Annotated in this window: 42 protein-coding genes (1 of these 42 running past the window's edge); 23 read left to right on the forward strand and 19 right to left on the reverse strand. The window is 74.4% G+C overall.

Translation table 11 applies throughout. The features are described from left to right. Both ACZ7JZ_RS29080 and ACZ7JZ_RS29085 read left to right on the forward strand, forming a co-directional pair. On the forward strand, positions 1–105 hold the 3' portion of the coding sequence (locus ACZ7JZ_RS29080) for a hypothetical protein (protein WP_470944401.1). The gene continues 378 nt to the left of window position 1, outside the view; 105 of the gene's 483 nt are visible here — the last part of the coding sequence; its start codon lies beyond the left edge, outside the window; it ends in the stop codon at positions 103–105. Positions 106–133: 28 nt separating this feature from the next. Beyond that, positions 134–400 carry a DUF6332 family protein gene (locus ACZ7JZ_RS29085; protein WP_470944403.1) on the forward strand — a complete coding sequence of 89 codons (267 nt, stop codon included), beginning with the start codon at positions 134–136 and terminating at the stop codon, positions 398–400. An 89-nt stretch (positions 401–489) separates the two neighbouring features. On the opposite strand, the gene ACZ7JZ_RS29090 is transcribed toward ACZ7JZ_RS29085, so the two are convergent. After that, positions 490–987 carry a VOC family protein gene (locus ACZ7JZ_RS29090; protein ID WP_470944406.1) on the reverse strand — a complete coding sequence of 166 codons (498 nt, stop codon included), beginning with the start codon at positions 985–987 and terminating at the stop codon, positions 490–492. 102 nt (positions 988–1,089) lie between these two features. Between ACZ7JZ_RS29090 and ACZ7JZ_RS29095 the strand changes: the two genes are divergently transcribed. The 5 genes from ACZ7JZ_RS29095 (at position 1,090) to ACZ7JZ_RS29115 (ending at position 6,936) form a co-directional block, all read left to right on the forward strand. Further along, a complete protein-coding gene (locus ACZ7JZ_RS29095; protein WP_470944408.1) occupies positions 1,090–1,680 on the forward strand; it encodes a TetR/AcrR family transcriptional regulator in 591 nt (196 codons plus the stop codon). Between the two features lie 92 nt (positions 1,681–1,772). Then, entirely contained in the window at positions 1,773–2,339 is a 567-nt protein-coding gene (locus ACZ7JZ_RS29100; RefSeq protein WP_470944409.1) for a DUF4291 domain-containing protein, read from the forward strand. A gap of 177 nt (positions 2,340–2,516) precedes the next feature. After that, entirely contained in the window at positions 2,517–3,983 is a 1,467-nt protein-coding gene (locus ACZ7JZ_RS29105; protein WP_470944411.1) for a hypothetical protein, read from the forward strand. A gap of 152 nt (positions 3,984–4,135) precedes the next feature. Further along, on the forward strand, positions 4,136–5,437 hold the full coding sequence (locus ACZ7JZ_RS29110) for an AAA family ATPase (RefSeq protein WP_470944413.1): 1,302 nt from the start codon (positions 4,136–4,138) through the stop codon (positions 5,435–5,437). A 98-nt stretch (positions 5,438–5,535) separates the two neighbouring features. Beyond that, a complete protein-coding gene (locus tag ACZ7JZ_RS29115) occupies positions 5,536–6,936 on the forward strand; it encodes a vWA domain-containing protein (RefSeq protein WP_470944490.1) in 1,401 nt (466 codons plus the stop codon). A gap of 37 nt (positions 6,937–6,973) precedes the next feature. On the opposite strand, the gene ACZ7JZ_RS29120 is transcribed toward ACZ7JZ_RS29115, so the two are convergent. Together ACZ7JZ_RS29120 and ACZ7JZ_RS29125 are read right to left on the reverse strand one after the other, a co-directional pair. Beyond that, positions 6,974–7,570, reverse strand: coding sequence for a dihydrofolate reductase family protein (locus tag ACZ7JZ_RS29120; RefSeq protein ID WP_470944416.1), 597 nt, complete (start codon positions 7,568–7,570; stop codon positions 6,974–6,976). Positions 7,571–7,648: 78 nt separating this feature from the next. Then, positions 7,649–8,281: a DUF5701 family protein gene (locus tag ACZ7JZ_RS29125; RefSeq protein WP_470944493.1), complete on the reverse strand. Its 633-nt coding sequence runs from the start codon at positions 8,279–8,281 to the stop codon at positions 7,649–7,651. Positions 8,282–8,514: 233 nt separating this feature from the next. Between ACZ7JZ_RS29125 and ACZ7JZ_RS29130 the strand changes: the two genes are divergently transcribed. Next, complete coding sequence (locus ACZ7JZ_RS29130) at positions 8,515–9,153, forward strand: PadR family transcriptional regulator (RefSeq protein ID WP_470944419.1); 639 nt, start codon at positions 8,515–8,517, stop codon at positions 9,151–9,153. 86 nt (positions 9,154–9,239) lie between these two features. Here ACZ7JZ_RS29130 and ACZ7JZ_RS29135 read toward each other — a convergent pair whose 3' ends face one another. Continuing rightward, on the reverse strand, positions 9,240–9,971 hold the full coding sequence (locus tag ACZ7JZ_RS29135; RefSeq protein WP_470944421.1) for an SAVMC3_10250 family protein: 732 nt from the start codon (positions 9,969–9,971) through the stop codon (positions 9,240–9,242). Positions 9,972–10,134: 163 nt separating this feature from the next. Between ACZ7JZ_RS29135 and ACZ7JZ_RS29140 the strand changes: the two genes are divergently transcribed. Continuing rightward, on the forward strand, positions 10,135–11,079 hold the full coding sequence (locus ACZ7JZ_RS29140; RefSeq protein WP_470944423.1) for a hypothetical protein: 945 nt from the start codon (positions 10,135–10,137) through the stop codon (positions 11,077–11,079). Between the two features lie 124 nt (positions 11,080–11,203). Here the strand turns inward: ACZ7JZ_RS29140 and ACZ7JZ_RS29145 are convergent, their stop codons facing one another. After that, positions 11,204–11,623, reverse strand: a complete 420-nt coding sequence (locus ACZ7JZ_RS29145; protein ID WP_470944425.1) for a VOC family protein — start codon at positions 11,621–11,623, stop codon at positions 11,204–11,206. Between the two features lie 250 nt (positions 11,624–11,873). Here ACZ7JZ_RS29145 and ACZ7JZ_RS29150 point away from each other — a divergent pair, with 250 nt between their 5' ends. The 4 genes from ACZ7JZ_RS29150 (at position 11,874) to ACZ7JZ_RS29165 (ending at position 16,253) form a co-directional block, all read left to right on the forward strand. Beyond that, a complete protein-coding gene (locus tag ACZ7JZ_RS29150) occupies positions 11,874–12,479 on the forward strand; it encodes a DUF1203 domain-containing protein (protein ID WP_470944428.1) in 606 nt (201 codons plus the stop codon). A 265-nt stretch (positions 12,480–12,744) separates the two neighbouring features. Beyond that, a complete protein-coding gene (locus tag ACZ7JZ_RS29155; protein WP_470944430.1) occupies positions 12,745–14,451 on the forward strand; it encodes a carbohydrate binding domain-containing protein in 1,707 nt (568 codons plus the stop codon). A gap of 221 nt (positions 14,452–14,672) precedes the next feature. Then, positions 14,673–15,350 (forward strand): hypothetical protein, encoded by a 678-nt coding sequence (locus ACZ7JZ_RS29160; RefSeq protein ID WP_470944432.1) that lies wholly within the window; start codon positions 14,673–14,675, stop codon positions 15,348–15,350. A gap of 114 nt (positions 15,351–15,464) precedes the next feature. Beyond that, positions 15,465–16,253, forward strand: coding sequence for a GNAT family N-acetyltransferase (locus ACZ7JZ_RS29165; protein WP_470944434.1), 789 nt, complete (start codon positions 15,465–15,467; stop codon positions 16,251–16,253). A gap of 17 nt (positions 16,254–16,270) precedes the next feature. Here ACZ7JZ_RS29165 and ACZ7JZ_RS29170 read toward each other — a convergent pair whose 3' ends face one another. The 7 genes from ACZ7JZ_RS29170 to ACZ7JZ_RS29200 form a co-directional block, all read right to left on the reverse strand. After that, positions 16,271–16,852: a snapalysin family zinc-dependent metalloprotease gene (locus tag ACZ7JZ_RS29170; RefSeq protein ID WP_470944436.1), complete on the reverse strand. Its 582-nt coding sequence runs from the start codon at positions 16,850–16,852 to the stop codon at positions 16,271–16,273. A gap of 381 nt (positions 16,853–17,233) precedes the next feature. Beyond that, positions 17,234–19,420, reverse strand: coding sequence for an FUSC family protein (locus ACZ7JZ_RS29175; protein ID WP_470944439.1), 2,187 nt, complete (start codon positions 19,418–19,420; stop codon positions 17,234–17,236). Beyond that, a complete protein-coding gene (locus tag ACZ7JZ_RS29180; protein ID WP_470944441.1) occupies positions 19,417–19,554 on the reverse strand; it encodes a hypothetical protein in 138 nt (45 codons plus the stop codon). Before ACZ7JZ_RS29180 ends, ACZ7JZ_RS29175 begins: the two co-directional genes overlap by 4 nt. A 204-nt stretch (positions 19,555–19,758) precedes the next feature. Then, complete coding sequence (locus ACZ7JZ_RS29185; protein ID WP_470944443.1) at positions 19,759–20,049, reverse strand: hypothetical protein; 291 nt, start codon at positions 20,047–20,049, stop codon at positions 19,759–19,761. 58 nt (positions 20,050–20,107) lie between these two features. Then, a complete protein-coding gene (locus ACZ7JZ_RS29190) occupies positions 20,108–21,382 on the reverse strand; it encodes a cobalamin-independent methionine synthase II family protein (RefSeq protein ID WP_470944445.1) in 1,275 nt (424 codons plus the stop codon). A gap of 171 nt (positions 21,383–21,553) precedes the next feature. Further along, positions 21,554–21,778 (reverse strand): hypothetical protein, encoded by a 225-nt coding sequence (locus ACZ7JZ_RS29195; protein WP_470944448.1) that lies wholly within the window; start codon positions 21,776–21,778, stop codon positions 21,554–21,556. A 226-nt stretch (positions 21,779–22,004) separates the two neighbouring features. Then, positions 22,005–24,062, reverse strand: coding sequence for an alpha/beta fold hydrolase (locus tag ACZ7JZ_RS29200; RefSeq protein WP_470944451.1), 2,058 nt, complete (start codon positions 24,060–24,062; stop codon positions 22,005–22,007). 346 nt (positions 24,063–24,408) lie between these two features. Here ACZ7JZ_RS29200 and ACZ7JZ_RS29205 point away from each other — a divergent pair, with 346 nt between their 5' ends. Beyond that, positions 24,409–24,831, forward strand: a complete 423-nt coding sequence (locus tag ACZ7JZ_RS29205) for a DUF350 domain-containing protein (RefSeq protein WP_470944454.1) — start codon at positions 24,409–24,411, stop codon at positions 24,829–24,831. 178 nt (positions 24,832–25,009) lie between these two features. After that, the gene (locus ACZ7JZ_RS29210; RefSeq protein WP_470944456.1) at positions 25,010–25,666 is read left to right on the forward strand and encodes a dihydrofolate reductase family protein; all 657 of its coding nucleotides are present in this window, start codon (positions 25,010–25,012) and stop codon (positions 25,664–25,666) included. Positions 25,667–25,723: 57 nt separating this feature from the next. On the opposite strand, the gene ACZ7JZ_RS29215 is transcribed toward ACZ7JZ_RS29210, so the two are convergent. Next, positions 25,724–26,977, reverse strand: coding sequence for a phospholipase D-like domain-containing protein (locus tag ACZ7JZ_RS29215; RefSeq protein ID WP_470944457.1), 1,254 nt, complete (start codon positions 26,975–26,977; stop codon positions 25,724–25,726). A gap of 71 nt (positions 26,978–27,048) precedes the next feature. Then, positions 27,049–28,248 (reverse strand): PP2C family protein-serine/threonine phosphatase, encoded by a 1,200-nt coding sequence (locus ACZ7JZ_RS29220; protein WP_470944458.1) that lies wholly within the window; start codon positions 28,246–28,248, stop codon positions 27,049–27,051. Positions 28,249–28,347: 99 nt separating this feature from the next. Here ACZ7JZ_RS29220 and ACZ7JZ_RS29225 point away from each other — a divergent pair, with 99 nt between their 5' ends. Beyond that, positions 28,348–28,851 (forward strand): MarR family winged helix-turn-helix transcriptional regulator, encoded by a 504-nt coding sequence (locus ACZ7JZ_RS29225; protein WP_470944460.1) that lies wholly within the window; start codon positions 28,348–28,350, stop codon positions 28,849–28,851. Between the two features lie 36 nt (positions 28,852–28,887). On the opposite strand, the gene ACZ7JZ_RS29230 is transcribed toward ACZ7JZ_RS29225, so the two are convergent. Continuing rightward, complete coding sequence (locus tag ACZ7JZ_RS29230; RefSeq protein WP_470944462.1) at positions 28,888–29,325, reverse strand: ATP-binding protein; 438 nt, start codon at positions 29,323–29,325, stop codon at positions 28,888–28,890. A 75-nt stretch (positions 29,326–29,400) separates the two neighbouring features. Continuing rightward, positions 29,401–29,748 carry an STAS domain-containing protein gene (locus ACZ7JZ_RS29235; protein ID WP_470944464.1) on the reverse strand — a complete coding sequence of 116 codons (348 nt, stop codon included), beginning with the start codon at positions 29,746–29,748 and terminating at the stop codon, positions 29,401–29,403. Between the two features lie 314 nt (positions 29,749–30,062). On the opposite strand from ACZ7JZ_RS29235, the gene ACZ7JZ_RS29240 reads away from it, so the two are divergent. From ACZ7JZ_RS29240 to ACZ7JZ_RS29250, 3 genes are all read left to right on the forward strand, one after another. Beyond that, the gene (locus ACZ7JZ_RS29240; RefSeq protein WP_470944465.1) at positions 30,063–31,643 is read left to right on the forward strand and encodes a PP2C family protein-serine/threonine phosphatase; all 1,581 of its coding nucleotides are present in this window, start codon (positions 30,063–30,065) and stop codon (positions 31,641–31,643) included. A gap of 92 nt (positions 31,644–31,735) precedes the next feature. Continuing rightward, positions 31,736–32,752, forward strand: coding sequence for a cobalamin B12-binding domain-containing protein (locus tag ACZ7JZ_RS29245; protein WP_470944495.1), 1,017 nt, complete (start codon positions 31,736–31,738; stop codon positions 32,750–32,752). Next, complete coding sequence (locus ACZ7JZ_RS29250; protein ID WP_470944467.1) at positions 32,749–33,189, forward strand: STAS domain-containing protein; 441 nt, start codon at positions 32,749–32,751, stop codon at positions 33,187–33,189. Before ACZ7JZ_RS29245 ends, ACZ7JZ_RS29250 begins: the two co-directional genes overlap by 4 nt. Positions 33,190–33,442: 253 nt before the next feature. On the opposite strand, the gene ACZ7JZ_RS29255 is transcribed toward ACZ7JZ_RS29250, so the two are convergent. Together ACZ7JZ_RS29255 and ACZ7JZ_RS29260 are read right to left on the reverse strand one after the other, a co-directional pair. After that, positions 33,443–33,706 (reverse strand): hypothetical protein, encoded by a 264-nt coding sequence (locus ACZ7JZ_RS29255; protein ID WP_470944469.1) that lies wholly within the window; start codon positions 33,704–33,706, stop codon positions 33,443–33,445. Between the two features lie 97 nt (positions 33,707–33,803). Next, a complete protein-coding gene (locus tag ACZ7JZ_RS29260) occupies positions 33,804–36,092 on the reverse strand; it encodes an MMPL family transporter (RefSeq protein WP_470944472.1) in 2,289 nt (762 codons plus the stop codon). A 174-nt stretch (positions 36,093–36,266) separates the two neighbouring features. On the opposite strand from ACZ7JZ_RS29260, the gene ACZ7JZ_RS29265 reads away from it, so the two are divergent. The 3 genes from ACZ7JZ_RS29265 to ACZ7JZ_RS29275 all read left to right on the forward strand — a co-directional run bounded on the left by ACZ7JZ_RS29265 (position 36,267) and on the right by ACZ7JZ_RS29275 (position 38,573). Next, complete coding sequence (locus ACZ7JZ_RS29265) at positions 36,267–37,442, forward strand: sensor histidine kinase (RefSeq protein ID WP_470944475.1); 1,176 nt, start codon at positions 36,267–36,269, stop codon at positions 37,440–37,442. Next, positions 37,417–38,079: a response regulator gene (locus tag ACZ7JZ_RS29270; protein ID WP_470944478.1), complete on the forward strand. Its 663-nt coding sequence runs from the start codon at positions 37,417–37,419 to the stop codon at positions 38,077–38,079. The genes ACZ7JZ_RS29265 and ACZ7JZ_RS29270 overlap by 26 nt, the downstream gene beginning before the upstream one ends. 140 nt (positions 38,080–38,219) lie before the next feature. Further along, on the forward strand, positions 38,220–38,573 hold the full coding sequence (locus ACZ7JZ_RS29275; protein WP_470944481.1) for a hypothetical protein: 354 nt from the start codon (positions 38,220–38,222) through the stop codon (positions 38,571–38,573). A 35-nt stretch (positions 38,574–38,608) separates the two neighbouring features. Here ACZ7JZ_RS29275 and ACZ7JZ_RS29280 read toward each other — a convergent pair whose 3' ends face one another. Beyond that, positions 38,609–39,607 (reverse strand): AraC family transcriptional regulator, encoded by a 999-nt coding sequence (locus ACZ7JZ_RS29280; protein WP_470944482.1) that lies wholly within the window; start codon positions 39,605–39,607, stop codon positions 38,609–38,611. A 654-nt stretch (positions 39,608–40,261) separates the two neighbouring features. On the opposite strand from ACZ7JZ_RS29280, the gene ACZ7JZ_RS29285 reads away from it, so the two are divergent. Further along, the gene (locus ACZ7JZ_RS29285; protein WP_470944485.1) at positions 40,262–40,906 is read left to right on the forward strand and encodes a hypothetical protein; all 645 of its coding nucleotides are present in this window, start codon (positions 40,262–40,264) and stop codon (positions 40,904–40,906) included. The last annotated feature ends 521 nt before the right edge of the window (positions 40,907–41,427 follow it).

Raw genomic sequence — 41,427 nt, forward strand, 5'->3', positions numbered from 1 at the left:
TTCTGGTTCTTCTCTGTCTACGGCACGCCTGCGGGAGCGGTGGGGCCGGGCATCTGCGGGCCGGACAACGTCCCCCCCTGGTGGCCGGACTGGCTGCCTGCCTGATCGTCCGCGGCTGTGTGAGACTGCGGGCATGGGTACGGGGGAGGACCTGGGGCGGGAGTCGCGGGCGGAGAAGGACGCCATGACGGTGGAGATCATGTTCGCGCTGTGCAGCGCTGCCCTTCTCGCCGCGGTCGTCTTCGGGGTGTTCCTCGTGCCGACGTTCCTGGGCGGGGTGTCCGGGCCCGTTGCGGGCGGCTTCCGGGTCGCCGGGGCCGTGCTGGCCGTGGCGGCCGGGATGTGGCGGGTGGTGCGGGTGCTGGTGCGCTTCGACGCGCAGCGGAGGCTGGGGCGTTAGGGGAGAGGTGCGCCGCCCGTTGGCGGGTGCCCGTTCGGCCGGGTGGCCTGCCGGGGGTGTTGCGGCCGCCGTCGGTGACGGCGGGCCGTTCAGGCGTCCGTGTACTGGGCGGCGTACTCCCCGGTGGCCGGGATGACGGTGATGACGTCGATCAGGACGCCGTCCGGGGCGGCGACGATGAAGTGCCGCTGGCCGAACTCCTCGCTGCGCAGCGGCAGTACCTCTTCCAGGCCGGCCTCCGCCACGAGCCGCCGGTGCTCGGCGTCGACGTCGTCCACCTCGAAGTTCAGCACGACCCCGGCGGCCGGTGCGCCGCGGTGGGAGGCGGGGATGGTCGGGTGGGCGTGGTCCAGCAGGGCCAGCTCGTACTGCGGCGCGTCCGGGCGGCGCAGGCTGACGTACCAGTCCGCCTCGAAGGTCACGGCGAACCCGAGGTGGCGCGTGTAGAAGTCGCGCGACGCGGCCACGTCGCGGGTGGCGAGGACCGGGTAGAAGCCGTCCAGCCGGGGGCGGCGGCCCGGGGTCGGCTCGGTCGCGGCGACGGCAGCGGGCGCAGGCGTGGGCTCGGTCGTGGATGTGTGCGGCATGGCGGGGCTCCTCGGGTACTGGATCCGTTTCGCATACCCGGGGTATGCGAATCATGCGGCTAGCATACCCCCGGTATGTGAAATCGGAAGAGGGAGCGGGCGATGGCGACGGGCAGCCGGGCGGAGCAGCGGGCGGCCACGCGGCGGGCGCTGCTGGCCGAGGGGCGGCGGCAGTTCGCCGCCGACGGGTACCACCAGGTGGTCCTCGCCGAGGTGGCCCGCGCCGCCGGGGTCACCAAGGGGGCCGCGTACCACCACTTCGACAGCAAGGCGGGCCTCTTCCGTGCCGTCGTCGCCGAGGTCCAGCAGGAGCTGGGGGAGCGGGTCGCGGCCGAGGCCGAGCGGTACGAGGACCTGTGGGAGCAGCTTCGGGCGGGCTGCCGCGCCTTCCTGTCCGCGGGCAGCGATCCGGCGGTACGGCGGATCCTCCTCGTCGACGCGCCCACCGTCCTCGGCTGGGAGGAGTGGCGGGCCCTCGACGAGGAGGCCTCCGCCCGCCACCTCGCCGAGGCCCTCGCCGCCCTCGCCGCGGCCGGCGTCATCGCCGACCGCCCCACCGAGCCCCTGGCCGTCCTGCTGTCCGGCGCGATGAACGAGGCCGCCCTCTGGATCGCCCGCGGCGGCGACCCGCAGCAGGCCGAGCAGTCCCTCGACCTCCTCATGGCCGGTCTGCTCCACCGCCACCCCGCCTGACCTGCGCGTACGAGACCCAGGCCGGTGCTCGCGCCGGTACGGCGCGAGAAAACCGCTCGTGGCCGGGCCGCGCCCGGTGGCAGGGTGCCGCCATGGCAGCCCCGTACGAGATCCGCGCCGACCACGACGCCCGCACGATCGTGGTCTACCAGGCCTACCCGCCCGCCATCGCGGACGCGGCGCTGCGGGCGGGCCGCTTCGTCGCGCCGTTCTCCTTCCACCGGATGACGTGGATCAAGCCCTCGTTCCTGTGGCTGATGCACCGGAGCAACTGGGCGCGCAAACCCGGCCAGGAACGTGTGCTCGCCGTCCGGATCACCCGCGAGGGCTGGGAGGAGGCCCTCTCCCGGGCCGTGCTCACCACCGCCGACCGGGCCGCCGTCGCGCAGGCGCCCGTCCACGTCCAGTGGGACCCGGAGCGCTCGGCGCGCGGGGCGGCGCTGAACCACTACAGCATCCAGGTCGGCATCGGCCGCGGCCTCATCCGCACCTTCGCGGACGACTGGACCGTCAGCCTGACCGACCTCACACCGCAGGTCCGCAAGGCGGCCGCCCTCGTCCAGTCCGGCCGCGCCGAGCAGGCCCGCAGGCTGCTCCCCGCAGAGCGCGCCTATCCCCTGCCGCCCGCCCTGCACGACCGGCTCTGCTCGGGCGGCTGACGGCTGACGGCTGACGCCCGCCCGGGCACCCCGCCCCGCCCGGTCCCGGCCGCCCCGGCCCCGCGCCGGCCGCGGGAAACACGGCTGACAGATCATCCGGGAGCTGCTTATGATGCGGGCGATGAAGACCTATTCCTCTTCCGGATTGGGGGAATCGTCCGCGCAAGGTGAGTGCTGATGGCAGCTCACTTCGCGGAAGCGATTCCCACCCGCCTGCTGATGTGGCAGCGCGTACGGGCGTACGCCGTGCCACCGTCCATGATCGAGACCGCCGCCGCGCGCCGCGCGGCCGGTGACTGGGCGGGGGCCTGCGCGGCCGCCCGCATCGACGTCGACCTCGATCTGCGCGCCGTACGCAACCGCCACGGCACCGAACTCGCCACCCGCCTCCGCATCGACCTGCGCCGACTCGCGCCGGACCTGCTGCGCTGGCACATGCCGCGGACCGCCCCCGACGGGCGGCTGCGCGCCGGCCTCACCCTCGCCCTCGCCCGCTACGGCGGCGGCCCGGCCGACCCGGCGCCCCTGCTGGTGGTGCGGACACCACCCGCCTGGGCGGACGCCGGCCAGCGGATGTCGCTGGCACTCTGGGAGGAGTCCCGGGGCGGCGCCCCCGCGCACCATCCGCACCCCCACCCCGACCGCCGCTTCCGGCTCGACCTGCACCGCCACCTCTGGGACTCCGCCCGCACCGCCGAACTCGCCCTGCGCTGCGGCCCGGTGGTGCCCGACGGGCCAGTGGGGCCCGACGGGACCCCCGGCCCCGGAGCCGAACGCCACCCGCCCGCCCACTGGACCGCCGAGGCGGAACTCCTCCTGAGGGCCGAAGGGCGCCCGTACGGTGCCTTCGCCGTACGCCTCGGGCCCCGCAGCCGCGCCGTACTCGAACTCCACGCGCCCGACGGCAGCCACGCACCGGCCCTGCGGCCGGTGCGGAAGCCGCCGCCACCGCACGAGACCGCGGCGCTGCCCCTGCTCCCGGAGGCCGCGGCACGGCCGCTCCCCGACCTCGAACTGCTGCGGGCCGGCCTCATACGGGCCGACCAGCTGCACCCCCTGGTCGCCCAGGCCCTCACCACCGCCCGCCTGGACGGCATCTTCCCGGACGGCAGTTGCGCGGACCGGCGGGCAGATCCGGCCCCCGCGAGCGCCGCAGACCCGCACCGGGTCGACTGCAACGGAGCGGTCCACCGCATCGCCCTCGTCGGCGGCGCCCTGGCCGCGGTCGACCACGAACCCGCCCAACTCCGCCGCGAAGAGCTCCTCATGGCGCTCGGCGGCCCCGGCCTGCCCTGCCTGCGGGCCATCGACGCGGTGCACCGCAGCCCCGAGGCGCTGCCCGCGGTCCGCGAACGCCTGGGCCACGGCGATGTGGCCGGAGCCCTCGCTGTGGTCGAAGGGCTGCTCGGCCCCGGCGCGCGGCTCCGCGAAGGACCCCTGAGGGACGCCCTCCAAGCGGCCGTCGCGGGCCGTCTCGACCACGGGATCTTCCGCATCTTCCGCGCCGGCCTGGTACGCGAGCATCCCGCCGCCCATGCGGCACCGGGCCCCGGCCGTCGGCCCCGGCCCGGCCGGCGCCAGCCCCCGGACCTCTTCAGCAAGCGCGGCAGCCGCACCCGGCCCCGTACCGGCCTGATCGACTGACCGCGCGCCTTCGCGTTCCGAAACCCGCCCGCGCGTAAGGCACTTACCTCCGACGCGCGCCCTCCCGCCGCGCCGCTGCGTGGCGCACGCGCCGCAAGGCGCCGCCTCCCTCAGGACGGACCCTGCCGTCCCCGAACCCCCAGGTGACTCCCATGACTTCCTGCACCGCCCCGCCCGCCCCGCCCGCCGAGCCCGGCCGCACCGCCCTCCGGTCCCACCCCGCCGAGCCCGCCCAACTGGCCCTCGCGGAGGACCTCCTGGCCCTCCTGCGGACGACCACCACCGAACCCCGCCCCGACGAGCAGCTGGAGGCGCTCACCCTGGCCGTCGCCGCCGACCTGCCCGTACTCCTCTGGGGAGAACCGGGCATCGGCAAGACCGCCGCGCTGACCCAGCTGGCGGCCTCCCTCGACCTGCCCCTGACCACCGTGATCGCCAGCGTCCACGAGCCGACCGACTTCTCCGGGCTGCCCGTGCTGGGGGAGGACCCCGCGGTGAACGGGGTGCCCATGGCCCCGCCGCAGTGGGCCGTGGAACTCGTCCGCGCAGGGCGCGGCCTGCTCTTCCTGGACGAACTGTCCACCGCCACCCCGGCCGTCCAGGCCGCCCTCCTCCGCGTGGTCCTGGAGCGCAGGGTCGGAGCCCTGCAACTCCCGTCCGGCGTGAGGATCGTGGCCGCAGCCAACCCGCGCGCCTCGGCCGCCGACGGCTGGGAGCTGAGCCCGCCGCTGGCCAACCGCTTCGTCCACCTGTACTGGGTGCACGACCGCGACGTCGTGGTCCGCGGCCTCGGCGGGGTCTGGCCCCGCGCCGAACTGCCCCGGCTGGAGCCGGAGGCGCTGCCGGGGGCCGTGGCCTTCGCCCGCCGCGTGGTCTGCGGGTTCCTCGGCGCCCGGCCGACGCTCATCCACCGGCTGCCGACCACCGAGACGCGGCGCGGCGGCGCCTGGCCGTCCCCCCGCAGCTGGGAGGCCGCGATGACCCTGCTGGCCTTCGGCACCGCGGCGGAGGCCTCGCGGGACGTGCTGGCCCTGCTCGTCCGCGGCGCCGTCGGCGACGGCCCCGGCCTCGAACTCCTCGCCCACATCGACCGGATGGAACTGCCCGACCCGGACCTGCTGCTCGCCGACCCGGCCGCCGCCGAACTGCCGGAGCGGGGCGACCTGCGCCAGGCGGCCCTGGAGGCGGTGGTGGCCGCCGTCGGGGCGCGGCCCGAGCGCGACCGCTGGGACGCGGCCTGGGCCGTGCTGGTCAGGGCCCTCGAAACCGGTGCGCCGGACCTGCTCGTCGGCCCCGCGAAGGCCCTGGCGGCCCTGCGGCGCGACGGCTGGGAGGTACCCGGGTCCGTGGAGCGCCTGGCCGAGGTCGTCGGACTCGCGCGCCGCGCGGAGGACTCGGTGGCCCGGACGGTCGCCGCCGCGGCCGAGCTGAACACGGACGGCGGACGCCGATGACGGGTCCGTCGACGCCGGAGCGCCCCGCACCGGTCCGCCCCGCACCGGTCCGCCCCGCACCGGTCCGCCCCGCTCAGGGCCGCCCCCTGCCGCGCCCGATGGCCCCGCCCCCGGCCCCCCGCCCCGTACGTGCTCCGCTGCCCGGCGGCCCCGGGGCCGCACCCCCCGTCCCCCTCGACTGGGAGAAGCTCCTCGCCGCCCGCCTGCACGCGGTCCGGGTCCGCCCGTATCTCGCCGGCGCGCTCTTCGCGCTGCACGTCGTGGAGGACCGGTCGGTGCCCACCATGGCGGTGGACGCCCACTGGCGCTGCTACGTGTCCCCCTCCTTCGTGGCCCGCACCCCGCTGGAGGAGCTGGCCGGGGTCTGGGTGCACGAGGTGTCGCACCTGCTGCGCGACCACCACGGGCGCGGCGCCCGCTACGCACGCGATCACGGGGACCACGGGCCCGGCCTGCGGATGCGCCAGAACATCGCGGCGGACTTCGAGATCAACGACGACATCTACGACGACGTCCCCGGAGAAGTCCCCGGTGCCTTCCACGGCGCCGCAGCCGACCGCACCCGCAACGCCGCGTGCGGAGCCCCGGACGACAACCACGCCGGAGCCGCGGGCGCCCCGGCCGCCGGGCTCCCCAGGCCCGCCGGGGCCGTGCTCCCCGCCGTGCTGGGACTGCCCGACGGGCTGCTGATGGAGGAGTACCTGCGGAGGTTCTCGATGGCCGGCCGCAGCCCCCGGCTGGCCTGGCTGGACTGCGGCAGCGGGGCCGACGGGCACCCCCGGCCCTGGGACCTGGGCCCCGAGGGGGCGCACGGCCTCAGCCGCCAGCAGCGGGACGCCGTGCGCTTCCGGGTGGCGGAGGCGATCACCGGGCGTCCCGGGGACGCCCCGGAGGGGTGGCGGCGCTGGGCGGACGAGGCCTTCCACCCGCCCCAGCCCTGGCGGCAGCTGCTCGGCGCCGCGGTGCGGGCGGCCGCGGGCGGGCCCGGGGCGGGGGAGGACCACAGCTACCGGCGCCCGTCCCGCCGCTCGGCCGGGCTCCCCGGAGTGGTCCTGCCCAGCCTGCGCCGGATGCCGCCCCGGGTGTGCGTCGTGATCGACACCTCCGGGTCGGTGAGCGACGCCGAACTGGGCACCGCGCTGCTCGAAGTGGCCGCGATCTCAAGGGCGGTGGGCGGCCGCCGCGACCTCGTCTCGGTCGTCTCCTGCGACGCGGCCGCCGGGGTCGCCGTACCGCTGTGCCGCGCCGAGAACCTCGAACTCGTCGGCGGCGGGGGGACGGACCTGCGCTCCGGCTTCGCCAGGGCCCTGCGCTCCCGGCCCCGCCCGGACGTGGTCGTCGCTCTGACGGACGGTCAGACCCCGTGGCCGTCCGCGCAGCCGTCCTGCCGCACGGTCGTCGGCCTCTTCCCCCGCCCGCCCCGGCGCGTGAACGAGTCCGATCCGGACTACGCCCCCGAGGCCCCGCCCGCCTGGGCCCGCGTCGTCCGCCTCGGCTGACCGGGGGCGCGCCGCGGGCCCGGGCGGGTGCCCGGCCTCAGCCGGCGGCGCGGGCGTACGTGAGGAAGACGGCACCCGACTCGAGTACGGTCTGCCCCTCCAGGGTCCACGACGCCGGGTCGAACGCGGCGCCGCGGGAGAAGAGCGGGATCCCGCTTCCGACGGTCAGCGGCGCGAGCTTGAGGACGAGCGTGTCGATCTCGGAGTACAGGGCGCCCGCCAGCTCCCCGCCGCCGATCAGCCAGATGCCCTTGCCCTCCTGCTGCTTGAGCTCCCGCACGGTGGCCGCGGGATCGCCGGAGACGAGCTCGACCCCCGGGTCGGGGCACTCGGTCAGGGTCCGGGAGAACACCAGGTGGCGCAGGTGGGGGTAGGCGTTGGCGATCCCGGCGGCCAGGCCGATCTCGTAGGTGCGCCGGCCTTCGAGGACCGTGTCGAAGCGGGTGCCCGGCGCCGTGACGGACAGGGCCTGCCGGGCGTGCACCGGCAGCGTCTCCGGGTACTCGGCCACCAGGTGCTCGACGTAGTCGGCCGTCACGGGCCAGAAGCCGTCCGGCCCGGTGGGGTCGGCGCCGTCGGGGCCGGCGATGAACCCGTCCAGGGTCGCGGCGACGAAGTAGGTGAGCTTGCGCAAGAAAATGGAGCCTTTCGAAAGGGAGGTGATGCAACGTCATGTCACCCTACGGCGTGCCCTGCCGGGCAGGGGGACGGGCTACGCGCTGCGCCCCGTGGCGGAGCCGAAGCCGAGCCAGGTGTGCCGGTTGTTCCACCAGCACCAGCCGACCTTGGGCGCCTCGCGCCGCTCGCGGCCGTCGCGTCCGGTGCCGTTGCTGATCCAGATCGCCGGAGTCCGGGCGTCGTAGGACCCGTTGGGCTTGCGCAGCCGCGAACCGATGGTCATGAAGCAGTGGTTGCGGTCCAGTACGGACGGCTGCTGGAGCAGCCAGTGGATGCCCTCCGTGAGCACCATCGGGGAGCGCCCCTCGCGGGCGAGCGCGGGCAGGGCCTCCTCGGGGCTCCAGTTCGCCATGCGGTCCCCGCGGTCGGGCCCCGCGACGAGGTACAGCGGGGCGTCCGGCAGCTCCACCCCGTACGGGGCGAACTGGTCGACGTCGGTCATGTCGAGTACGACGAACCCGGGCTTGTCCGCGCGGCGCAGCAGCGGCGCGAGGACGGACGCGGGCGCCCGGCCGGGATGGACGGCGAGCAGCACGCCCTCGCCGTCGGGCCCGCCGTGCCGCTCGGCGAAGGCGCGGAACTCCTCGGCGGGGATCCCTGCGACGGCGGGCACGCCGAGCTCGATCAGGCGCTCCGCCTGCGCGGCGAGCGGCGGCGGAGCCGGCAGCTGCGGGGCGCTCGCGGTCCCGCTGCCGCCGGGGGCGGTGTCGGTGTCGGCCGTGGGCTCGGAGGCGGGGATGGGCACGGTACTCCCTCGGATCGTGGACGGTTGCGGGGGCGGTCGGGCCCGGGTGGGGTTGTCCCCCGCCCCCAGAGTAGTCAAACTTGAATAGATGTGTACGGTACTAAGCTCTGCGGAGTCGTCAGAGCTGGCGAAGACGTCCTGAAAGGGGAGCGCCCATGTCGGCGATCCGGCTTCTGGTCCTCGGAGCGGTCCGCCAGCACGGGCGGGCGCACGGGTACCAGGTGCGCAACGACCTCGAGTCCTGGGGCGCCCACGAGTGGTCGCACGCCCAGCCGGGCTCGGTCTACCACGCCCTGAAGCAGATGGCGAAGGAGGGCCTCCTGCTGGCCCACGAGGTCGCCCCGAGCACCGCGGGCGGCCCGCCCCGCGTCGAGTACGAGGTCACCGACCGCGGCACCGCGGAGTACCTCGCCCTCCTGCGCCGCTCCCTGACCTCGTACGACCAGAAGCGGGACGTCCTGTCGGCCGGCATCGGCTTCATCGTCGACCTGCCGCGGGCCGAGGCCGTCGCCCTCCTGGAGGAGCGGATCGAGGGGGTCCGGCAGTGGCGGGCCTCGGTGACCGAGTACTACGTGCCCGAGGACGGGCCCGCCCAGCTCGGGCACATCGGCGAGATCATGAACATGTGGGTGCACTCGGCCGACAGCGAGGCCCGGTGGACCCGGGGCCTGATCGAGCGGATCGAGGGCGGCGCGTACACCTTCGCGGGGGAGGGCGAGCCCTTCGTCGGCATCCTGCCGGACGGCGCCCCGCCGACCTGCTCGGCGGGCCCCCGCACGGAGGACGGCGGCTGAGGCGGTACGGGTCCGGCCCGTCCCCTGCCGGCCAGTCCTTCGCGCCCTTTCCGTCCTTCCCGTCCCCGCGCTCCGTGGCGGCGCGGTCACGGCAGGTCGGCCGCCACCTCCACGGTCAGCGGGCTGGCCACCAGGAGGGGCGGCCCGCCGTGGCGCGGGGCCAGCAGGACCGTCACCCGCGCAAGCCCCCGGCACCACACGGCCGTACCCTCCCAGGCCGGACTGCGGTCGATCGCGCCGAGTACGGAGACGGCCCCCGCCCGCCCGACCCCTCCGCCGTGCTCAGGATCCGGATCCGGCTCCGCTGCGGGCCCGTTCATCGCCTCGAGGGCCGAGACCACCTGACCGGCCCGGGTGAGGAAGACGCCCCCGTAGCTGTCCCCGCCTCCCCGCTCCAGCGGCGGCCCCTCCACGGCCACGGGCGCGTACCCGACCAGATGCCGCACCGACCCGTGCATCAGCACCCGGCAGCCCGCCCGCCCGTCGCCCGCAGGATCCCCGCCCGGGTCGGAATCGGCGAACAGCACGAGGTCCCCGTGGGACCCGGCCAGCGTGACGCAGACCAACGGGGCCTCGAACTCGACCCACTGGCCGGGCCGCAGATCCGCCTCGCCGAACCACCGTGCGGACTCACGCAGATGCCGGTCCACGCGCTCCAACCGCCGCAGCCGGCCGCGCTCTTCGTCCGCAGCCGGCGCGTCCACGTCGATACCCCCGACGGGCGTGGTCAGCCGCAGCGCCCCGGCCCGCGGAGCCCGCCCGCCCACCGCCGCGAACTGGGCCAGCTTGCCCTCCGACAGGTACAGCAGTTCCCGCACGAGACCCCCCGGATCCGCAGCGGGCCCGAGCCCGCCCGCCACCACGCCGACCCCCTGTCGGCCCGCCCACTGCGCCCTGCACCGCCCATCCTGCCACCGCTCCCGACGGCACCGGCGGGAAATCCGGCAGGAAGATCCCCGGGGCCGTGCGAGGATGCGCCGGATGTCGGTCCTCATACTGAAGCTGCTCCTCGCCCCAGCCCTCGTCGTCGCCTCCACCCTGGCCGGACGCCGTTGGGGGCCGACGCTGGCCGGCACCCTGGTCGCCCTGCCCATCGTCGCCGGCCCCATCCTCCTGATCGCCGCCCTGGAGCACGGCCCCGCCTTCGCCGCCCGCGCGGCATCTGCCTCCCTCCTCGGCCTGGTGTCGCTCGCGGTCTTCGCCGTCGCGTTCGCCCTCCTGGCCCGGACCCGCCGCTGCGGCCACTGGACGGCCGTCCTGCTGCTCGCCTGGCTCGTCTGCCTGGCCGCGGACCTCGCCCTCACCCTCCCGCCCGCCCCACCCGCCACCGCCCTCGTCGTGGCGCTCGCCGCCACGGCCGGCGCCGCGAAGGCCCTGTCCCTGCTCCACGCCGCGGCGCCCACCCGAACCGCCGGGCCCACCCCGACGGCCCCGCGCCGCGGAGCGCCGGGCCCCCGGCCCCCCTGGTGGGACCTCCCCGCCCGCGCCGCGGCCACCGCCCTCCTGGTCGCGGCCGTGACCACCGCAGCCGCCCGCCTCGGACCCGACCTCACCGGCCTCCTCGCCCCCTTCCCGATCGCCACCAGCGTCGTGGCCGCCTTCGCCCTGGCCCAGTCCGGCCCGGACGTCGCCACCGCCACCCTGACCGGGGTCCTGCGCGGCATGTGGGGCTTCGCGGCCTTCTGCTACCTGGTGGCCGTCCTGATCGAACCGCTGGGCACCGCCACCGCCTTCGGGACTGCCACGGCCGCCTCGCTGGGCCTCCAGACCGTCCTCACCCGCCTACGGTCCGGCAGGCGGACGCGGCAGCGCGGGACACCGCCCGGTCCGGCGACGGCCGGACGGGACGGCGTACCCGCCCGCAACCGGCCGTCCGTGCAGGATGAGCAGGACGCGGCCGTGGGCGACCTGAGGAGGGCCCGGTGACGGCCGGCAGCGGTACGAGCGCACGACGGGCCGCCCTGTCGGCCGCGGCCGCGGAGGCCTTCCTCCGCGGCTGAACCGCGCCACCGGCCGCGGTCCCCGGCGGCCACCGGACGGAACCAGCGTGTCAGAGCACCAGGTCGTCGTGCTCGTCGAAGATCCAGCCGTCCTCGTACAGCACTTCGAAGAGGTGGCCGTCCGGATCGGTGAAGTACCCGCTGTGCCCCCAGGGGTTGGGGCCCGCGGGCCGCGTGACCTCGGCTCCCAGCTCGGCGGCCCGGGCCATGACCCCGTACACCTCCTCGGCGCTGCGGGCCACGTACGCGAGGGCGAATCCGGCGAAGCCGCCGGGCTCCCGGTCGGGCATCCGGGCGTCGGCCGCGAAGGCCGTACGGGACTGGAACGCGACCGCGATCCCGCCCAGTTCGAAGAGGGCGAACTCCTCCGAACCCGCCGCGGACCTCCGCCACCCCAGCGCCTCGTAGAAGGCGACCGTCTCGGCGACGTCGCGCACGCCGAGCAGGATCATGTTCAGCCGCTGCCGCATGTGTTCCTCCTGGAAACCCCCACCCCGGCCCGCCATTCTGCCACCCGGCGGTCACGCCTCTGCGTCAGGAGGGCGGGGGCCGGGGCGGCCGGACCGCCACAGCCTTCGCACAGGGCCGCACCCTCCACCCCGAGGACCACGCGCCGCCCGCACACGAACCCGCACCCGCCGAGCGCGGTCCCCTCCGCACCCCGGCCTCACCGTCGGATTTCCGCCAGCACGAGCAGCACCGAGCCCGCAGGCTGGGGCCATGACCACGACAGCGACACCCGGCCCGGCGGCAGCAGCGGCGACGGCCGCGGCCGCGCCCACCACCCCGACGCACCGGCCCACCGCCATCCCTCCCGCCGTCCTCCGGGAGCTCCGCGTACGCGACGACGCGGGCGCGGTCCCGCGCCCCGGCGTGCAGGACGCCCAGGGCGCCCCGCTGCGCTGCTGCCTGCGCCGCGGCCGCGCGGGCGAGGAGGCGGACGTCGCCCTGGTGTCGTACGCGCCGCTGCGGCGGTGGGCGGCGCTCACGGGCGCCGCACCGGGCGCGTACGACGAGGTGGGCCCGGTGTTCGTCCACGCCGGACCGTGCGAGGGCCCGGATCCGGCCACCGGCCACCCCTTCGCGGAGACCGGCGCCCAGCGGGTCGTACGCCGCTACGACGCCCGGGGGGCCATCGCGGGCGGCACGCTCGTCCGCCTCCCGCAGGACCCCGCTGGGGCGCAGGCCGCGATGGACCGTGCCCTGGGAGAGGCCTTCGCGCACCCCGGCGTGGTCCTCGCGCACGTCCGCGCGGTCGAGTACGGCTGCTTCCTGTACGAGGTGAGGGGCCTCCCGGCCGGCACTGTGGCGCCCCCGCACGCGTAGCCCCACGGTGGCGGGGCGGGGCGGGGCGGGGCGGGGCGCGGGGGCGGGCCGGGCAGGCGCGGGACCCGCCGCCCGCCCGTGCACCCGCCCCGCCACCGCCCGCACCCGCCGCCCTCCCTTTGGTCCAGACCTATTGACCCGCGCTCCCGCACGCTCCTACGATCCGGACCGGCACAGCCCCACCTGTCCGCATTCATCCAGAGCCGGGCGTCACGCCCCCCACGCCCTGTCATGGCCATGGCGTTCGGCGGGAAGGGAGCACCGCATGTTCCGTCGAAGGCGACGCCCCCCGCTGCCCACGTCCGGCGACACGTCCGCCGCCGCGCCCGGAGTAAACGGACCCGCGGCCGGCCGCACCCCGAACGGATCGCCGCCCCTGCGGCGCGCCCTCGCCGCCCTGAGCGCCGTAGCCGTCATCGCCACCGGGACGGCCGTGGCCGGATCCGTCACGGCCGGCGCCGCCACCACGGCCGAGACGGCCGCCAACCTGGTCGCCAACCCGGGCTTCGAGAGCGGGCTTTCCGGCTGGACCTGCGCGGGCGGCTCCGGTTCGACGGTCAACACCCCTGTCCGGTCCGGCACTTCCGCCCTCAAGGCCGTCCCGTCCGGCCAGGACAACGCCCGCTGCTCCCAGACCGTCAGCGTCCAGCCCAACTCCGCGTACACCCTGACCGCACACGTCCAGGGCAGCTACGTCTACCTCGGGGCCACCGGGACCGGCATCACCGGCACCACGTCCACCTGGACCCCGAACAGCGCCTCGTACGCCCCGCTCACCGTCAGCTTCACCACCGGCCCGGGCACCACCTCCGTCACCGTCTACGTGCACGGCTGGTACGGCCAGCCCGCCTACCACGCGGACGACGTATCGCTGACCGGCCCGGGCGGCGGCACCACCCCGCCCCCGACGAGTCCGCCCCCCACCAGCCAGCCCCCGACCTCCGAGCCGCCGACCAGCCCGCCCCCGACCAGCCAGCCCCCCACCTCGCAGCCGCCCACCAGCCAGCCCCCCGGCGAGACCTGCCCGACGAAGCCCAAGCCCTCGGGCAAGGTCCTCCAGGGCTACTGGGAGAACTGGGACGGCGCGGCCAACGGAGTCCACCCGGGCATGGGGTGGATCCCCATCACGGACAGCCGCATCGCCGCGCACGGCTACAACGTCATCAACGCGGCCTTCCCGGTGATCCTCTCCGACGGCACCGTCCTGTGGCAGGACGGCATGGACTCCACCGTCAAGGTCGCCACCCCCGCCGAGATGTGCCGGGCGAAGGCGGCGGGAGCGACGATCCTCATGTCGATCGGCGGCGCCACCGCGGGCATCGACCTCAGCTCCAGCACGGTCGCCGACCGGTTCGTCGCCACCGTCGTCCCCCTCCTGAAGAAGTACAACTTCGACGGGATCGACATCGACATCGAGACGGGCCTGACCGGCAGCGGCAACATCAACACCCTTTCCCCGTCGCAGTCCAACCTGATCCGCATCATCGACGGCGTCCTGGCCCAGATGCCCGCGGGCTTCGGCCTGACCATGGCCCCCGAGACGGCGTACGTCACGGGCGGCAGCGTCACCTACGGCTCGATCTGGGGCTCGTACCTGCCGATCATCAAGAAGTACGCCGACAACGGCCGGCTGTGGTGGCTGAACATGCAGTACTACAACGGCAGCATGTACGGCTGCTCCGGCGACTCGTACTCCGCCGGAACCGTCCAGGGCTTCACCGCCCAGACCACCTGCCTCAACAACGGCCTGGTCATCCAGGGCACCACCATCAAGGTGCCCTACGACAAGCAGGTCCCCGGCCTCCCGGCCCAACCCGGCGCAGGCGGAGGCCACATGGGCCCGAGCCTCGTCTCCCAGTCCTGGAACGCCTTCGGCGGCTCCCTCAAGGGCCTGATGACCTGGTCCCTCAACTGGGACGGCTCGAAGGGCTGGGGCTTCGGCGACAACGTCAAGTCCCTCCAGGGCCGCTGACGCACCGCACCACCCGCACGCACACATCAGTCACCGAGGCGGCTGCCCCGACCGGGGCAGCCGCCGCCCTCCACCCCTACCGGGCAGGGCGGAGACCACGACCGACAACACGGCCCCCCATAAGGCTGTTCCGCTCGTACCGCACAGGAACCGCAACCAGGGCGCCCGCGTCCGATGCCCACGGCACCCACCCGGGAGCCCGCAGACAGGGGGACCGAGAGATGCGTACGCCCGACAGACCCCGCAGCCTGGCCGCCCGTACGGCCCTGGCCGCCGCCCTGCTCGCGGCCACGGCCGCCTGCGGCGGACCGGTGAGCGCGCAGCCGCCCACCGCCCACCGGCAGAGCGCCGCACCCGCGGCCGACGGCCCGGCCCGTGCGGCCGGGAACCCCTGCCCGCCGCCGCAGGCCTGGCGCGACGCCCCGGCCCCGACGGTGATCGAGGGCACCCCCGCCAACACCCCGGAGGCCACCCGGCTCTCGGAGGCCATCGGCCGCCTCGGGGAAGGCGCGTACGCCGATGTGTACGGGACGCTCATCAACGACCACCCCGCCGGCCGGGTGGCCCTGTGCGTGACGGACCCGGCCCGGGGACGGGCACTGATCGCCGAGGCGGCCCGGCTGGACCCGGAGGCGGACACGACGCGCGCCGACCTCTACACGAGCCGCTACGCCCTGCGCGAGCTGGTCGCGCACACCGACCGCCTCATGGACCTGAGCGAAGGCAACCGCTTCGGCTTCCCCCTGCACTCCGTGGCGCCCTCCGCGGACTCCTCAGGACTGGACGTCGGCACCTCCGCCCGGGGCGCCGCGTCCGCGGAGCTGCGCGCCAGACTGTCCGCCGCCCTCGACGGCATTCCGGTGACGCTCCACGAAGAGGAGCAGCCGGTCCTGGGCTGAGCCCGGGCCGCGGCGGCTAGCGCGCCCGCGGCGGGTGCGCGCCCGCCTACAGGAACCCCGCAGCGGCCCTGGAGCCGCCGCCGGCCGCGGCGGAGGCCGCCGTAGCCTGTGCGGGTGACGCTGCGCAGCCTGCACGACCGATCCGCCCTCGCCGACCGCTTCGGCCGGGACCCCGCGATGCACCTGATGGAACTCGGCGACCTCGACGACCTGTTGTGGCCGTACACCGCCTGGTACACGCTCTCCGACGACGGCCCCGTCGCCCTGCTCTACGCGGTCGGTGAGATCCCGACCCTCCTCGCCTTCTCCCGCCCCGGACAGGCCGCCGAACTGGAGCGGCTGGCCGAGGCGCTGCTGCCCGTCCTGCCCCGGCGCTTCTTCGGCCACCTGACCGGCGCCGCGGGCAAGGTGCTGGAGTCCGCGTACGGGATCCGGCCCCACGGCGCCCTGCTGCGCATGGAGTTGACCGAACCGCAGCGCGCCGCCGGGCACCCGAACGGCCCGTGGCGGCCCGCACCGCTGGGCCGGGAGGACCTGCCGGAGCTCCTGGACCTCTTCGGGCGGGCCTACCCGGGCAACTGGTTCGACCCCCGGATGCTCGACACCGGGCAGTACGTGGGCGCCCGGCACGGGGACCGGCTGGTCGCCGTGGCGGGCGTCCACGTCTACTCGGCGGTGTACCGGGTCGCGGCCCTCGGGAACGTCGCCACGGACCCCGGCCACCGGGGCCGAGGGGCCGGCGCGGCCTGCGTGGCCGAGCTCTGCCGCCGCCTCTCCGCCACCACCGACCACGTCGGCCTGAACGTCCGCTCCGACAACGCCACTGCCCTGGCCCTCTACCGCCGCCTCGGCTTCTCCGGTGTCACGGAGTTCACCGAGGCCACGTACACGGCCCTGCCCTGAGGGCGGGGCCGCCCGCGTCAGGGGGCGTCGACCAGGACCCTGCTGCCGCCGGCCGGCACCGCGGCGACGAGCCCGTTCGCGTAGGCCGACTGCACGCGCGAGCGCTCCGTGGCGTTCGGCACGGCGTTGGTGCAGGCCGTCCCGGCGCTGGAACCGGACATCAGCTGGCTGCACGGCCCCGGCTTGGTGTCCGGCAGGCCCAGGCTGTGGCCCAGCTCGTGCGCCGCGATCCGCGTCTTGTCGTACCCCTGGGCCACGGCCTGGGAGCCGAGTTCGACCCGCACCTGCCGCCCCGGGCGCACCGGCCCGAGGGTGGCCTGCGGCCAGCCGGTGGTGGCCACGATGACGATCTCGGCCCGCACGCCCGGCGCGGCCTCCACCAGCCGTACGTTGCTGACGCTCGCGTTCCACGAGGCCACCCCGGCCGCGATGGCCGCCTCCCAGCCGCCGGCCCGGCTGTCGTCGTAACGAAGCGTCACCACCGCAGCGGCGGCGTCCGGTACCGCCGCGGGCGCGGGCGCAGCGGTCGCCGCGGTCGCCGCGGCCAGGACCAGCGCGGCGGCGGAGGTTCCGGCCTTCAGCCAGGTACGCAGGGGCATGGTCGTGCTCCTTCACAGGTGGGGGGGACCCGGCCCGTGGGGTGGAGCCGGGGCGCAGGAGGGGAGCCGCCACCACCGACCGATGGCCCGGACACCCGTCCGGCCGCCCCTCGAAGCCCTAAGAACGTAGCCCCGCACCCCCCGAAACCGTCATGCACCTGCCAGCCAATTCCCACCCCCAGTCAGGCCGCTGCCCGGTCAGCGGGCACTACCGGGGCACGCCAACCCGCTGAGCAGGCATGGGACTTGGAAGTGGCAGCAGCCCACCCCGGTCCACTTCCCCACCCAGCCGGGGGCATTGAGCGGGTACTGGCCTTCCGGCGGCCGGTGGCCAGGTGGCACGCGGCCGGAATCCGAAGCCGAAGCGAGCGGGTCGGGACCCTATGCCCCCGCAGCCTCCCCGGCCGCGGCCTCCGGCGGCCCCTCCGCCACCCGCTCCAAGTCGAGCAGCAGCGACCGCAGCCAGGCATCGGCCGCGTAGAAGCCGCCGGTGTCCTCCTCCGGTCCGTCGTGGCGGACCGCCGCCCAGACCTCGTGGCGGGCGAGCCCGAGCGGGGGCGGCGGAGCGCCGCCCAGGGGGTCGAGCAGGGCGGACAGCAGCAGCATCCGGCCCGCGACCCGGTCCCCGAGCCGGGTCACGGCCAGGGCCGCGCCCCCTTCCGCGGGGCCGCCGGATCCGGCAGGCGCCGCCGGGGGAGCGAGGGCCCGCTCCAGGCCCCAGAGGACGTGGTGCCCGGTCAGCAGCACCGCCTGCCAGTCGCGCTTCGGCGCCCCTTCGCGCGCAGGCTCGCTCTGCAGCTGGGCGAAGGCCGACTCGGCCAGGACGATCCAGTGGTGCAGCGCCCCGTACCCCGCGCGGTCGTCCTGGGCGGCCGTACGGCCGGCACCGGACGCCAGGGCCACGGTGGTGGCGACCACCGTCTCGGCTCCGGCGCGCAGCATCGCCGCGCACGAGCGCCGCACCTCGTCCTGCGCCCCGCGCGGCCAGGCCAGCAGACCGAAGACCGCGCCGATGACGCTGCCGATCAGCACGTCCACCAGCCGGACTTCGGCCAGCTCCCAGGTCGCGGGCGCCAGCTGCGCGAAGACGAGGGCCACCACGAGGGCGAACATCGCCTGCGCCCAGCCGACGCCCTTGACCGGCCCCACCGTGAAGGTGACCAGCAGCAGGGGCAGCATCACGACCGCGTACACGGCCGTGTCCGTTCCGACGAGCGCCAGCACCCCGGCGGTGACCAGGGCGCCGATCAGCGTCCCGGTCAGGGCCTGGCGGACGCTGGTGCGTGTCGCGGCCACCGTCGTGCGGGTCAGGCTCAGGGTCGCGAGCAGCGCCCAGAAGCCGTGGGGGAGGGTGGCCACGCCCGCCACGGCCCGGGCGGCGGCGAGAGCCAGGCTGATGCGGACGGCGTTCTGGAAGAACACCGAGCGGCTGCCCGCGTGCCCGACCAGGCGCCGCCACCACAGCTCCGGGGCCCGCTGGGAGGCGTACGAGAACCGGTGCGGGGGCACCTCGGCGGCCGCCGCCCGGCCCCGCACCGCCAGCCTCGACGCGTAGGACAGCGCCAGCGCGGCATCGGCCAGCTCGATCAGGGCCGCCCGGCGGCGCAGCGCGCGCGTGGGCACCCCACCGGCGGGAGCGGCGGCCAGCAGCGCGCGGGCCCGTGCCGTATCGGAGTCACCGCCGTCCCCGCCGGCGCCCTCCGCGCCCCGGTGCCCCCCGTCCCGGCCCCCCGCGCCCCGCAGCCTGTCCGCCGTGCCCGCCGCGGACCGCGCTACGGCGTCCAGCAGGCCCGGCCCGTCGGCGGCGGGATCCCCGCCCGGCGGCGCCGCGGGCAGCCGCAGCAGCCGGTTGACCAGCGTGCGCGCGGCCAGCCCGGTGTGCGCCAGCGCCCGCGAACGCACGCCCGGACCCGCGGGCCGCTCCGCCTCCGGGACCAGCGAGGGCCGCAGCGCCTCGCCCGCGGCGGCCGCCGCCTCCCGGACGGCCGCGGACAGCCCGCCCGGGGCCCCGGCCAGGTCCCGCGCGCAGCGCTCGGCGGTGAGCGCCGCGCGGGCGGCGAGCTCCCGGTAGGGGACGGTCGGGGGATCGGGCAGCAGCCAGGCCTCGGCGGCGATCAGCAGGACCAGCCCGGCGGTCGCCCCGGCCAGCCGCTCACCCAGCGTCCCGGGGGCGTAGGGCGGGAAGGACGGCAGGATGTACATCAGCTGCAGGCCGGGCGCGGCGCCCGCCGGCCGCGGCCCGCCCACCGCGACGAAGGCCAGCGCGAAGCCGATGACCAGCATCCCGGCCACCGCGCTCCAGGTCCGCACGGCGAGGAACGTGCCCGCCGCGATGAGCAGCCAGACCGCCGGCACCAGGCGCACCAGCGCCTGCGCCCGCTGCCGGCCCGTACCGGGGATCCGCGAGAGCCCGGCGAGCGCGACGGCCGTGAACAGCGCGTACGTGGCGGAGACGCTCTGCCCGAACCCGTACAGGAAGAGGTAGAACCCCGCCCCGGCCGCCAGAGCGACCCGCAGCGCCCCGCGCGCCGCCCGCACGTACGCGTCGGGCACCGCGGGTCCGGTCACTGCTTCGGGGGGTCGACGACCGGCAGGGCCGGCGGCAGTCCGTCGGTGCGGGACCGCGGCTCGGGCAGCCTGCCCTGGAGGAGGGTGCCGCCGGGGTGGCCGTCGTCGGCGTCCAGCAGGGACGGGCCGTTCATCACTCCACCTCGCCTGGCCAGGTGCGCTGATCCGTCGGCACGCATCGCGGAGGACGGGTCGCCCGGACCGCCGGAGTGCCCACCGGGCCGGTCGGACCCGGGCGCACGCGATCGGGCCCTCCCATCGTGGCACGCCCCCGATACGGGTGCCAGCGGGTGCCGGCGGGGTCGGGCGACCCCGCCGGCACCCCTGGTCCGGTACGCCTACGGGTTGCGGACCGGCTCCGTCAGGAGGGGCAGTACGGCGGGCACGCCGGCCGCGGTCTGCTTGACCGCCGCGCCGAGGGTCTCGCCCTGCGCGTCGACGATGCCGCCGACCAGCCCGCCGCCCAGGGCGGCCGCGCCGGCCGGACCGGTCAGGACGGTGTCGGAGGCGGCGGGGCTCGTCAGGAAGGACTCGGTGCCCGCCGGGGCCGCCGAGGCCGTCGGGGCGAGGGCGAGGGCCAGTCCGGCCACGAGGACGCCGGTGGCGCCGGCCTTGTGGAGCCTGTGCATGGGAAGTGCCTGTTCTCTCAGTGCTACGGGTGGGTGGACGAGGGTTCCTGCGGAACGGCTACGACCCGAGGTACTGCTCCGCAAGCCGGGTCCCCTCGACCCTGGCCCGGATCTTCGCGAACGCGGTGTCCCGGGGCGTCGACTTGTCGTCGGAGAACGGTGCGAACCCGCAGTCGTCGCAGGTGCCGAGCTGCTTCAGCGGGATGAACTCCGCGGCCTCCAGCACCCGGTCGCGCACCTCCTGGGGGGTCTCGACCCGCGGGTTGATCGGATCGGTCACCCCGATGAACACCCGCTGGTTGGGCTTGAGGTGGTCCCGTACGAGGGCCAGCACGCTGCGGCGGTCGGGCTCGCTGGACATCTGGAGGTAGAAGTTGCCCGCGTGCAGGTCGAAGAAGCGCGGCAGGAACTTCTTGTAGTCGACGTCCGCGCTGTGCGTGGAGTCCTGGTCCCCGCCGGGGCAGGTGTGCACGCCGATGCGCTGCCGCTCCTCGGGGGAGAAGCGGTCCAGTACCTCGTTGTTGAGGGCGATGAAGCGGCGCAGCATCCCGCCGTCCGGGTCGAGCTTGAAGGAGACGCGGCCCTCGGTGAAGTCCATCTGGACCTTGTGGGCGCCCCCGTCGAGGCAGCCGCGCAGGTCCGCCTCGGCCTCGTTCACGAGGTCGTCGTGGAACTCCTCCTTCGAGTATCCGCTGATGCCCAGCGGCGGGTAGAACATGCTCAGCATCGACGGCGCGATCACGGCCTGCTTCACGGGCAGGTCGGTCATCGACCGGATCGTCCGCAGCACCTCGCGGGTCTTCTTCAGGTAGTCGCCGGCGTGCGCCTGGTACCGGAAGTCCGGTTGGGTCAGCAGGGGCAGCTGGCGGGTGTGCCCGTCCGCGAACGGCACGACCTGCCCGCCAGGGTTCAGCCTCAGCCCCGCCACGGGGTACGTGGCGAAGCTCGGCTTGCTCTGCTCGCCGTCGGTGATGACCGGCGAGCCGGTCGCGATGAACTTCTCGATCGTGTCGCGTAACGCGCGCTCGCGGTGCTGATCGAGCTCCCGCAGCCCGATCCGCCCCTTGGCGTAGTCCTGGTTCGCCTGGATCAGGTGCGCCGGGCGCGGGATGCTGCCGATCGGCTCGGTCGGCAGGGAGACCCGGCCGCGGCTGCGGCCGGGCACCCCGGGCCGCGCCTGCGCCGCGACCCCGCCCGCCCCGACCCCGCCGACGACCGCCCCGGCCCCGGCCGCCGCTACGGCGGCGTACCCGGCGGACTTCAGGAACCCGCGCCGGCCGCTGCCGCCACCGGCTCGAACCGGCTTCCCCTCGTTGAACGTACCCACAGCCATCTGCTCCTTCGCAGAGATCCGAAAGACCCCCGTGCCGGGGGTCGCAACGGGAACGCGACAGGGCAACTGAAGGAAGTGGCAGCGGAGTTGGCTTTCACCCCCTGGTATGAAGAACTGGCTGGGACCACCAGATTCCTGGCTGATCTTCATACGGCCGGGGCGTGGTTCCTCTCAGCCCCGGTGCGCGGTGCGCTCCGCGAGCCAGCCCGCCATGGCGCGCACACCCACGCCGATCGCCCGGTCGACGGCGGCCTGGCCGGGCAGGGCCCGTCCGGCGCCGCGGCCGGCGCCGGCCGCGTGCGCGCTGCCGGCCGCCCCGAGCGCGGCGGCTGCGCCTGCCGCGGCGGCGCCCAGGACGGTGCGGCGACGCGGCTCTGATACCTGATGGTCGGTCATTTTTACTTGTCCCCGGAGGTATTGACGGCCCGTCGACCGCATGGGCAGCGACGGAGGGCGACAGCATCGGCCACCCAAGATCACCGTGCAACCCGGAAGGGAGAGGTCCGGTCGGGGGCGTGCGAGAGCGCCCGGCGCCCCGCCTATGGGGGGCGGGACGACTCGGGCGCGCTCACTCGGAGAGGCCGCGGGCGGGACTCGTACCGGGGGTCGGGAGGCTGCGGGGTCAGGGCTTGGGCAGGGTGCAGTCCCGGCGCCCGAGGTCCACGGCGTTGCCGGTTCCGATGCATCCGGCGACCGGTGCGGTCTGCGTGGCGTATCCGCGTCCCCGGTGGACCGCGGTGCCCTCCGCGCCGACCTCGCACGGGTTGTTGAGCTCGCACTCCCTGCCGTCGCGGTTGCTGGTGCTGTTCACCGCGACGAGCTCCCGGGTCCGGGCGTCGACGACGGGGGAACCGGAGCTTCCGGGCTGCGTGCTGCACTCCTTGGCGTACCGGATCGCGTCACGCGACGTGTACGGGCCCTCCTTGAGCGTCGGCACCACGGCCTCGGCCCGGCACGACCAGACACCCTCCAGGAAGCTGGACGCCACCTCGATCTCCTGCCCCGGGACGGGACCGGACGGCGCCAGCAGCAGCGCCTCCGCCTTGTACTTCCGCCGGATGTCCGCGTACGTGGAGTCCAGCTGGGCCAGCATGACGTCGGTCCCGGTCATCGTCGCGTAGACGACCCGTCCCGTCACCGGGCCGAGTTCACGGCCCGCCGGGCTCAGCACGGTGCCCTCCACGGGCGCGCTCCCGGCGCCCTTGTCGGTGACCACCTCACCGGGCTTCGGCCGCGCCCCCGGGTAGCAGTGCCCGTTGGTCAGCAGCAGCGCCTTGTCCTCGTCGCGGGCGGTGCGCGGGCGGACCAGGGAAGCAGAGCAGTTGGAGAGCTTCACGGTGCCCGCGAGATTGCCGGCGGGTGCCGGGTTGCTGGGGATGCCGGGGCAGCTGCCGTTCGCGGCCTTGCCGTCCCGGAAGAAGTCGACCACCTTGGATCCGCAGGCGAGTGCCAGGGTCTTCATGGAGGAGTGCGAGGCGTCCATGACGGTCAGCAGGGATCCCCCGATCCGCTGGTGCATCATTTTCGTCCACGCGTAGGGCGTGACGATCTCGAACTTGTGGCCGGACAGCTGGAGCCGGCTCTTTCCGGGCTTCAGGTCCCACGGCGTGCCCGCCGGCCAGCCGGCGCAGTACACGAGGGGCTGGTCGTCGAAGTCCGAGGCGAACGGGTACTTCGCCTGCCGCTCCTTCCGCATCCTGAGGAGATCGGAATACGTCCGCCCGTCGGCACTCGCATTGCACATGAAGGCGTCATGGGTGAAACCGTAGTTCTGCCCCTTGTCCCCGAACCCGAAGGACTTCCCGGCCTTTTCCTTCTGCCCGGCCGCCCCTCCCGCGCCGTCCTTCCGAAGCTCCGCCAGCTTTGCGGCGGACCGCTCCCACTGGCTCAGGATGCCTTCCAGTCCGGTATCGAGGTTGGGTGCGAAGGCCGAACGGCCCATCTTCTCCTGCAGGGCCCTGAGCGCGGATTCGACCTTCTCGGGCGAATTCCCGAATCCGTAGGCTTCATTCTTCGTGGCCAGCCAGGCGATGAACCGCCGGTATTCGGCGTGGGACTGCGCCAGACTTGCGTTCACGGCCGCGTTCTGCCCGACCGGGGACATGACCGAGTCCAGCCACATGCGGTCCACGCGGTGGTCGAACATCGAGCGGTAGACCGCACCCAGCGCGGTGCCGCCGGAGTTCCCGTAGAAGTTCATCTTGCGGTACCCCAGGAGCTGGCGGACGCGGTCCATGTCCCGGGCCGCGTTCTCCATGGTGATGGAGAGCGCCAGCGGCCGGTCCTTCGCTATGCACGCGCGCTTCTCGTCCGCCTGCCGCTCGAACGCCTCCCTTTCGGTCTCCCCCTCCCGCTGGGAATCGGGCGTCGCGCAGTCTATCTGGGCGCTGTATCCCGTCCCGCGGGTGTCTATGCCGATGAAGTCCCACCCGTCGTTCAGGGGCCCCAGCCGGCTGCTCAGCAGTTCGTACGGGGTCTGGGTGCCGGGATATCCGGGCCCTCCGGGGTTGCTGAACAGGGCGCCGGTCCGCTTCCCGGTGGCCTTGATCCTGCTCACCGCAATATTGATCTTCCGGCCCGCGGGCTCGGCGTAGTCCAGCGGAACCGGAACGAGCGCGCATTCACTGCGGCTGTCCTTGGGGTTCCAGTCCGCCGCCTCCCGGCACGGCTGCCACGTCACGCCCGCCGGCGCCGCGGCCGGGGCCGCACCGGCGGGAACGGCCGCCAGGGTGATCAGTGAGGCGACAGCACTGATTCCGACTGCGATCGACGGGACGGTCAAGTACCGCAATATCCACACCTCTTCGATGGCGACAGCATGAGTGCCCGGCTGCGTTCCTGCCGGGCAGGAACAAGACTGGTCGGCGAACGCAGCAGCCATCCGTCGGAATTGTGTCAGTCGGCGCTCGGTCGGCCCGCCGGAGGCCGGGCGAGGCACCCCCCGCCTCCGTCTGGTCCGGTCACCGGCCATGCGATAGATTCGGCCAGCCCCCGCCCCCCTCGGCCCCATGGAGACGCACCTCACAATGAGCGACATCATCAACGGACTTGGCCGGACCAGCGCCTACGGAGCGCTCGGCCTGGTGCTGCTGATCCTCGGCATCGTGCTGGTGGACGTCCTGACCCCCGGGAAGCTGCCCAAGCAGATCTGGCAGGAGCGCAACCGCAACGCCGCCGTCATGCTGAGCTCCGCCCTGCTCGGCATCGGCGGGATCGTCTTCACCTCGATCTGGACCACGTACGACGACTTCGGCAAGGGCCTCGCGTCCACCGCCGCCTTCGGACTGCTCGGCCTGGTCCTCATGGCTGTTGCGTTCCTCGTGCTCGACCTGGTCACCCCCGGCAAGCTCGGCGCCATAGTGGTCGACCCGGAGCCGCACCCCGCCGTATGGGTCACCGCCTCCTGCAACCTGGCCGTCGCCGCCATCGTCTCGGCCTCCATCGCCTGACGCGCGCCCCGCGCCCCACGAAGGCGCCGCCCCCGAGGGGGCGGCGCCTTCGTGCATTTCCGGCTCCGGCCCAGCGGCGGCACCGCCCCATGTCACATCTCCCGCCCCCCGCCCGTCCTTGTGGCGAACGACCACGGCGGCGGGGCAGTACCGCCGCACGGACACGGAAAGCAGAACCATGGAACTCAGCGTTCACACCTTCGTCAGCCTCGACGGCGTCATGCAGGGCCCCGGCGGGCTCGAGGAGGACCCCTCCGGCGGCTTCGACCGCGGCGGCTGGCTCGTACCGCACAGCACCGAGGGCCAGCTCGACGCGGTCGGCGAGTGGTTCGGCCGCGCCGAAGCCCTCCTGCTGGGGCGGTCCACCTTCGCCATGATGCGCTCGTACTGGTCGCAGGTGACCGACCCCGACAACCCCGTGGCCACCACCTTGAACACCGGCCACAAGTACGTCGTCAGCAACACCCTCACCGATGCCGACGCTGCCTGGGGCAAGACCACCGTCCTGCGCGGCGACGACATCGTGGAACAGGTGCGCCGCCTGAAGGAGCAGCCGGGCGGCGAGCTCCAGGTGCACGGGAGCTGGCAGCTCGTCCGCACCCTGCACGACGCCGGACTGGTCGACGTCCACCGCCTGATCCAGTTCCCCGTCGTCGTCGGCTCCGGCAAGCGCCTCTTCGGCCACGGCGCGGTCCCGGCCGCCTACCGCATCACGGAATCCCAGGTGGTACCCGGCGGCTCCGGGGCGGTCGTCCTCACCCTCCGCCGTACGGCCACGGGCACCACCGGCACCGGCGAGTTCACGGTCCTCGACGGCCGCGAAGCCACGGCGTAGCCGCCGCACCGCCCCCCGGCCCCGTACCCGTACGCCGCGGGACCGGGGGAGCGCTGCTCACAGGAAGCGGCGCAGCGGCCGTATCGAGAGCTCCCGGGCCCGCTGGAGGGCGGAGCGGCGGCGCCAGCGCCCCGGGGCGATGCGCGTGCTGTCCCGCAGGTCGCGGTCGAAGTGCCCGTCCAGCGTGCGGGTGACGGCCGGGTCCAGCACCGCCAGCATGACCTCCTCGTCGTGGTCGAGGGACCGGCGGTTGAAGTTGGACGAGCCGACCAGGGACAGCACCCCGTCCATCGTCATGATCTTGGCGTGCATCATCGTGGGCTGGTACTGGTGGATGCGCACCCCGGCGGCGGTGAGCTCCTCGTAGTGGTACTGGCCCGCCAGTTGGCACACGCGCTTGTCGGTGTGCGGGCCGGGCAGCAGGATCTCGACGGTGACGCCCCGGCGGGCGGTGGCGCACAGCAGCCCGACGAAGTAGTCGTCCGGGGCGAAGTACGCGGTCGCCAGGCGCACCCGCTCCTGCGCGGACTCCAGGACCACCCGCATCAGGGTCTGCATGTCCTGCCAGCCGAAGGCGGCCGAGCCGCGGACGACCTGCACGACGGCGGAGCCCGCGGGCTCGTGGTCCACGAAGCGGTCGCGGTCGTCGAAGAGGTGGGGGTGGCACTCCGCCCAGTTCTGGGCGAACGCCGCGGCGATGCCGTCGACGGCGGGCCCGCGCACCTCGACGTGCGTATCGCGCCACTCGTGCGGGTTGCGGGCATCGCCGCACCACTCCTCCGCGATGCCGACACCGCCCGTGAAGGCGGTCCGCTCGTCCACGACGAGGACCTTGCGGTGGCAGCGGTGGTTCTGCTTGAGCGGGGACAGGAAGACGGGCCTGCGGAACCAGGCGACGTCCACCCCGGCCGTGCTCATCCGCTCCAGCAGGTCCCGCTCGATCAGGCGGCTGCCGAAGCCGTCCAGGAGCAGCCGGACGCGCACGCCCCGGCGGGCCCGCTCGGCCAGTGCCTCGGCGAACCGGCGGGCGATGTCGCCCTTCCAGTAGACGAAGGTCATCATGTCGACGGTGTGCCGGGCGGAGGAGATCGCCTCGAGCATCGCGGTGAAGATCTCGTCACCGTTGCGCAGCGGGCGCACGGAGTTGCCCTCGGTCGCGGCGATGCCGATGAGGCGCTCCAGCCGGCGGCGGATCCGCCGGATCCGCTCCTCCGCGGTCGCGTCCGCCCCGGACGGCCGGGCGGTGACGGCGCCGCCTCCACGGGCCTGCGCGCCCTCGGCGGGACCGGTACCCGTGTCGGCGGTGGTCATGGCCCTCCTCCTGGGGTTGTGCCGGCGGCTGCCGGAATCGTCCGAGGCTCGTATGGCCCCGATCGGCCGTCTCAAACACCCGCCGGCGGACGGCCGTGCCAGTCGAGGCAGACGACCATCGCGTCATCGGCCGCGTCCGTCCCGCCCCGGTGCCCCGGCAGCTCCTCCAGCAGGGCTTGCGGCACCAGGGGGGCGGGCAGCAGCCGCGTGTTCACGACGGCCCGGGCCAGGGCGTGCAGACCGTAGGCCTCGCCGGCGGGGGAGAGGACGTCGTAGACACCGTCGCTGAGGAAGAACAGCCGGTCGCCGGGCAGCACCCGAAAGCGCTGACTGGTGTAGACGGTGTCCTCGAACATGCCGAGCGGAAGCTGCGCCTCGAGTACCAGCGGCTCCACCACGCCTCCGCGCAGCCGCCAGATCCGCGGGGACCCCGCGTCGATCACCTCGGCCTCGCCGGTGTCCAGGTCGAAGCGCAGCAGCAGCATCGCGAGGTGCTGCCTCCCCTGGTGCTGCCCGTACAGGGCCTGGTCGGCCAGCGCCGCCTGGTCGGCGAGTCCCAGGCCGGCCCGCCTGGCGTTGCGCAGGGCGCTGACGGCGAGGCCGGTCAGCAGGGCCGCGTCGATGCCCTCGCCCATCCCGTTGTTGACGGTGAGGGTCAGGTCGTCCGCGGAGGCCGACCAGTCGAAGCTGTCGCCGAAGACGGCGTACGCGGGCTCCAGTTGGGCCCCGAGGTCGTACTCCGGCCGGGAGCAGGACCGCCCCGGGAGCAGCTGCCACTGCATCTCGGCGGCCAGGGTGAGCCTCCTGGCCCGGCGGGCCCGGAGGAAGAAGTCGGTGTCGCGGTCGGCCACCAGGATCTCGTGGGCCAGGGCGTCGGCCACGTCCTGCAGTCCGCCGAGGAGCCCGCGGACCAGCACGGCGGACGGGAAGCGGACGCTCAGGACCCCGAGCCGGTCGCCGCGCGCCGTCACGGGCAGGTGCACGGTGGTCCCGGCCGGACCGGGCACCGCGTACGGCTCCTGGGATGCGAAGGCCCGCCCCTCGGCGCTGGTGCGCGCCGATACGGAACCGGCCGTGAACGGCAGGGCCGTGACGGGCTGGAGCAGTGTGCAGGCGTAGTCAGCCATCAGGAGTTCGGCGCCGGCCGCCCCGTGGTCGCGGGTCAGGATGGCCCGCACCACCTCGAACAGCTCGTGCGGAGCGGCGCCGCGCAGCGCGCGGGCCACCTCCCCGCAGCCCGTCTCGCCCCCGCCGTGCAGGATTTCCGTCACCGGCCCCGTACCCGTCCTTCCCACAGCTGCCAAGATGGGGGACGACGAAGCAGCCGGTCCGCCGGAAGGGCTGTGCGTACGTCCGGTAGGGAGTGTCACATGGATCAGCGGCCGCTCGGCTCCCCGAGCCCGCCCGCAGGGTCGGCGGTGGCGGGGATGAGCGGGCTGATCGAGCTGCTGGCGGTGGTCTGGGAGCGGGGCCGGGACACGGCCAGCGTCCCGCCCGTGTCCTCGGCGCAGGCGCGGGTGCTGTTCCTGGTGGAGGCGAACGGCCGGCTGAACCAGAGCGAGCTGGGCCGGCTGCTGGAGGCGGCCCCGCCGTCCGTCACCCGGCTCTGCGACCGCCTCCAGGCCGTGGGCTTCCTCGAACGCCATCCGGGCGCCGACGACCGCAGGGAGGTGCTGCTGCGGCTGACGCCCGAGGGCCGGACGTATCTCGAACGGCTCCGCGCCCGGCGGCAGGAGGTGCTGGCCGAGGCGGTGGCCGCGATGCCGGAGGACTCGAGGGCGGCCCTGGCCACAGGGCTCGCCGACTTCTGCGCGGCGGTCGCGGAGCCGTTGCGGCTGCGGCCCCCGGAGCCGCTCGCCACCCGGACGGCCTGAGCCGTCCGCGGGGGCGCGGCGGGGCGCTGCGCCCGGTCAGCCGAGGAGCAGCGCGGTGGTGATCGTCTTGCCGTCGGCGCGGGTGGTGCAGTCGACGCGCTCGGCCAGCCGCTGGATCAGCGGCCAGCCGTAGCCGCCGGGCCGGCCGACCGTGCCCGTACGGGCCACGGGCAGGCGCGGGTCGGCGTCGGCGACGGACAGGTGCAGCCGGCCGTCGTCCACGCCGGCCCGGAAGGCGACGACTCCACCGCCGTGCCGGATCGCGTTGGTGACGAGCTCCGACGTGACGAGCAGCGCGTCCGCGGCCGTGATGCTGTCGAGGTCGACCCCCGCGAGCAGCAGCAGTTCGCGGACGCGCTCGCGGGCGGCCGCCGCGGAGGCGGGCGGCGGGGCGTCCCGGTCGGCCGCTGCCTGTGCGCGGTGCCGCTGCGGGCCCGGCGGGGGTGAGGAGGGCGGGGGTACGTGCACGCTCACCGCCTGCTCGTGGCCGCACGGCTCGTACCGCCGCGACGCGCTCGGGGATGTGGGGTAAGGGTCGGCATGCGGGGGTCAGTCTGCCATCGCGGCGGCCAGGCTGTCCGCCGTACGGAAGGCCGCCGCGGCGCCGGTGACGTCGAACAGGCGCCGGACCGCGGTGCTCAGGGGTCCCGCGAGGACGAGCTCCACCCCGGCGGCCGCGTGGGCGCGCCGCGCGTCGAGCAGCGCGTGCAGGACGGAGGAGTCCACGAACTGCGCTCCCGACAGGTCCACGACGGTGCGCGGCATGCCGCAGGCCGCGGCCTGCGCGAAGGCGCGGGCCAGGAGCGGCGTGTCGTCCTCGTCCACGTCGCCCCGCAGGGTGATGACGGTCGCCCCGTGCTGCGCGGCCGTGGTGACGGCCGTTTCTTCTCCGGTCACCGGTACATCCTCCCGCATCCCGGGACGCGGCCTGCAGGGGGCCCCGGCGGGCCGGCGGTTCGAGGCCCCGGCCACCCCCCGGGGTGAGGATTCGCAACCGCGTTCACGGGGGGCCCGGTTGCGGGGAGCAGGGCCGATGGAGGATGGTTGCCGTAGGACAACTGTTATTCCGAAGTGTTTCCGACGTGATGAACGCGATGAAGAGGTGAGGGGTCCGCACAGCGGGCCTTCAACGTTTGGTTCCTTCCGCCGAGACAACGCCGCACTCATCCGCCGCGGGCCTGCCGTGGGGTCAGGCCCCCTACCCGGTCCTGGTGGCCGACGCAGCTTCCGTGGTCCTCCGCGCCAACGCGGCGGCAGCGCTGCTGTTCCCCGGTGCCCGCCCCGGCGCGGCCCTGGCGGACGCGGTCCCCGGCTGGCTGGCCTCGGCGCACGCGCGCCACACCGCACCCGTACCCGCGCAGCGCCCGACCGCCGGGTCCGCAGCCGTCCAGGGGCCCGTCGGGGACCGCTCCTACGAGGCCCACGCGACCCCCGGCGACGACGGCACCGTCGTCTGGTGGCTCGTCGACGACACCGACCACCGGCTGGCCCGCCAGGCCCTGCGGACCGAGCGCGAGCGCACCGACTTCCTGGTCCGCTCCTCCAACCTCCTGCTGTCCTCCCTCAACCTGGACCGCTGCACCGACGTCACGGCGCAGATGGCCGCCGACCACCTCGCCGACGCCGCCCTGGTGATCGCCCCCGCGCAGGGCCCCGAACTGCCCGTCGTCTCCTGCGTGCGCGGCGGCACCCCGACCGCGTCCCGCGCCCTCGTCGACCCCGCTGACGTGCCCGGCCTGGCCGAGGCCCTCCAGGGCTTCCCGCCCGTCCCCTCCCGCTGGCTCGACCCCAGCGCCGCACCGGCCTGGCTGCTGCCGGACGGCCTCGCAACCCTCGGCTCGATCGTCATCACGCCGCTGCCCGGACACGGCGTTCCCGCGGGGGCCCTCGTCCTGCTGCGCGCCGACGCGGCCGGCGCCTTCACGGAGGGGGAGGAGGTCTTCGCCCGCCTCTTCGCCGCCCGCGCCGGCGCCGCGATGTCGGCCGCCCGGCTCTACGCCGAACAGGCCTCGATCACCGACACCCTGATGCGCGAACTCCTGCCCCCCGCGCTGCACCAGGTCTCCGGCGTGGAGTACGCGGGCGGCTACCGGCCCTCCAAGGACCACGAGAGGGTCGGCGGCGACTTCTACGACGTCCACCCCGCCGCGGACGAGGGCGCCGCCTCCCTCGTCGTGCTCGGCGACGTGTGCGGCAAGGGGCTGGAGGCCGCGGTGATGACCGGCAAGATCCGCAACACCCTGCACGCCCTCCTGCCGATGGCCGACGACCACCACCGGATGCTCAGCCTGCTCAACACCTCCCTGCTGAACTCGGAGAACGCCCGCTTCGCCACCATGGTGCTCGCCTCGGCCGCCCGCGAGGGCAACGCGGTGCGCCTGCGCCTGACCAGCGCCGGACACCCCGCCCCGCTGATCCTGCGCGCCGACGGCCGGGTCGAGGAGGCCCGTACGAAGGGCACGCTCGTGGGCGCCCTGCCGGAGATCACCACGCAGTCGGCCCGCGTGACGCTCGCGCCCGGGGACACCTGCGTGCTCTACACCGACGGGATCAGCGAGGCCAGGGGAGGACCCATGGGCGGTGCCATGTTCGGGGAGGAGCGCCTGCGCCGCGCCCTGGCGCAGTGCGCGGCGATGCCCGCCGAGGCGGTCGTGGAGCACGTGCAGATGCTCACCTCCCGGTGGGTCGGGGCGGGCAGCCACGACGACATGGCCGTCGTCGCGATCTCGGCACCCCGCACCAACCACCTCAGCGCCGTGGACGGCCACACCCGCGGACGGTTCACCGCGTGAGCCCGGACGCCACCGCGGCCCCCGCCCCGGCGCCGCTCCGGACCCCCCTCCCCACCTCGGCCGAACTGCGCGACAGCGTCTGGGAGTCGGTGATGGCCTTCGACGAGGGCGCCACGGTCGCCACGGTGCTCCGCGCCCTGGACGCGGGCATGGCGCCCGAGGACCTGCTGCTCGACGTCATCGGCTCCGTGCAGGGCCGGGTCGGCCGGGAGTGGGCGGCGAACCGCATCACCGTCGCCCAGGAGCACGCCGCGACCGCCATCAACGACCGCGCCGTCGCCGCCCTGGCCCGGCACTGCGGCACCCGCCCGGGAGCGGCCTCCCGAGGCCGGATCACCGTGGCCTGCGTCGACGGCGAATGGCACGCCCTGCCCGCCCGGCTCCTCGCCGAGGTGCTGCGGCTCAGGGGCTGGCGCGTCGACTACCTCGGGGCGCAGGTGACCGCCCCGCACCTCGTCGCCCACCTGCACCGCACCGGCCCCGACGCCGTGGCTCTCTCCGGCTCGCTCGCGACCCGGCTGCCCGCCGCGCACGCCACCATCACCGCCTGCCAGGCCCTCGGCACACCCGTCATCGTGGGCGGGGCCGCCTTCGGCCCCGGGGGCCGCTACGCCCGCCTGCTGGGCGCGGACGCCTGGGCCCCCGACGCGCGGACCGCCGCCGCCCGGCTGGCCGCCGGCCCGCTGCCGCGGCCCCGCCCCGGCCACCAGGCCATCGACGACCTGCCCCACCTGAAGGACCAGGAGTACACCCTGGTCGCCCGCAACCGGCCCCGGCTGGTCGGGGCGGTGTTCAGGGAACTGGAGAACGCCCATCCGGCGCTGCGCTCCTACACCGAAGCGCAGCGCGAGCGGACGGCCGAAGACCTCTCCCACATCGTCGAGTTCCTGGCGGCAGCCCTCTACACCGACGACGAGGAGCTGCTCACCGGCTTCCTGCAGTGGACCGCGGGCGTCCTGGACGCCCGCGGCGTCCCCGCCGCCGCCTCACTGCCGCCCGCGCTGGGCCTGCTCGAGCGCGAACTGCAGGACTTCCCACGCGCCACAGCCCTCCTGCGGGCCGGAGCCGCCGCCATCCCCCGCACACCTCCTACCGGGACCCCTGAATGACACGCCTGCCCTCCGCCCCGCTCGGCCTGACGTCCTCCGCCTCCCACGGCGCCGCACGCATCGAGCTGAACGGCGATCTCGACCACCGCCACGCCGACCGCCTGGTCGAAGCCGCCGACCGGCTGCTGGCCGCGCACCCCGGGCTGCGCGACCTGCGCCTGGACTGCGCCGGCCTGTCGGCCGTGGACTCCAGCGGCCTGGCCGCCCTCCTGCTGGTCCGGCGGCGCACCGACCGGGCGGGAACGGAACTGCACCTCGAGGGCCGGACCGTGCAGCTCGACCGCCTCCTTGAGATCACCGGCACCCTGGACCACCTCACGCAGCAGACCACCGGCAGCGCACCCCTGCGCCGTACCGGAGGCGACGCCCCGACCGGTCCGCCCCCGGAGGAGAACCAGCCCCCCGCCCCCTCCACCGCCCCGGACCCGGGCGCCTGAACCGCACAGCGGCCCCCTCGGCCAGGCCCTGAAGAGGTTCGAGCAGCGACTCGACCACAGCCGCAGCACCGCCGTACGCGAGGCAGCCGGCGACGACCGCGCGGCGGCCGCCCTCCGCACCGAGGCCCTGCGCGTGTTCGCCGCCTTCGGAGCCCGGGAGCACGAGGAGGCCTCCCACCGCCCGGGAACCCGCCGCGAGACCAGTTCTCCCGGGCCGCCGGCGTGCACGCCACGGCGCCGGGCCGCCGTACGGTCAGGCCCTGGGGGGCGTGGCGAGCAGGCGGACCAGGGCGACGACGCCGCCGGGCAGCAGCGCAAGGCCCGGGATGAGGTACCAGCCGCTGCCGCCGCTCGACAGGAAGCGGGCCCCGAGCCAGCCGAGGGCGGCTACGGAGACCACGACGAGCACCGCGAAGTAGGCGATGCGGATCTCCCTCGCCCGTACGCGGGCACAGGCCGCACCCAGCCACAGCAGCATCCCGAGTCCCATGACGGCGTACATGATCAGCACGAGCATCCCCTCCCGTTCGCCTTCATCCTGGCGAGGGAGTGTGCCACGCGGCCGCCGCGCACCGGAACACGCCCGCCGGTGGAGCGGACCCCGGGTCGCACCCCTACACGGCGCTCGCGGACGGCGCGCCGGTTTCCGTTCCGGCGCCGCCGGTTTCCGCCTTGGTACCGCCGGCGTGGACCGGCCCGCGGGGAAGCACCCGTCCCAGCCACCCCGGCAGCCACCAGTTGGCCCGCCCCAGGAGCGTCATCGTCGCCGGCACCAGCACCATGCGCACCACCGTGGCGTCGATGAAGATCGCGGTGGCGAGGCCGAGCCCGAACATCTTGGTGGACGGGTCGTTGGCGACGGCGAAGGACAGGAAGACCGCCACCATGATGAGGGCGGCCGAGGTGATGATCCGGGCGGTGCCCGAGACCCCCTCGACGATCGCGGTGCGGTTGTCGCCGGTGCGCAGGTACTCCTCGCGTACGCGCGCGAGGAGGAACACCTCGTAGTCCATCGACAGGCCGAACAGGATGGCGAAGAGGAACATCGGGATGAACGACACGATGGGAACCGTCGCTTCCAGCCCGATGAGCGCGCCTCCCCAGCCCCACTGGAAGACGGCGACCATGATGCCGTAGGCCGCGCCGATGCTCAGCAGGTTCAGCAGCACCGCCTTCAGCGGTACGAGGACCGAGCGGAAGACCAGCACGAGCAGCAGGAACGACATCGCCAGCACGGCGGCGACGAGCACCGGCAGCCGCTCGCTGGTCCGTTGGCCCACGTCGGACAGGCTCGCGGTGGCGCCGCCGATGTGGGCGCTGGCCGGGCCGTCCCCGACCGCCGCGGGCAGCACCTCGGTCCGCAGGCGGACGAGGGTGTCGGCGGTGGCCTCGTCCTGGGGGCTGGTGGTCGGGAACACCACGAGGGTCGCGATGCCGCTGGCCCGGTCGGTGCGGGTCGGGGCGACGGACGCGATGCCCGGGTCCGCCGTCACCGCCCCGACGAGCCGGTCCAGCACACCGGGATCCCCGGCGGGGTCCGCGGCGATGACGAGCGGCCCGTTGGTGCCCGGCCCGAACCCCTCGGCGACGAGGTCGTAGGCGCGGCGCTCCGTACGGCTCTGGGGCAGCGAGCCGTCGTCGGGCAGGCCGACGCGCAGGCCGAGTACGGGCAGGGCGGCGGCCAGCAGCAGCCCCGCCGCGCCGACCGCGTACACCGCCGGGTGCCGGCTGACGTGCCCGATCCAGCGCCGCCACCCGCCGGGGACAGCCCCGCCCGCCACGGCGTCCCGCTGCCCTGCACGCCGGCCCGGCCGCCCGTACCGAAGCGCCCGCAGTGCCCGGCCGGCCCGTCCGGTCCGGCCCAGCCGCTGACCGGCGGCGCCGAGGAAGGCCGGCAGGAGCGTCACCGACGCGGCCACCATGATCAGGACGACGAGCGAGACCGCGAACCCGCCCACCGTCATGAACGGCACGTTCGCGACCGCCAGTCCGAGGATCGACACGACGACGACCCCGCCGGCGAAGACCACGGGCCTGCCCGCCGTGGCCACCGCCCGCCCCGCCGCCTCGTGCGGATCCAGCCCGTCCGCCAGGTATTCCCGGTGCCGCGCGAGGACGAACAGCGCGTAGTCGATGCCCACCCCGAGCCCGACCATGCTGCCGAGCACGGGGGCGAAGCCCGGTACGTCCGTCACCCCCGCCAGCACCGTCATCGCGGCGACTCCGACGGTCAGCCCGAACACCGCCATGCCGATCGGCAGCGCGGCGGCGACGAGCGAACCGAAGGCCAGGAACAGGATCGCGGCCGCGGCGAGGATGCCGATCAGCTCGCTGGCGCCGCCGGCGGGCTCGGCGAAGGCGTAGAAGAGGCTGCCGCCCATCTCGATGCGCAGGGGCAGCTCGGCGCGCAGCCGCTCGCCGAGACCGACGAGGGCGTCGAGGTCCCCGGCGGAGAGCCGGCTCTGGTCCGGGTACTGCACCCGTACGACGGCGATCCGCCCGTCGCCCGAGACGAGACCGCCCCGCACGGCGGCGTCCCCGCGGACGCCGAGCGCACCCGCCGGATCGCTGGTGCCCAGCACGTGCGGCAGCCGCTGGACCTCGCTCTGCAACCGCGCGAGAGCAGTGCGCGCACCGCCGTGGCCGAAGAACGTCGTACCGCCGTCGAGCGGGGTGACGACCACCTGGGCGGTCATCCCCTCCTGGCCGGTGCCGGCCCGCCCGATCAGCTCCGCGGCCCGCTGGGAGTCCAGCCCCGGCGCGGTCATCGAGTCCGCGGTCCGCCCGCCGAAGGCGACCGCGGCGAGGACGGCGAGCGCGGCGGCGGCCAGCCAGGTGGCGATCACCCGCCAGGGATGGCGGGCCGCACCTGTCCCCAGGCGCAGCAGGGCTTTCGAGAGCATCGGATCCTCCAACCACCTCGTCGGCCGCGCTGTACGGCCGCCGGTCCCGAGACTCCTCGCCGCGCCGCTGCGCGGCATCGGCCCCCGGGCCGCGGATCCCTCGGCCCCGGGGCGGAGCGGCTCCCCGTACTTTCGGCCGATGCGCACCGCACCGCCGCGCCTAGGCTGAGAAGCGTGCTACGAGACGACCTGCGCACCCTGTGGACCGAACCGAGGCCGCCCGCCCCGCCCGCCCGCGTGGGGCGGGACTGGGCCCTGCTCGCCGCGGGCCTGGCCGGTGTGCTCCTGGAGGCCGTCCTGCGGGAGAACGTCGTGTGGCGGCCGGTGGCGGTGGTGTTCGCCGTAGGGGTGTGCGTGCTGACCCTGTGGCGCCGTACCCACCCCCTGGCCGTGATCGGACTGGCCTTCGGCGCGGTGGTCGTGCTCCAGGCGGCCACCCTCATCGCCGCCCCGCCCGAGCCGGTCGGCCTGGTCACCGGCATCATCGTGCTCGTCCCGGTCTACGCGCTCCTGCGGTGGGGATCGGGACGGGAGGTCGTACTCGGCGGCGCCCTGGTCCTCGCGGCCGCCGTCCTGGCCACCCTCACGGACGACACGCCGGTCGTCGAGAAGGTCGCAGGCCTCGTCTTCCTGATGCTGCCCGGCGTGGCCGGGGCCGCCGTACGGTTCCGGGTGACCGCACGCGAGCGGCTGCTGGAGCAGGTGCGCTCCCGCGAACGGGAACAGCTCGCCCGCGAACTCCACGACACGGTGGCCCACCACGTCTCGGCCATGGTCATCATCGCCCAGGCCGGCCGGGTCCTCGCGGCCACCGACCCGTCCGCCGCCGTCGGCGCACTCGAAGGGGTCGAGGAGGAGGGGGCCCGCACGCTGGAGGAGATGCGCGCCATGGTCGCCGCCCTGCGCGACCGAGGCGTCGGCGCCGACCTGGCGCCGCCCGCCGGAGTGGCGGACCTGGAGCGCCTGGTACGGACCCCCGGCGGCCGCCTCCGGGTCGACCTGGGACTCGACGGCGAGCTCGACGCCCTGCCCCCGGCCGTGGACGCGGCCGTCTACCGTATCGTGCAGGAGTCCGTCACCAACGCGGTGCGCCATGCGGTCGACGCCACCGAGGTCGTCGTCCGCGTCTCCACCGCACCGCACACGGTACGGGTCACCGTCCGCGACGACGGCCAGCGCACCGGCCGCGGCGGCCGCGACGGATACGGACTCACCGGCCTCCGCGAACGCGCCGCCCTGCTCGGCGGCACCCTGCGGGCCGGCCCGGGCGCCGACCGGGGCTGGCAGGTCGAAGCCGAACTGCCCAGAGGAAGGACCGACGGCGGTGCCCATCCGCGTCCTCGTCGCTGACGACCAGGCCATCATCCGCACCGGCCTGCGCATCATGCTCGACGCCCAGCCCGGCATCGACGTGGTCGGCGAGGCGGCCGACGGGCAGGAAGCAGTCCGCCTGGCCCGCGAACTGCGCCCCGACGTCTGCCTGTTCGACATCCGCATGCCCCTGGTCGACGGGCTCGAAGCCACCCGGCTGATCGCCGGCCCGGACGTCACCGACCCGCTGGCCGTGGTCGTCATCACCACCTTCGACCTCGACGAGTACGTCTACGGCGCGCTGCGCGCAGGAGCCCGCGGATTCCTCCTCAAGGACACGGGCCCCGACCTCCTGGCCCAGGCCGTACGGTCGGCAGCCGACGGCGAGGCGCTCATCGCCCCCAGCGTCACCGTCCGCCTGCTCCACGCCTTCGCGGACCTGCCCGCCGGCCGCCCCGCGACCCAGCCCGTCTCCCCGGTCACCGCCCGCGAGGAGCAGGTGCTCCTGGCCGTCGCCCGCGGCCTGACCAACACCGAGATCGCCGACACGCTCCACATCAGCCTCAGCACGGTCAAGACCCACCTGGCCAGCCTCATGGCCAAACTCGGCGCCCGCAACCGCGTGGAGATCGCCATGTGGGCCTACGAAACCCGCCGCATCCTCCCCGGAACCTGAACCGGGCCCGTACGCGCGCAACCGCCCCGGCAGCAGCTGCGTGACGAGAGGGTGTGACCCGTTCAGACGTTCCTCCTCAGCCGCCGCAGAGCCGACCGCCCCGGGTGACCGCCACCCGGGCCGGGAGACACGGCAGAGCCGTGCAACTGTCCCTGGCCGGGCTGCTGGGAGGAGCAGCGGGATGGGCCGCCGTCGCGCTCGCCGCCCGCGCCCGGGCGTACTGCGACGCGGGCTGGGATGCCGGCGGCCGGTTCGAGATGACGTTCCTGCTGCTCCTGATGGTGCCGGGCTGTGCCTTCCTGGCCGTCATGACCGCCCTCCTCAGCCAGGGACTACCCGCCGCACTGCGCCCGCTCCCGGTCGTTCTGACCCTTGCCGCGGTGGTCCTCTGCTTCTTCGCCGTGAAGGGAACGCTCAACGGCTACCCCGGCAACCAGGAGCTCTGCGCCCCGGACAACATCCCGCCGTGGTGGCCGTCCTGGCTCCCGGCCTAGCACGACGACAGAAGCGCGGACGGGCACCGGACCGCTCAGGAGGGGCCTGCCCCGGCCGGGCCCCCGGCCAGGGCCTGCCCGCGGAAGGCTGCTGGCGGCATCCCGTACGCATCGCGGAACGCCCGGCTGAACGCGGACGCGTGCCGGAAGCCCCGCCGGGCGCCGATGAGGTGGACGGGTACGTCCCGCTGCAGCGGGTCCGCCAGGTCCCGGCGCGCCCGCGCGAGCCGCTGGCCCAGCAGGAAGGCCGCGACCGTCACCCCGTCCCCCTCCTGCTGGAACACCCGGTGGAGGTAGCTGACGGAGATGTGGTGGGCGGCGGCGATCGCGGGCACGTCCAGCAGCGGATCGTCGGAGTTGTCCCGGACGAAGGCCATCACGCGCAGCGCCAGGGTCCGCCGGTGCGTCTCGGGGGTCAGCGACCGGTCCGCTTCGAGGACGCCGGCGAAGAGGGAGGCGACGAGATCGGCCAGTACGCCGCTCAGCCGCGGCCCGTCCGTCGGCCGGTACGACCCGCTGTCCCCGGTCACCTGGTCGAGGAAGGCAGCCAGCAGGGCCCCCATCCCCTCCCGGCCCGAGATCCGCCTGCCGATGGCCCGTCCGGCGGTGTGCGGGGGCAGCGGCAGCAGCGCCTTGGGCACCTCGACCCCGATGATCTCGACGGAGCGCGGGCCGGAACTGATCTCGAACGGCCGCGACGTGTCACTGGTGTGGATGTCGAACACACCGTGCACCACGGTGTCCTTGCCCAGCGTCACCGCTCCCGCCCCGCGCTTGATGAGCGAGAGGTGGAACGCCTCGGGATCCGACCGCGATATCAGCTTCGGCGTGCGCACGAAGGTCAGGGGACGGCACTCCATCGGATAGACCGAGATCCCGCCGAGCGAGATGACGCGCTGGTTCACCCAGAAGTCGGCGGCGTGCTCACTGCGCATCTCCATGGGCGCGTGCGTCTCCGACATCAGCGCCCTCCAGCTGTCGAAACGGTCGCCGGGCGCCAGGTCCGCGCTGCGGAACGTTCTCTCAGGCAGCATGATCACGGGTCTACACCGGCCACGGCAGCCCGCGCAACAAGCGCCGCCCCTCCCCGGAGGCGACTCTGCGTCAAGCCACTGTGCACACCAGGCCAATGCCCCGCCCCCAAGCCCTTGGCAGACTGCACACCAGAAGGTCGGCGGGGACCGGAATCCGGACCCCCACCACCTGACAACCGGGTTCCCTTCACGGTCCCGGCACTGCGCTTACGCCGCCCGAGAACGGGGGTCTCGGGCGGCGTCAGCCCACTGCTGTCGCTGATCAGTGAAACTGCGCAGTCGTCAGGTCTCTGACCTGCGGTTGTGCAGTTTGATTGAGCGAGATGCAGGCCTGTGGCTCACTGAATCTGCGCAGATTTCGGAGCGCGCGAGCGTTTGACCTGCGGTGCTCCCAGCTCCGGGCGTATATGTGCAGGTTGGTTGAGCGCTGCGTAGTTTCATTGATCCGCGACACCAGTCCCCAGCCACGCGCTCCTGACGGCCCCCAGGTTTGATCCCCGAGTTAATCCAAAGGAGAAAATGAAGCAGGGGGGTGGAAAACAGCGGGACCCGACCGATTGTCCGTCAGCTGGTGTGGATGCTGATGGCGGTGGGGGTGTTGGAGACTGTGCGATGTTATTGCGTGGGGCCGGGTGTGCCTTGAGACTCAGTTGCATGGACCTGACACCTGTGGAAGCGACGCTGATCGCCACAGTCGTCACGACGATCGTGACGACTTCAACCGTTGCTGGGACCCATTTGCTGACGCGGAGCCGTGAGCGGCGTCATCTTGTTTGGAACCGGAAGATGGATGCTTATGCGGAAGCCGTTCGGGTGTGTGTTGCCTACCGGCGGATAGTCAGGTGGGGCGTTCCTTGTGCTGCCAACGTGCCGGATGCGCTTCATGATGCAGAGATTTTGGGGATGATCGGTGCGCGTATGCAGATGTTCGGTTCTCCTGAGGTATCTGAGTTGTGGCAGAAATTTCTGGTGTCTTTGCATTCCTGGAAATATGCCTTTGATGTTTATGAGGGGAGAGAGGAGCGGATTGGGAATTCGGTCAGTGCGACTGAAGACGGAGTTATCTTTGTGGCCATCCCAGTTCCGCACACGGAGGTGTCATTTGGATCTGGGGGGATAGTCGATCGTGAGTGGGGGGAGTCCGCCCCGGAGGCCTCTCCTAAGCCGGAAGTGAGTGCTGAGGAGCGGCGGTCCCGCCAGCGCGAGGAGCTGATCGTGGCTGGAGAGCACGGGATGGTCAGTGCTGACCAGCTGATCCAGGCGGTTAAGCGAGAGGTCAGCTTCCGGAAACCCAGGTAGGAGAAACCAGAAGGGTTCGGGTCGGGAGCAGAGAGCCCCCGCAAGGGCAGTACCCCGCCGCGTGGGTGCTGCGGTGACGGACAGTTCGCGTACGAGCGCGTGGCCCACGGTCGACACGACGCCCCCGGCCGCCCCGCTGCTGCTGGCAGCCCGCGGAGCGGACAGGCCTCAAGGCGCCAAGCCGCAAGGCCAACCCCCTCGCACAGCAAGGGAGTTTCACGGGTGTGTGGAGCGAGCCCGGGTCCGCAGCGAAGCGGAGGACCGCCGGCCGAAGACCGGCCACCAGGCCCGCACAGCGGGCCTGGTGGGTGCAGCGAAGCGAAACCCGACCATCCGGAGCGAAGCGCAGGACACCGCCCGAAGGGCGGGCCTAGCTCGGCTCCGCCGAGCTAGCCGAGCGGAGCGAGGCGCTTCACCGCTCCGGAGCGAAGCGGAGGAGCCAGGCGCCGAAGGCGCCTCGGCCGAGCGCAGCGAGGCCGTTCGCTCCTGAGCGCGCAGCGCTCAGGTACCCGCTCCGCGGG

It is taken from the genome of Streptomyces sp. NPDC038213 (assembly GCF_055600495.1).

Excerpts from the sequence above, each read along its gene's own strand:
- ACZ7JZ_RS29155 (WP_470944430.1), top strand. The coding sequence starts at position 12,745 with ATGTTCCGTCGAAGGCGACGCCCCCCGCTGCCCACGTCCGGCGACACG.
- ACZ7JZ_RS29150 (WP_470944428.1), top strand. The coding sequence starts at position 11,874 with ATGACCACGACAGCGACACCCGGCCCGGCGGCAGCAGCGGCGACGGCC.
- ACZ7JZ_RS29185 (WP_470944443.1), bottom strand. The coding sequence starts at position 20,049 with ATGCACAGGCTCCACAAGGCCGGCGCCACCGGCGTCCTCGTGGCCGGA.
- ACZ7JZ_RS29190 (WP_470944445.1), bottom strand. The coding sequence starts at position 21,382 with ATGGCTGTGGGTACGTTCAACGAGGGGAAGCCGGTTCGAGCCGGTGGC.
- ACZ7JZ_RS29205 (WP_470944454.1), top strand. The coding sequence starts at position 24,409 with ATGAGCGACATCATCAACGGACTTGGCCGGACCAGCGCCTACGGAGCG.
- ACZ7JZ_RS29095 (WP_470944408.1), top strand. The coding sequence starts at position 1,090 with ATGGCGACGGGCAGCCGGGCGGAGCAGCGGGCGGCCACGCGGCGGGCG.
- ACZ7JZ_RS29140 (WP_470944423.1), top strand. The coding sequence starts at position 10,135 with ATGTCGGTCCTCATACTGAAGCTGCTCCTCGCCCCAGCCCTCGTCGTC.
- ACZ7JZ_RS29215 (WP_470944457.1), bottom strand. The coding sequence starts at position 26,977 with ATGACCACCGCCGACACGGGTACCGGTCCCGCCGAGGGCGCGCAGGCC.
- ACZ7JZ_RS29180 (WP_470944441.1), bottom strand. The coding sequence starts at position 19,554 with ATGAACGGCCCGTCCCTGCTGGACGCCGACGACGGCCACCCCGGCGGC.
- ACZ7JZ_RS29085 (WP_470944403.1), top strand. The coding sequence starts at position 134 with ATGGGTACGGGGGAGGACCTGGGGCGGGAGTCGCGGGCGGAGAAGGAC.
- ACZ7JZ_RS29225 (WP_470944460.1), top strand. The coding sequence starts at position 28,348 with ATGGATCAGCGGCCGCTCGGCTCCCCGAGCCCGCCCGCAGGGTCGGCG.
- ACZ7JZ_RS29195 (WP_470944448.1), bottom strand. The coding sequence starts at position 21,778 with ATGACCGACCATCAGGTATCAGAGCCGCGTCGCCGCACCGTCCTGGGC.
- ACZ7JZ_RS29170 (WP_470944436.1), bottom strand. The coding sequence starts at position 16,852 with ATGCCCCTGCGTACCTGGCTGAAGGCCGGAACCTCCGCCGCCGCGCTG.
- ACZ7JZ_RS29090 (WP_470944406.1), bottom strand. The coding sequence starts at position 987 with ATGCCGCACACATCCACGACCGAGCCCACGCCTGCGCCCGCTGCCGTC.
- ACZ7JZ_RS29160 (WP_470944432.1), top strand. The coding sequence starts at position 14,673 with ATGCGTACGCCCGACAGACCCCGCAGCCTGGCCGCCCGTACGGCCCTG.
- ACZ7JZ_RS29105 (WP_470944411.1), top strand. The coding sequence starts at position 2,517 with ATGGCAGCTCACTTCGCGGAAGCGATTCCCACCCGCCTGCTGATGTGG.
- ACZ7JZ_RS29260 (WP_470944472.1), bottom strand. The coding sequence starts at position 36,092 with ATGCTCTCGAAAGCCCTGCTGCGCCTGGGGACAGGTGCGGCCCGCCAT.
- ACZ7JZ_RS29245 (WP_470944495.1), top strand. The coding sequence starts at position 31,736 with ATGGCCTTCGACGAGGGCGCCACGGTCGCCACGGTGCTCCGCGCCCTG.
- ACZ7JZ_RS29130 (WP_470944419.1), top strand. The coding sequence starts at position 8,515 with ATGTCGGCGATCCGGCTTCTGGTCCTCGGAGCGGTCCGCCAGCACGGG.
- ACZ7JZ_RS29100 (WP_470944409.1), top strand. The coding sequence starts at position 1,773 with ATGGCAGCCCCGTACGAGATCCGCGCCGACCACGACGCCCGCACGATC.
- ACZ7JZ_RS29255 (WP_470944469.1), bottom strand. The coding sequence starts at position 33,706 with ATGCTCGTGCTGATCATGTACGCCGTCATGGGACTCGGGATGCTGCTG.
- ACZ7JZ_RS29110 (WP_470944413.1), top strand. The coding sequence starts at position 4,136 with ATGACTTCCTGCACCGCCCCGCCCGCCCCGCCCGCCGAGCCCGGCCGC.
- ACZ7JZ_RS29250 (WP_470944467.1), top strand. The coding sequence starts at position 32,749 with ATGACACGCCTGCCCTCCGCCCCGCTCGGCCTGACGTCCTCCGCCTCC.
- ACZ7JZ_RS29210 (WP_470944456.1), top strand. The coding sequence starts at position 25,010 with ATGGAACTCAGCGTTCACACCTTCGTCAGCCTCGACGGCGTCATGCAG.
- ACZ7JZ_RS29115 (WP_470944490.1), top strand. The coding sequence starts at position 5,536 with ATGGCCCCGCCCCCGGCCCCCCGCCCCGTACGTGCTCCGCTGCCCGGC.
- ACZ7JZ_RS29145 (WP_470944425.1), bottom strand. The coding sequence starts at position 11,623 with ATGCGGCAGCGGCTGAACATGATCCTGCTCGGCGTGCGCGACGTCGCC.
- ACZ7JZ_RS29280 (WP_470944482.1), bottom strand. The coding sequence starts at position 39,607 with ATGCTGCCTGAGAGAACGTTCCGCAGCGCGGACCTGGCGCCCGGCGAC.
- ACZ7JZ_RS29285 (WP_470944485.1), top strand. The coding sequence starts at position 40,262 with ATGGACCTGACACCTGTGGAAGCGACGCTGATCGCCACAGTCGTCACG.